The organism is Pirellulaceae bacterium (assembly GCA_029243025.1).
GTDB lineage: Bacteria > Planctomycetota > Planctomycetia > Pirellulales > Pirellulaceae.
The window spans coordinates 57,672-115,342 of sequence record JAQWSU010000016.1 but is presented as its reverse complement, the minus strand read 5'-3'; the positions used below and the strand labels follow the sequence as shown (position 1 = coordinate 115,342).

The window sequence follows — 57,671 nt, the reverse complement described above, 5'->3', positions numbered from 1 at the left end:
AGTTTTGAATCCACCCACCGGCTACGTGCAGAATTGCAACTCGACGCCGTTCACGACGACCGATTACGGAAATCCGTTTGTCGACGATTACCCAGCCTACATGGTCGAAGAGAAATATGATGACAAACGGCGAGCAAAGATATCTCGCAAGCTTTTACGTGAGGCGAAAGAAGTCGATTTTGATCAATGGCAAGAATTGGCATTCGACACCACCTTGTATTGGCCCCTGAATGAATTGCCCAAAATGAAGTTGGCGCACGAGCAACTTAAGACGCAAGATCCGAAGCTTGCCGAAGCGGTACAGCCCTTTTTGACCCATTTGTTAGATTGGGACTGCCGCTCTGATGTTGATTGTACACGAACGACGCTCTGTGTTGCCTGGTATGGAGCGATGTATGGTCAGACTCGACCCAGTGAGACGTTGCGTGCGGAATTTGTCAGTAATCCAAGCAACAAGTTTCGAGCACTGGTTGCTGCCGCTGGCTCGTTGCAAGAATTGTATGGTGATTGGAAAATCAAATGGGGGGATGTGAATCGGATGCAGCGGGTTCCCCAGGCTGGTGACTTGGGAGCGGCGGGCAGGAAATTTCGCGACGATTTGCCGAGTCTGCCTAGTCCTGGTGCCGAAGGTCCACTGGGCATTGCCTTCAATGTTTATTACACGCCCCCAGCTCCACCCCTCCGAAAAAATCGTTATGGAGTGGCTGGCAATTCCTTTGCCGCAGTCTACGAATTCTCGAATCGAGTGAAGAGTAAGAGCGTGTTGCAATATGGGGTCAGCGGGGATCCAGAGTCACCCCACTATTTCGATCAAGCACGCCTGTATTCTCAAGGGAAATTCAAAGATGCTTGGTTTTACGACGACGAGGTCAAAGCACACACGGTGAAAAGTTATCATCCGGGGCAGGAGTGACGCCTGTCTTCGGAAAACGTGCTACTTTTCATGGGAGTCCATTTGATTGATCCATTCGCGAATCAGGGCAACGGCTTCCACGGGGACGATGTTGCGAGCCACGTTGGGCATCATGATACTTGGGTCATCCGATTCCAAGCGAAAGATCAGGATTGATTTGTCGGCCTTCCCGGGAACGATATCATAATCATGTCCACCTGAACCATGCCCGGCAGCAACGGGCGTTTTCCATACTCCGAATTTCGTCGGGTGGGTTTGGTCGAGACGAAGGTCGAGCCCGGATGTTCGGGCACTTCCATCAGGATTGTGACAGTGTGCGCAATTCACATCCAGCCAAGTTCGGGCACGTTCGTTCACGGTTCCGCTCTCGGCCTGTTCGAAGCTTGCGACTTTGGCAACTTGCTGGAGCTCTGGAAGGCCTTTGAGCTGACCGATGCGATCCAGATAGCCGAGTTGGTTCTCATGGCCATGCGCGAAGGCAAAGTCGCGATTTAGGTTGCGAGCTGTCGGCCCTAACGGTTGAAATTGATCGGCCTGAGTGTGGCAGGAAATGCATTGATTGGCATTGGGGACTTGGTAACGATTCGCTCGTTTTTCACCGTTCGTATGGATCCAGCTGACGTTGATTTCATTCCCGCCGAGTGCCAACGTCGCATCTGTTTGTTCGTCGTTCCAAACGTAAGAATAACCAAACCAGCCCTCTTTACGTCGCTCTTCGATGCGGGTTTCCAGCAAACGCTCGCCCTTGGAGGGGTCGGTCATGTCGTGTGGGTAGGCAAAAGTCTTGGCAATCACCGTTCCCACCGGGAAATCGAGGGGGCCTTGGGCTTCGAAATCGATTTGACGGTCCGCTGGAATGCGAATGAACCGATGCTTGGACGTGTAATCAGAAAAGAGCGGCGTGATCAGCTCGTAGGGAACGACACCTGCGGCCGGTTGCTGCGTTGATCCGTTGCCAACAAACAGTCCAAAATCCGATAGCTTGTCGGGAGCTGAGCGATAGACACGGACCGCAAGATTTCCACTGGCCTCCGCGGGCTGATGCTTCGCTAATTCGATAGGCTTGAGTGCTGCGATCGTTTCCAGGGGTGGCGTTCGGTCCACCTGGTAGCTGCCATTTTGTAGATTGGTGGCGGTGAGCATGGGAAGATTGAAGTTTGCGTAAGTCGCCGTCCCATTGTCTTGAACTCGGAGCTTCGCCTTCCCCGATGCATTGGTCGGTGGGACGACGCCATCGAAAAGAATGTCCGGAAATCGATTGCCAAACACTGGAGCCAGCGCCGCGCGAATTGTACCTTGCGGGTTCTGTCCGCCATCACGAATGCGATTGTCGTGGATCGAAATCGATTCTGGAATCGGATCGAAGTCCGTCGCATCAAACTTCTTTTCCGTGATCAGAAAACTCACCACCGAAACACTTGTCGTTTGATTGCCGATGATTTCATTCTCGAAAACCTCCACATCATCCGTGACCATGATCATGATGCCGGTGCCCGAGGGGACCGTAGCCACCATGTTGCCCGCTGCTGCAAAGTTTTCGTGATTGTTTTTCACAACTTGGTTACGGAACACTCGCACCTTACCGCCTGCCTTTACCGGCAAGCCTGGTAGGTCAAAGACCAAAATGCCCCCCGCATTATTGGTCGCAAGATTGTCGTATACATCCGCGCCAACCGTATTCTCGATCTCGATACCAGCCACGTTTCGCTCTGCACGTGAATTCCTGACGACGACCTTTTTGCATTGGCCCACATAAAGACCTGCGTCCGAAGCACCGATCGCCGAACATTGCTCGATCAGCACATTCTCGCATTGAACCGGGTAGATCCCGTAAGCGCCATTCGATGGACTGGCTTTGCCTGTCCATTCTGTGCGGATGTCGCGAAAGGTGACGTTTGTGACTCCCAACACCTTGATGGCGTTGCCGGCGGTGTCTTCGACCGCAAAACCTTCTAGAAGCAGATTGTCGCCTTTGGCTTCAATTCCTTGCCCACCTACATATTGGTTCTTGAAAGAAAGAACTGTCTCGTCCGACCCGCGGCCTCGGATTGTGATGTTGTCAGACACAACATCCAGTTGCCGATTCAATTCATATCTTCCTGCTTCCAACTGGATTACGTCGCCGGGCACTGCCTGAATTAGGCGATCTTGTAAGCGATACTGAATATCCGGAGTTGGCGAGATGGAATAGGTCTGCGGCGAAAAATTTTCGTTCGCGCCGATCGCGGCTGCGGGAAGACAAACCAAAAAGCTAAGAATCCAGCGGATCGACCAATTCATGATTACGCCCATTTACGGCCAAGAAGAGAAATGTTGCACTGCTATCTTAACGTGATTTCATCGATTTACGAAAGGCATTCAATGCGATCGCCACCGATGTGTGCGTGTCTTAACGAGCGAACGAGAGTTTGAGCTTGTTCAGGAAAATCTGACGGGATTATTTCTGTTTCTGATATGCTGGAAAGGGGCCGTGACTTTTGCAATCGTGATTGGGAGTATTTTCGATGACCGTTTTGACGCGCTCTATTCTGTTGACGTGCTGTCTTGCCGTGTTACTTGTTGGGACAACTTTCGCACAGATTTCTGTGGTCGTTCCTGAGGATCTCATCGATCTAGAAGGTGATACAAGCGGTCCTGAAGAATTCGCAGGTGCTCCCTTTCGTGTGCAGTTCGTCTATGAAGCGGATCAATTTTCATTGCCGGAAAATGCAGGAGCCATCACGGGATTTCTGTTGAGACCGGATTCCTTGATTCCTGGTCCCCGTGAATTGGCCTACGATGACATTGAAGTTCGTCTGTCCACCACCGAAGTTAACTCCGACGACATTGACCTGATCTTTGAAGACAATGTGGGTGGCGACGAGTTGCTCGTCTACGAAGGAGAACTTGAGGTAAGCACTCAAGCCGTTGGTCCCGAGGACGGTCCGCTTGAATTCGACTATTTTTATCCCTTCACGACGCCCTTCGATTACGATCCATCGAAAGGGAACTTGTTGTTGGACGTGATCAGTTTTTCTGGACAAGACTTCGAGCAACTAGAAGATCAAGACAGTAGTGTCGTTGGTATTTATGCGGGAGATCCGTTGTCGGATATCGGAGAGTTTTTGCCCGCTGGGCTCGTTGTCGCGTTTCTGTTTGATTCGCCTGGCCTGCCGGGAGATTTTGATGGTAATGGAATCCTGGACGCGATTGATATTGATTTGTTGAGTGCTGAAGTACGGTTGGGCAACAACACGCCCAGCTTTGACTTGAACGCTGACCAGAAGGTGAATGATGCCGATCGTGGAGTATGGGTCGATGATTTGAGACAAACCTACTTCGGTGATGCAAATCTCGATGGGGAATTTAATTCGGGCGACTTTGTCTTCGTCTTCCAAGCGGGCGAATACGAAGATGCCCAAGTTGGAAATTCGACATGGGCGACGGGAGACTGGAACGGCGACGCCGAATTTAATAGCGGTGACTTTGTGATTGCTTTTCAGGCTGGCGGATTTGAGCAGGGGCCTCGGGCTGCTGTTGCTGCGGTTCCAGAACCGTCCAGTCTCTGCCTCATCCTGGTGGGAGCTGCCCTTTTGGTTTTCCGGCGACGGATCGCCTAAGTGGGCGTATGGCAACGCCGTAAGCCTTGAGGGCAGGGCTAGTTTGACGCATCTGCACAACGGAATATTCCGTCTCTTTCCAGTAGGAGTCGGTCTTCAACTAAGTGTTCCAAGTGGGAATTTGCTTCAGCGCAACCGAGAAAGATATGGAAGTCGTTGAGCTGTCCAAACAGTTCGCAGGCTACTTGATAAACGGTTAATTCTTTGCCGTTCAGAATTTCCATGATTTGATCGAGTCGTTCTTGGTGATGGTCCATCAGGGTTTGGCATCGTTGCGCAAGACCGTCAAATCGATCGCCATGACCGGGTAACACGTGGGGGGATCCCGGGATCTCTTGAACTCGTTTCAGCGATTGTAAAAAAAGTTTTAACAATCCTTGCTGACGCATATCACCTCCGCCAACATTGGGTGAGATATCTTCCAAGATATGGTCGCCCGAGAAGAGGTGGTCTTCGTAAAGGAGACAGATGGACCCTCGCGTGTGTCCAGGTGTGTGAATGACTTGCATTGTTTCGCCACCACCAAGATCGATCTCATCACCGTCTCGCAAAGCGGAGCCTTGGACGGGCTCAATCTCCCAGCTGGGCAGTTGACTACTGTCGGCTACCTCGCCGGATGGCACCTGCCATGCGGCAAGCCGTTGATTAGCAACTTTTGCGAACCGTACGCTTTGTGCATCGACATTTTCAATGGACCGCATTTCCGATTCATGGATCAAAATTTCAGCCTGGTTCAACTGTTGGATACGCCACGCATTGCCAATGTGGTCAATATGCTTGTGCGTGAGGATGACTCGTCGAATGTCTTCGACGCGCAGTCCCGTTTCTTTCAGTTGCGAGAGTAGCCGTTCGTAGGCAATTTCTGTAGCGACGCCCGTGTCGATCAGTGTCAGCGGGTCTGATTCGATCAGGTATACCGTGTTGGCTCCCTCAAAAAATGGATTGGAAATACGGAGTGAGTGGACAGGCAGCATTTTCTTCTTTCTGCTTAGGCGCTGATTGGAGAGCCGCTTTCAACGCTCGACAGCGAGGGATTTCATCGGATTCAAGCTCGCTCAACCAATTCTTGCCAAGCGACTTTCAGGTCGTGGGATTCGCCTGCCTGGATCTCATTCAATCGGTTGTCGATGAGGAGGCAGAAGGTGCGAATGCTCACGGGAACGTATTGTAGGCGGACGAGGTACGCATGGGCACCCGGTCGTTTTTCTACCGCTGCGGACACCGATTGCGAATCGACGTTGGTCAGCGAACACGAGTCACATCAAGGGACCAGCGTGCCAGGGGCCAGCTCTCAGCGTATCCCCCCAGGGTAGTTTTCTCGAGATTCGATCAGCCGCGCCTTGTGAATGGTGCCTTGGACTAAGTCGGCGTGATGATCTTTTGCTCGCGCCAAAATATCCCCCATCGGATCCACGAGGCGCGTGACGCCATTAAACCGAACGGAGCTCGTTGAGGGCCGTGTTGAGTCGGAGGTGGCATGAGTTTGGCCGCATTCGGTTGCCGAGGCGATATAGCAGGCACTGTCGATGGCACGTCCGCGCAGTAGCGATTCCCAAAATTGAATGTTGGTGGGGACGTCTGCGAAAAATACGGCCGGGCAAATAATTAAGTCGCATTCCAGGCGTCGGTAGGCGGCAAACAAGTCCGGAAATCGCAGGTCCCAGCAAATGGCGCAACCGACGCGAAAACCATTGATTGCATAGACGCTCGTGACCTGCCCGGGAGCGATGAAGTCAATTTCGGCACGGCCGGAACCTTGAGGGACGGCTGGACAATGAAACGGATGTTGTTTGCGATAAGTCGCGATTAGATTTCCATCGGGGCCGTAGACTGGCGTGGTGTTGTAGGTGTGGGGGCCGTCCTGCTCAAGAAAGCTGCCCCCGTGGATCGTGATCTTTTCTCGAGCGGCGGTCTCGCTCAACATCGTGCAGACCGATCCTCGGTCGATCTTCTGCGGCTGGTGTTCGCGATCTCGTGGGTCGGCGCCACGACCAAACATGTCGGCGAAGTACTCCGGCAAGACGACAAGCTCTGCACCGGACGCTGCGGCGTCGATACATTTCTGTTCGGCGACAGACAGATTGTCGTCGAGACTTTTTCCGACTTCCATCTGGACCATTGCCACATTCAATTGTTCCGCCATCTTTCAGAAGACTCCTTTCGGCTTATCGGTGGAAAAACAGAAGCTCGTTAAACAGGGTATTATACGAGCGGATGCCTCAATCGATCGACATCCGATCAGTGCCCATCCTTGGCGCCCTCGACTCGATGGCTCCAGCGATTATGGATGCTCATGGTCTATTTTGCCACGCTGCCGCTTCCCGACGTGGGGGCTCGCGTTGAGTGAAATGCCGGATGGATTTTTTCCGCCACGATCAGTCGCGTTGGCATCGTTGCTCCAATCGCTCGGCCACTGCCAGGCCTCTGTATCATCCACCCTCAGGAGGCCGGTGGCGAAAGAAACTTCGGCAGGGGGCAATTTCTCGGCTGCCAGGATCGACCGGAGTGGAGGGAAATGCATTGCTGGCTCGGCAAGCCGGGTCGGTAACGGAAGTTCGTGACGTGACCGAATTGGTTGCTCCCCGAATTCGCCTTGGCTGTTCAGCCGTTCTGCAATCTAGCGGCAAAAAAAGCTCTCGTCCGCTTCCCTTCTTCTTGTTAATGCCTGCGTCTAGGGCGGGTTCTGCGAAGCTGGCTTTCTGATGCGGTCGATAGAAATGTGCCGAAAAGTCTTGATTGTCGACCTAGCCCACTTCACATTGCTGCCCCACTTCCCCTGTGGTATTGGAGTCTGACCGACCTGATCACCACGCCCTTCACGGGAGCATCTGATGTGTAAACGAATTGCCGCGATAGCCCTGTTGCTCTTTTTATTCCACACGACGGGCACCGCCAGTGTGTATCTGCCAGCCGGCTTACTGCCCGGTGATAAATATCAATTGGTGTTTGTGACCGAAGCTCGAATAACAGCGGCATCGACATTGATATCAACCTACAACCAACACGTAAGTCTCGATGCGGAAAACAACCCCGATCTAGGAACTTCAGACGGCGTGACCTATACGGCCATCGCCAGTACGGCCATCGTTGACGCACGCGATAACGCCTTGGTGGGGGAGCACCCTGTGTATAATCTCGCCGGCGAGGTGGTCGCTGTTGGCCCCGATGGGCTGTGGTGCGCCGCGGTCGGCGGCCATTCTGGGCAACGGATCCTGGCTTCACCCCCCCACGTATGTCGGTTCCCACGCGCACCCCATCGCGTCCCCCGGGGCATCCGTCGATGGCCCGGGCTGGACGGGCTCCACCCCCGACGGCCGGTCTTCTCCATCGTCGCCCGGGGAGTTCTCCCGGCGCTCCTCCGACGCCATGCGTGCAAGGTACCACCCGTAGTCGGTCCATGAGAGGACACATGCCACCACCACGTTCCCCCCAATCACTGCCCCCATTATACGGGCTCAGTTCCGTCATCACGGCCCCGGGCGCAGAGCCCGTGCCAGAACCTGCCTCAGTAATCACCTGGGCTTTGCTAGGTACGGTAGGATGTATTGGTACGTGGTGGAATCGTCGCCGCAAAGCGAGTTAATCTGACGCTCGTTGAAACCACTGATCAGCCAACTCCACCAACGCCGAACGTATTGCCCGATGCGGTCTGTCGCATCTTGCTCATCAAGCCGGGCCATTCGTTCGATCAAGCGTTTTTTTGTCGGCGGGGCAACCTCGATTAGCCCCGCCGCATTGATTTGGTAGCCGAGGAAAGTGAATCCTCGCTCGATTTTTCCGACAAAGGTCTTATCCGGATGCTGTTTGACCTGAAGTTCCGCCAGCGTTTCGTTGATCGACCGGATCGCCCGCCGTAGCTTCCAACGTGTTGGTGCTAACACGACCCAGTCGTCCATAAAGCGAACGTAGCAGAGCCTCAGTTTTTCCATTCGTTTGTCTAACAGGTCGAGAAACAAGGCACCCATCAGGGGAGATAAGGGGCAGCCGAGCGAAATGCCTTGTTGGATCTGTTGGTAGACTCCCCCATCGCAGACTGTGCGGCGCATGAATTGCCAAAGCAAATCAAGGAGTGCTGGGTCGTCGATTCTTTCGGACAACTGGGCCTGCAAAATTTCGTGGCGCATGCTGGCATAGTAATGTTTGACATCGGTACGGAAGACAAACTTGTTTTGTGGAATCTGGCGCAGCAGCTGACGCACAGCTCCTTTGGCTCCGCCATGACCCGCCAAGTGAGTACAACGTTTGGACAGCTGAGGGGACAAATGTTGAGTCAGTACGATGGCGATCGCTTTGAGCACAAGGGCATCCGCGGCTGACCAAATTTCCCAGTTGTCTCCGTCGCGGTGAAAACGTCTCAAGGGAGAAAAGCGATAGCGGCCGGCTTTCAGATCGGCCTGTAATTTCCACTTCCAGGTCGGCCAGTGATACCTGACATGCCACACATCATCATGGTGGGAGTAGTGCTCTCTGCGTTTGCAAAGCCACGCAAAGGCCAGCTCAAGTATTTCCGAAGACGCGATCTGTTGCATTAAATTCTCTCGCATCCCAGCAGGATACCAGCAGGGAGGATCGTCTTGGGGGATGTTCTTTTGATTTTTCTGTTGCTCGATGGCTGGCAGGTTCATCGATTCGCGACCTGCGAATCCGAGCGTTGTCGCGTTGTGATTCGTTATTTTGGAAAGTATTCAATCATTTGTAGGGCTCGGCGGAAGGCGTGGTAACTCGGACCGCCGGCTAAGTCTCGCCTCGCTTCAATCAGCCCTTGCCATCAGGCTGTGGGGGTTGATCGACAGCGTCGAGGGGCTAGGTTACAATCCGCGCGGTCTGAATTCATCACTGAATTCATCACTAATATTCATCACTGTCATCAGGAATTAGCTTCGAGGAAGACAAATGCCCGTCAATCGCCAAATTGTGCTTGCTGCTCGTCCACAAGGTTTTCCCGTCGAATCCGACTTCGAATTGGTCGAGGCAGAGCTTCCGGAATTGAACGACGGAGAATTTGTGGTGCAGGCACGATACCTATCGGTCGATCCGTACATGCGTGGTCGGATTAGCGAAGCCAAGTCGTATGCGGCACCCGTTGAAATTGGTGAAGTGATGGTGGGAGAAAGTGTCGGCCAGGTGATCCAGTCCCGCAACGATCGATTTGCCGAGGGGAGCTATGTTTCGGGGATGTTTGGTTGGCAGGAATATGCGATCAGTAAGGGAGATGCGATTCGGCGGCTTGATCCTTCGTTGGCGCCGATCTCAACTGCGTTGCATGTGTTAGGGATGCCGGGCCTGACTGCCTACTTTGGACTCTTGGACGTTTGTCAGCCACAGGCGGGGAATACGGTTCTCGTGTCGGCAGCGGCCGGCGCTGTCGGATCAATCGTTGGGCAACTTGCGAAACTGCATGGTTGCCGAGTTGTTGGCACGGCCGGATCGGAGGAAAAAATCGATTTCATTTGCAATGAACTGGGTTTTGATGCGGGCCTCAACTACAAGACAACCACGGACTATTATCACAGTTTGAAAGACATCTGTTCTTCGGGAGTCGATTGTTACTTTGATAATGTGGGCGGGCCGCTTACCGACGCAGTCTTTCCGTTGCTGAATGAGCGGGGGCGGATCGCGATTTGTGGACAGATTTCACAGTACAACAACGAGAAGGTAGCACAAGGACCACGTCTGTTGTGGTACTTAATCGTCAAACGGGCAACCGTTCGCGGATTCTTAGTGATGGATTATGCCGCTCAATTTCGAGACGCATTGCAGAAACTCACCGGTTGGTATCAATCGGGCGAATTGAAGTGTCGCGAACGCATTACCGACGGTCTCGAAGCAGCTCCCCGCGCTTTCATCGAAATGATGCAAGGGGCTAATGTTGGTAAACAGCTGGTTCGCGTCAGTTCTGACTGACTACATACCACCGTCGACGGAGAGGATGGCTCCGGTGGTAAATGAGCTGGCGTCGGAGGCAAAGTAGACTGCGGCGCCCGTGATCTCGTCGGTTGTTCCCAGACGGCCCAATGCTTTCATGGCGACGGTTGCCTGTTCAATTTTTGGATTTGACCAGAGTGCTTCGCTAAGTTTCGTCTTGATCAATCCGGGGCAAATACAGTTGACTCGTACGGCTTGGCCGCCCAGTTCTTTGGCCATCGCCTTGGTCAGCATAATTAAACCGGCTTTGGAAACGGAATAAATTCCCTGCATCGGGAGCGCATTCAATCCGGCGATGGAGGAAATGTTGATGATCGATCCGCCGCCAGACTGCACCATTTGCTGCGCACATAGTCTCGACAAGACATAAGGTCCTTTAAGATTGACTTCCATCGTCTTGTCCCAAGCCGCGTCGGTCGAGTCGAGCATCGGCCCGAAATAGGGATTCGTACCCGCATTATTCACCAGCACATTGACGGCACCGAACTTTTGCTCGGCTTGTTCAACGAGTCGCTCCACATCGGTTGTCTGTCCGACATGTGCGGCGCACCCCTGCAGATTTTCGGGGTTTTGTAACTCCGACAGGGCCGCCTCGACATTTTCCTGTTTGCGGCTGCAGATCGTTACCTTCGCACCGGCAGCGAGAAAACTCCTGGCGATGGCCAGGCCGATGCCTCGTGTTGCCCCAGTCACAATGGCGTTCTTGCCCTCTAACGAAAATTGGTCGCTCATCGTAATCCCTTCATGGCTGCCGCGTGGAGGACCCTCGTGTCGGATGGGTGGGCCTAAATGGTTTCTCGATCGATCGCGGTTAGTCCGGCCTGCCCAATGGCGAGTACGAGTCGATCCAATTTGGCAAACCGTTTGTCTTGCGTGTGTCCACGCACAAATCGGGCAAAGATTTGTTGCACAATGACACCTAGTTTAAATAAGCCGTAGCAATAGTAGAACAGCGGATCTCGCGCTTCCCCTCCGCTGAATTCGAGATACCGATCGACGATTTCCTGACGCGACATACTGCCTTCGACCAGGGTAGGCCCGAAGGCATGTTGTCGCAGCATGGAAGCGTCGTCGGGCTGAACCCAGTAAGCCAAGGTCGTGCCCAGATCCATCCAGGGATCACCGACGGTGGTCATCTCCCAATCCAGTAAGGCAACAATCTGGGTGAGGTCATTTGGATTCAGCATCAAGTTGTCGTACTTGTAATCATTGTGGATGAGTGAAGTCGACTGGATCGTCGGGCGATGTTGGTCGAGCCAACTGGCGAGCCGTTCGAGTTCAGCGACGTGTTCGGTCTTTGCCTGATCGTATCTCTTGATCCAGCCTTCGATTTGTCGATCGACATATCCATCGGGTCGACCGAGATCACCGAGTCCTGCGGCAGTGTAATCCAACGCGTGCAGCCGGGCCAAGTTGTCGACGAATGCCTGACACAGTTGTCGGATTTTCTTTGGATTCGCCAAGCCGTCGGGAGCGGTTGGTCCGCGCAGGATTACTCCATGCTGGCGTTCCATCACGTAGAATTCAGCCCCGATCACGGCGGCATCGTCACAGAAAACCAACGGGCGTGGTGCGAGTTCATATATTTGATGGAGTTGTGACAGAACACGAAACTCACGGCTCATGTCATGCGCCGACTTCACTTGATTGCCAAACGGTGGCCTACGCAATACGAGTTCGAGTGTGCCAAATTGCAAGCAATAAGTCAGGTTGGAAAAGCCGCTGGGAAATTGCTGGATACTCAGCCGACCTTGGACGTTTGGGATCACATCTGCCAAATAAGATTCTAATCGAGCCACATCGAGTTGCTCGCCAGCTCGCACGGGCGCCGGTTTGTCGTTCAGAGAGCTCATCTTATTTGCTACTCGTAGGTTTGGCGGGAAATCCATATGGCTTCAAAGTTTGCCGAGCGACAACGGTTCGGTGGACTTCATCGGGGCCGTCATAAATCCGCGCCCCTCGTTCATTGCGAAAGAAGGTCGAAAGGACCGTATCGTCACTGATCCCCAACGCTCCATGGACTTGAATCGCTCGATCAATCACGGCATTCAGAACTTCGGCGACGAAGAACTTGATAGCTGAAATCTCACTTCGTGCTTGCCGGGTACCCACTTGATCGATTTTCCAGCCGGCGTGTAGCGTCATCAGCCTGGCCGCGTCAATTTGAACGCGACTGTCCGCAATCCAATTTTGGACTGTTTGTCGTGTTGCAAGGGGTTCGTCGGGCATCAGCTCGCGGCTGACAGCTCGCTGGCAGAGCATGTCCAAACAGCGTTCGGCAATGCCAATCCATCGCATGCAGTGATGGATACGGCCCGGGCCGAGCCTTGCTTGAGCGATCCGGAATCCGCTGCCCTCCTCCCCCAGTAAATGCGATGTGGGCACACGACAGTCTTGATAGCGAATCTCCGAATGACTGGCCCAGTCGTCGCCGACGTGTCCCATGCAAGGGATATTACGGACACGTTCAAAGCCCGCGTTGTCCGTGGGAACGATGATTTGAGAGGCCCGTTCGTGAGTGGCCGCCTTGGGATCGGTGACTGCCATCACAATGGCAAAGCGGGCACCATCCGCTGCGGTGGTGAACCATTTGTGTCCATTGATGACGTACTGTTCCCCATCTCGAACGGCCGTTGTGTCCATCCAGGCCGGGTTGGAGCCTGCACGGTCGGGTTCGGTCATGGAAAAACAGCTGCGGATTTCACCCGCCAGCAGCGGGCGAAGCCATTGGTCTTGTTGGTCCGCATTGCCAAATTCAATCAGGATTTCCATGTTGCCCGCATCCGGCGCTTGGCAATTGAAAACGAAGTGACCAAACGGACTTTGTCCGAGTTCTTCACTGACCATGGCGAAATCAAAGAAGCCCAAGCCGAGACCGCCCCACGCCTTGGGGATTTGTGGCATCCAGAGGCCCATTTCCTTGACCAACGCTCGCTTTGAGTTGAGCGTTGGTAGCAGCTCGGTAAAGGGTTTCGTGTTGGCAATGGATTCGAGAGGGAAAAGTTCGTCGCGGACAAATTCACGGACTTGTTGACAAAGATCTTGGGTCGTCTTGGGGATTGAAAAGTCCATCGTTTCACCAGACACAGAAAAAGGTTGTCGAGGACGGCTAAGCGATTTTCCTGCCGGAAATCGTTTAGCGGTACGTCCTGTCTTGTTTCGGTAAATGTGGCAGGGCGTTAAACCGGTCGAGTGTAAATCGCCCCGTTGAGTAAACGAAATTTGTCAAAGAGCAATTCCATAAACGCCAGCCCGTATTCAACGCGACATCGCTTTGACATTTTAAGGCTCGTTGGATCGCGATGGAGATGGGGCCAACACTGGTGAACACAGCGACCCGACGCCCGCCCTGATGCGAAGCGGTAATTTCGTCAATGGCACGATTGACCCGTGCTTGAAACTCATGCCAAGATTCAATGTCAAATGATTCTCCCTGCATCCAGCGACTCGCGACGGCTTCAAAGAGTCGCTGGAAATTGCGCTGCCGTTGTTGCCGCTCTGTTGCCAGGGCGAAAGCTTCTAACAGTTCGGTAAGTTCCGCAGATTGATTTGCAAGCGAATCCGCCTGCTGACTAACCAATTGGTCAACGTGGTGTTCGTCCAGTTCAGGTTGGATAGTGGCTGTCGGCCAATCGAGTCCGGCTTTGCGGTAACAATCTCCAACGATCGCTGCCGTATCCCGGTGACGGACTCTTGGACCAACAAATACTGCGTCAAAGGATTCCTGTTCGGCGATCCAGTGTTGACCTAGCTGGAATGACTGCTCGCGTCCGCATTCCGACAATTGATCGTAGTTGTCTTCGAAGAAAGACGCTTGACCGTGTCTTACCAAAATCAATTCACTCATTTGTCCGCACCAATCCATAGCGATGAAAATGGATAGCTCCAATGCCTCGCGTTATATCACAACACGATGGGGCGTACACTCCGTATCCGCTGGGCATACGGGTTGAGCTAAGGACCAATCCTGCCGGTGCGATTCGAGACGGGTGGTCTTTCCAGCGGATCCGATTTTAGCCCAATCGAGCGCTTTGCTTGATTCGAAGCCGCCGTTGGACTAACGTGCAGCGGAAGTTTGGCACCCATGATCTTTGATTCAATGGTGGGGGAGGATTCTGTGAAACTGAAAGAAAAAGTGATCGTTGTCACGGGGGCCGGGTCGGGTATTGGCGCGGCCCTTTGTCGGCGTTTCGCCGCGGAGAATCCTGCGGCGATCGTGGTTTCCGATCAGAATGAGGAACTGGCGACGAGCGTCGCTGAAGAGATCGGTGGATTTGCGGTCGAGTGCGATGTGGCAGATGAGTCGCAAATCCAGCGGCTGGTCGAATCCACGGAAAAGCGTTTTGAGCGAGTGGATTTGTTTTGTGGGAACGCGGGAATCGGACTGATGGGTGGGGCCGAAGTCAGTGATGAGGACTGGAAACGAGTCATGGATGTGAATTTCATGTCCCATGTTTACTCGACTCGAGCCGTCTTGCCTGGAATGTTGGCGCGAGGTGAGGGCTACTTGCTTCACACCGCTTCGGCTGCCGGCTTATTAACCCAGGTCGGTTCCGCTCCCTACGCGGTGTCCAAGCACGCTGCCGTGGCATTTGCCGAGTGGCTGGCGATCACGCACGGAGACCAAGGGATCAAAGTGTCTTGCCTCTGCCCCTTGGGGGTCAAAACGCGCATGCTCGAGAGCGACCACCCAGTCGTACAAAAACTGGCTGAAACGGCAATTTTGGCTGAACAGGTTGCTGAGGCGGTCGTGGAGGGGATCGATCGGGAGCGATTTTTGATCCTGCCGCATGCTGAAGTGGCCGGATTTGTGGAGTTCAAGGCCAAGGATCCTGAACGTTGGTTGGAGAAAATGCGGGACTGGTGAAGCTTTGGGACGCGGGTGCTTTCCCGACGGGAATGGTGGAGCTGGTCTGTTGGTCGGGGTCGATTCCTGCATTTTCGTTAAATTACCACGGCATTTTGGCCGTTTGTGATTCTGGTACAGAATTTGGTTTGAGCCCGATTCAACCCAGAGGCGACGAAACTTATACTACTCAATCGATTTCAAGCCATTACGGGGTAGATTTTGAACTCTTGTGATCGGCCCCCGAATTGCCCCCAGCCTCATTACTCCTCAAATACGTGAATTCAAACAGTTTTATGGTGCCTGACCTTATTATTCTCTTGCTCGCCCAAGCGATTCCTACTGACCCCCCGCTGACGTCTTTTCGATGGTTTAACGTAACCAGCCAAAATGGTATCCCCATTGCGATGCTCGGAATGGTGATTGTGTTTTCGGCCTTGGTTTTGATTAGCTTGGCGATTACGGCTTTGCCGCGTTTACTCAACGCGATTTCACCCTATCTGCCTCAAGTGGAAGAGCCGCATGACGGACCACCTCCTGCGGAAAGTACCGCTGGCGATGAAGAGGCGGTGATCGCTGCGATTGGTTTCGTATTGCACAGCGAAATGCAGAAGGCGATGAAGAAATAGAGCCGCAATTGGCAGTTCAAGTAACTCGAATTCCGTTCTTGGGTTTTGATAATCGATTATGGAAATACTCACGCAATTTCTGAATACGACCGGCTTTGCTCAGATGACTTGGGGCAATGCGATCATGATTTTGATCGGCATGGTTTTCATCAGTTTGGCAATCATCAAGCACTATGAGCCGTTGTTGTTGCTGCCGATTGGATTCGGCATGATCGTTGGAAATATTCCAATTGTCCCCGGCATGGCGCTGAGTGTCTATGACGAAGGTGGGATGACACTGGATCTCGGCAATCAGGCCGTGACCTATAACCCAGGCAGCGTGCTCAGCTACATTTATTATGGTGTGAGTCAGGGTATATTCCCGCCTCTGATCTTCTTGGGGATCGGGGCGATGACCGATTTTTCGACCATGATGTCGAATCCCAAGCTGGTGTTGTTGGGGGCGGCAGCCCAGGTCGGAATTTTTCTGACTTTGATCGGAGCCATGTTCCTCGGTTTCTTAGCCCCACAGGCCGCTGCGATTGGCATCATTGGTGGAGCGGATGGTCCCACGGCGATTTTTCTTGCGTCGCGTCTGGCTCCGGAACTGCTCGGTGCGATCGCGATTGCAGCCTATTCCTACATGGCCTTGGTTCCCGTCATTCAGCCGCCGATCATGAAATTATTGACGACCCGAGAAGAACGACTGATTCGGATGAAGCCTCCGCGACGTGTTTCCAAGCGGGAGAAAATTATTTTTCCGGTGGTCGCGTTCTTGATCTGTACGATGATTGCTCCCGGGTCGATTGTGCTGATTGGCATGCTCTTTTTTGGCAATCTAATGAAAGAGAGCATGGTCACCGAGCGATTGGCGGTAACGGCACGCACCGTGATGATCGATATCGTGACCATTCTGCTCGGTTTTGCTGTGGGAGCCAGCACGCAAGCACAAAGGTTCCTCCAATATGATTCATTGTTAATCTTTGGGCTTGGTGCCCTTTCGTTTGCAGTGGCAACAGCGGGTGGCGTGCTGTTTGCGAAGCTCATGAATTTGTTCCTGCAAGACAAGATTAATCCTCTTCTCGGGGCGGCAGGCGTCTCGGCGGTTCCGGATTCGGCACGTGTTGTGCAGATGGTCGGTCAAGAGGAAGATCCGCATAACTTTTTGTTGATGCACGCGATGGCACCCAACGTGGCTGGAGTGATCGGCTCAGCTGTTGCTGCGGGTGTGTTGTGGTCGGTGTTGCTGTAGCTGGCCCAGCTGGCGAAGGCGTGATGTTCTGGTTGTCAAGAAGCGTTGAAAGAGCGAGTTGAACGGTGGCCAAAAAAATAGATTTCATGTGTACGGCGTTTCGAGATGGATTTCAGTCTGTCTACGGGGCGCGTGTGTTGACTCCCGACTTTTTACCCGCACTTGAAGCGGCGAGAGATGCAGGGATCCAATATTTCGAAGCGGGCGGCGGCGCTCGTTTCCAGTCGTTGTATTTCTATTGCAACGAAGATGCTTTCGATATGATGGATTCCTTCCGCGAAACAGCGGGTCCTGATGCCAACTTGCAAACACTTGCTCGGGGTGTCAACGTTGTTGGTTTGGAGTCCCAATCGAGCGACATTATTAAATTGCATGCCGAGATGTTCAAGAAGCACGGCATGACCACGATTCGAAACTTTGATGCGCTCAACGATGTCGACAATCTGATCTACAGCGGAAAGTGTATCGTCGAAGCAGGGCTGAAACATCAAGTTGTGGTGACGATGATGGAGTTGCCGCCAGGATGTACCGGAGCTCACGACGCCGACTTCTATGAGATGACACTGCAGAAGATTCTTGACGCAGAGATTCCCTACGATGCGGTTTGCTTTAAGGATGCCTCGGGAACGGCCGTTCCATCGAAGGTCTATGAGACGATTCGGCGAGCTCGAAAGATGCTGCCGAAAGATACCTACATTCACTTTCACACGCATGAAACGGCTGGCGTGTCCGTGTTAGCCTACAAGGCAGCTCTCGACGCCGGTGCGGACGCGATCGATCTTTCGCTCGCTCCCTGCTCCGGAGGCACCTGCCAACCTGACGTCTTGGTGATGTGGCATGCCTTGCGGGGATCGGATTACACGTTAGACGTTGATATCGACAAAGTGCGTGAGTCGGAAGAAGTTTTCAAAGATTGCATGAAAGAGTACTTCCTGCCGCCAGAAGCCACCGCGGTGGAACCACTCATTCCTTGGAGCCCAATGCCCGGTGGAGCGTTGACTGCCAATACCCAGATGTTGCGCGACAATGGCATCATGGAGAAGTACCCCGATATGATCAAAGCGATGAGCGAGGTCGTTCGTCGCGGTGGGTACGGTACGTCGGTAACGCCTGTGTCTCAATTCTACTTCCAGCAGTCGTTCAATAACGTCATGTTTGGACCTTGGAAAAAGATCGCCGAGCCGTACGGAAAAATGGTACTTGGCTACTTTGGCAAGACGCCCGTACCACCCGATCCGGAAATTGTTAAATTGGCCTCCGAGCAGCTCAAGCTCGAGCCGACAACGGCGTCGCCGATCGAACTGAACGATGCCGACCCGAACAAAGGTGTGGCAGCGGCCACCAAGATGTTGCAGGAAAACGATTTGTCGGTGAACGACGAAAATATCTTTATTGTGGCTGCCTGCCGTGACAAAGGTTTAACCTTCTTGAAAGGTGACGCCGAACTGGGTGTTCGCAAAATCGATCCGGAAGCAGCCCAAGAAAAAACCTCGGACGCGACCGTGCGAGAGCCAGCGCAATATACCGTGACCGTCAATGGGAAAGATCATTTCATCGCTTTCCAAGGGAATTCCGTTACCGTAGATGGCAACGTCTATCAGGTTGCCATGGCGGCGGTAGACGCTGCCACGCCAGCTAATCAGGTGGCTGCGCCTGCCGCTGACGGTGTGAAAACAGCCGTTCAGGCGCAAATGCCAGGCGTCGTCTTGCGGGTCTTGGTGAACAATGGGGACCGTGTCAATAAGGGAGATCAACTGATCGTTTTAGAAGCGATGAAGATGGAAGTTCCCGTCGTGGCACCGGCTGCGGGGGTGGTTGCCGATCTTGCTGTCTCGCAAGGCGATCAGGTTGTAAACCACCAACAACTGCTCAATATTTCTGGCTAAGTGGGATGTGATTTCTGGCTAAGTGGGACGTGGCCCACTGGCCAGCCATCGATCTGTTCGTGGAGTAGACCCATCAATCAGAAGGGGTGAAAATCCGGGCCGTCCCAAGACGATCCATCTACTCTTCGCTGGCCGTTTTCAGGGAATCTGAGGTGGCGTAGCCTTTTCGGACCCATTCGTTCAGTCCACCCTTTGCGCTTTTCACCGATCGATATCCCTTTGATTTCAGAAAAAGGGTCGCGTGTTTAGAAAACTTGCCAATGTTGCAGACGGTGATGATCAACGTATCGCGATCTTCAGGTAATTGGTCTGCTCGCTTGGCGAGGTCGTCTTGTGGAATGTTGATGGAGCCCGGAATATGTGACTCGGAAAACATTTCGACATTACGAATGTCGACGATTACCGGCGCGTTTTCCGATTCCAATAATTCGCTTAGATTTTTGACGCGAATCGTATCGTGCGGATTTTTTAGATTTTCAATCAGCTCTGCTAAGAAAATGTCATTCTTGCTGGGACCCGTGTTTTCCGCTTCGTCGTCTTTTGGCGGAGACAGTTCGGGAAAGTGTCGCGCGACGGATGAGGCGTATTTGAAAATGTTGTCGCAGAAGATGACAACGGCGATCGTACCGGGTTCGTCAGGGAGCATCTTTAAGGCTCCCACCAGATTCATGCCAGAGCTGGGGCCTGCGATAATGCTTTCTTCGCGATTGATCCGCAAACACATCTCGTAGGCTTCGCGGTCGGAAACTTCAACTTGCCCATCGTATTCATCCGGGCGATAAAGCTTGGTTTGCTGCAATTGACGCTGGCTGCGGACGCCCGGAATATCATGCCCTTCTTCTGGGCAGACGCCGAGTACTTTGACGGTGGGATCCTTTTCTTTCAGGAAACGGCCCGTGCCGGTGATTGTGCCGCAAGTGCCCAATCCGGCGATGAAATGGGTGACTTTCCCTTGAGTCTGTCGCCAGATTTCCGGGCCCGTGGTGAGATAGTGTCCGCCGGGATTCGCTTCGTTTACGTATTGATCGAGGATTTCATACTCGTCATGGTCGTCTGCCGTGGCTCGAGCCTTGGCAATCGCCCCTTCCGGAGCTCCAGGTGCGGGGCAGAGGGAGTCATCCAGTTCGATGACGTCGGTTCCCAGGAACCGCAGCACAGTCCGTTTTTCAAGCGGAATTTGGTCAGAAAGTGGGGTTTGGAGCTCGTAGCCCTTGGCATTCCCCATCATAATCAGCCCGATCCCCGTGTTACCGGAAGTGGCTTCGACCAGCTTTTTCCCTGGTCCCAAGATGCCTCGTTCTTCGGCATCGCGGATCAAATTGGCTGCCACGCGGTCCTTCACGGCACCGAACGGGTTGTACCACTCCAACTTGGCAAAGATTTGAGTGTGTTTGAAAGGAACGACTCGATTTAGGCGAACAATAGGTGTTGGATTTTCCTCGTTAGAGAGGAGGCCGAGCATCGAATCGTAACTGCGGAGGGAGTGGTCATTTGTCTTCATGCGCGAACTATACAATCAGGTTGAAGGGCTGCAAAGGTCAGGATTCGAAGCTGTGCGATCAGATCCACCTTCAATTGTGGCGTGGCCTCGTTTTTGATAATCTTACCGTCAGTCAGGTGTTGTATCTTCCCCATTTGCATTATCTCGCCAGGTTTGGAGATGGGTGATCGGGGCTGCAGCGACCGTGGCAGAGCAAGCGTCGCGACGCAAGTATTCATGGTGTCGGCATTTAAGTGTTGGCGCCGACGGAATTTTGACGCCAGGGAATCTTGGTTGTCGTCGAGTCGATCGTGACTGCATTGGCTGCTGCCCTGTTGGATGAAAAGCTGGCGTCGATCTGCAATTTTCGGTTCGACGCTCTCAATTAAAACGGAGTGATTCCGATGAAGGCTAGTAATCAGATCTGGAAAGAGCGTCTAGAGAGCCAAGTGCCCGAGCCATTGGCCGTGGAAATTGACACTTTCGAGACTGAAATTGCACTTCGAAGCCAAGACAAGATCGACGAAAAAGTGTTCGCGGAAACGCGTCTTCGCCGTGGAGTTTATGGGCAAAGGTATGACAATGGGCAGCGACATGATGGCACCAAATCGCACGAATTAGCCTTTGAGGAAAAAATCACCAAGGGGCCGAACACGGTTTGGGATGCGCCGGGCATGCAGCGAATTAAGATTCCCTATGGTGGAATGACGCCCGAGCAGTTGGAGCTGATGGCGGATTTGGCGGAAGAATATTCCGATGGCATTGGCCACATCACGACGCGGCAAGACTTCCAATTGCACTTTATTCATATCGATGACACGCCAGCGTTGATGCGTCGCCTGGCTGCGGTGGGCATCACCACTCGAGAAGCTTGCGGAAATTCAGTGCGAAACGTGACCGGCTGCCCCTACATGGGGGTTTGTGCCGACGAGCCGTTTGATGTCACGCCATACGCTCGGGCCCTGACCGAGTTTATGCTTGGTCATCCCGATGCACAGAATTTTGGCCGTAAGTTTAAGCCGACCTTTAGCGGTTGCCATCAGCATGCGTGCGGTTTGGCTCAAATGCACGATTTGGGACTCACGGCAGTGGTACGCGAGGTTGATGGGGTTGAAAAACGCGGCTTCAAGGTTGTGGTAGGTGGTGGTCTCGGCGCCGTGCCCCGGCAGGCCAAGCTGTTTGACGAGTTCATGGCGCCCGAAGAAATATTACCCGTCGCACAAGCGATGGCACGCGTCTTTGGCCGGCACGGTGAAAAGAAGATGCGAAGTCGCGCTCGGCTCAAGTTTCTGATTGAAAAATGGGGGATTGAGAAATTCAAGGAAGAGGTGTTGGCCGAGCGGGCCAATTTGTCGCACGATCCGCGCTGGAACGACTACTTGAAGAACATTGATGTCGATGAGGAACAGCCGCTCAAGCCACCCGGTGAATTGCCTGCCGTGAACGGCAACCCGCGTATGAATCATTGGCTGAAGACAAACGTTCGTGATCAGCGGCAAGCCGGCTATGCGACGGCAACCGTTGCCTTGCCGTTGGGCGACATCACGCCACATCAATTGCGAAAGTTGGCGGACATCGTTCGTGAGTTCACCCAAGGAACGATCCGCACGACCGTCGAACAGAATTTTGTCATTCGTTGGGTGAGTAAGTCGGATTTGCCCGCCTTATTTGAAGCACTCGACGCCATTGGTCTGAGCGAAGCCGGCGCTTGCAACGTTACTGACATTGTTACCTGCCCCGGAACGGATACTTGCAAGTTGGGGATTTCGTCTTCCCGGGGCTTGGCCGGTGAACTTCGCACTCGTTTGGCCATCAAGGGGGTTGAGCTTGATCAGGCGATTCAAGATCTGCATATCAAGATCAGTGGCTGCTTTAATAGTTGTGGACAACATCATGTGGCAGACATCGGCTTTTACGGTGTCAGCCGTACTTTACAGGGATTTAAAGTACCTCACTTTCAGGTTGTGTTGGGTGGCCAATGGGAAGAAAACGCAGGCTCTTATGGACTGCCGATTGTGGCAATTCCTTCTAAACGTGTGCCGGCCGCTCTCGATCGCATCACGGAGTTTTATTTGACGACGCGTGACAAGGGCGAGCGTTTTTCGGACTTTGTGACGCGGATCGGAAAAGGGAAAATCCGGGAGTTGCTGGATGACTTGACCAAGAATCCCCCCGAACCCGAGATTGATCCGTCCTTTTTTGCGGATTGGTCCGATCCACGACAGTACAGCATCGGCGACATTGGTAAGGGCGAATGCGCTGGTGAAGTTGTGTCGCAGTACGAGTTCGAGATGAGCGCCTCGGAACGACTGGTCTTTGAGGCCCAAGTCAAGCTCGAAGAGGGGGACTCGCAGCAAGCAGGGAAGACTGCTTACCAGGCGATGATCAAAGCAGCTAAGGCATTGGTCCTGATTCAATACGACGATGTGACCGAGGAAGATCCCGACGAAGTTGTTGATGAATTCAAAGAACGTTATTACGACACGGAAGTTATTTTTGATCCCTTTGCTGGGTCGAAGTTTGCCGATTATTTGTTTGCTGCTCACGAGCAGGCAAATCGCACGTTTGATGCTGAATCGGCTCACCATCTAATCGAAGAGTCGCAGCTGTTCATCGAGGCCGTCCACAGTTGCTACAACCGGATTCGCACGGAAGGCCTTAGCGAAAGTGGGGCGGCAAAATGATTTTTCAACACGTGAATGTAAAGTTGTTCGTCGATGGTCCAATGAATGTTGATTGGGGACGTTTCATTGAAGTTTTTCACACTTGGGTTGCCGAGCAATCTTTGGATGAATTGCTGATTGATGTCGCTGACTATCGGCATGTGCCGATGGGGCCGGGCGTGATCCTCGTCGGCCACGAAGCCGATTACTTCATGGATAATTCCGCCAATCGGCCCGGCTTGAAGTACAACGACAAAATCGAACGGCCGGGCAGCAACGAAGATCGATTCCGTCATGCGTTACGAGCTGCTGCCATTGCCTGTTTGCGGCTCGAGGCGGAACTGGACGGATTGAAATTCGACCGGCACCAGATCCAATTTTGCCTCAACGACCGGGCGTTTGCTCCGAATAATGAAGAAACCTATCAGGCCTGCCAGGCTGAACTGCCTGGGTTGCTGAGTCAGGTTGTCGGTGACGGCGAATATGAAATTCTCTACGATCGTGATCCTCGCAATCTGTTCGGAGCCGATATTAAAACTCCCCAATCCATCGACTTGCAAGAACTCGCGGCATCACCGCTTTTTACCGGCTGACTTCCTCAAAACCGTATCGAGAGAGGGTCGGTCGGGAGTAAAGCAGTTGGTCGTGATTTACTGCTAAGCTGCCTTGCGACGATGTTCGTCGAGGTAAGTTGGTGTTCGCAAGGTCGGCCCTTTGACGGTGTCCGATGACCGAACCTCAGGCGATGGTTTCGATTTTCGCGATCGAAATAGCATAATGCCGACGAGGATCACCGCGGCGAACACTCCGCAAAGTTGAGCCACACGCTGGAAAATGTGATCGGCAAGGTCTGTGCTGTGCGCGGCAATTTGCTCAATCTTCGCATCGACAGAAGCATCGATTTGGACAACGGTCTGTTTGCCAAAATCAGTTAGATCTTGTGTGGCAGCAATACGCTCATTGTGCACCGCATGAAGCACCGCATCGCGTTCCTGTTGCAGGCCGCTCATCACCGCCAATCGCTCTGCACGAATCTCGCCCATGGTTTCGGCACGCATCTGGTCGATTGAGCTGAGGGTTGCCATCCGTTCTTCCTGAATCGCCCGGTGTAAATAGTCTCGTTCACGTTGCACCAGTTCAGGGATTACTTCCGTCGTATCAGCGATGCGAGCCACGCCATCGGTTGCAACTGATAGATTGGCGAGTGACTCCGTAATTGTCTTGGCTTGTAGCGTTTCTAAAACCATGATTTCACCTTGCCACCGTGCCTGTTTGGGCAAGAATTCGGCGTATAGCGATGAAATCTTGTGAAGCTGGTCGAGCTGATCGTCCAGGTCTCCCACAACGTCCATCAACTCGCGATTTGCCACCTTAATCTTGGCCATATAACGCGTGTAGTGGGCTGCGATGGATTCTCGATTGAAATAGAGGTTTTCGATCGGGTAGTCATGCGAAAACTGTTCCGGGAACTCTTCGCGAATCGGAAAGTCCGTGCCAATCATGTCTAAAATCTGGCGCATCGATTGATCAAGTTGCTGGGAGGTTTCGATTGCCACCCATTGAGATGCGCCAAACAGACGCTCGTCACTGGGACGTTCAAAGAGATCGATAGACTGTTTGTTCAGAGTCCAAATGTCCAGAAAAGCTCCGAGAGGGTCTCGTCGTGATCCCGCCTGAAAACAGGCTGCTATCCCATTGGTTTTCCAAAGCAATGCGTTCTTGCGTATTCTTGGATCAGGATTGGCTGCGATGATTCGGTCTGCAGATTGCTCGACACGACCACAGTACTGAACGACCAGATCGTCCAGAATGACTCGAAGTTCGCGCGATGTCATACCCGCTTTGCCCTTTTGTTGTTCGAGCAAACCTTTGGGGTATTGGATCGTCTGACAGCCTAGCAGTAACGCTATCGTGCCCAGCAGTAGCAGGCGTGGAAAGAATTGAGGTCGCATGGTCATGACGGGCTCTTACCAAGGATCTCTTTCAGAGGCAAGGTAGGTGTTTTGCTAGCATGGCCCGTCACGGGTGCGATTTACGCTGTCGGTTGTTGGGCAAATCGATGATACAGGTTGGGGCTCAGCTTAGACGCCGATGTCCTCGCCCCAGAGTTCCGGATGTCTTGCGACGAACTCGTTCATCAGTTGCATGCACTCTGCATCATGAAGGACTTCGATCTCAACACCTCGACTACGAACGTAATCTTCGGGACCTTGGAAAGTTTTGTTCTCTCCGATGACCACTTTGGGGATTTTGTAGAGCAAAGTCATGCCGCTGCACATGTCGCATGGTGAGAGTGTTGAATAGAGGATTGACCGTTGGTAGTCGACCGCCTTCAAACGTCCCGCATTTTCAATGCAATTCATTTCAGCATGGTGGATGGCGCTTCCTCGTTGCACCCGTTGGTTGTGACCTCGGCCGACAATTTCCCCATCGATAACAAGTGCTGATCCGATCGGTATTCCACCGTTCTCTAAACCAATTTTGGCTTCTTCGATCGCAACTTGCATGGCATCGTTCATCGATAATTCTCCGCATGAGGTGATCGGCTGAATAGTGATCGGCTGAATAGATAGTCCGATCATATCGCCGAGACTGATTTTCGTCACGATTGTTTACCCGTTGTTTTACAGGTGGTGTTTTATCGTGAACTTCAGCAGGATTCCTTGAACGCGGCTGCTTGCAGCTGTAAGAAAGACTAGAAAGTGATAGGATGGGGAGATGGTTCCTGGCCTCACTCCCAATTTCCCTTCCTCCCTCTGTCCGCCTGCCGATGAATTGGTTTCGAGCTTATTCGGTGTTGACGTTATCAATCGGGATCGTCTCTGGGACGCTTTCTGCGGCGGAGCCAGAGCCGTTAAGTCCGACTGCGGCAATTCAGATGGTCAGTCACTATTGTGCAGATTGTCATTCTGAAGACGCTGCTGAAGCCGATCTCAATTTGACTCGGTTTGCGACTTATGAAGCGATTGTTTCGGAACCCGAGCTCTGGGGGAAGGTGCTACGACGGGTACGCAGCGGTGAGATGCCGCCCCCGGATAGCGAGGTACTTTCGGGCTCCGATCGCGATCGCTTGGTGGATTGGATTCAGACATCGTTGCATACTGCGGCCTGCGGTGACGGTGTCTCGCCGTCTGCTGCAAGGTTGCGTCGGTTGAACCGCAATGAGTATGCAGCGACGGTTCGTGATCTGTTAGGCATTCACGTTAATGTGGCTTTGGAATTTCCGGCAGATGGCGCTGGAGGTGAAGGGTTTGACAATGCGGGTGAAACGTTATTTCTTTCGCCTTTGCATGCGGAGAAGTTTTTGGATGCCGCTCGAACGGCACTCGAACACGCTTTTCGAGATCAACGGGCGCGTGAGCAACTCATAACGGCAGAGCCAAATCAGGATCTGTCTCCTGATGCTGCTGCGAAAAAGGTGCTTGCTGGATTCTTGCCACGGGCATTTCGTCGGCCTGTGAGCCAAGCTGAATTGCAAAAGTATCTTGGTCTTTTTCAGGCGGTGTACCAGGAAGAACGTTCCTTTACCGATGCAATACAATTTGTGTTTGAAGCGGTGATGCTATCGCCAAACTTTCTGTTTTTGTTCGAAGAGCCTAACGAAACTGGTAAGCCGGTGCTGTTGACCGATCATGAACTCGCGTCGCGATTATCGTATTTCCTTTGGGGATCCATGCCGGATGACCGCCTGTTTCAATTGGCGACCAAAGGCGAATTGAATTCAAATCATGTGTTGGACGAGGAAGTCGCCCGCATGTTGAAGGAATCAGGCAAGGTTCGTAGCTTTGCCGAGAGTTTTGTAGAGCAGTGGTTGGGGACGCGAGCCTTGGGGCGAGAATTTAAGCCTGATCCGACCGTCGCGAAGCGATATGATTCAGAACTTGAAGGGGGTATGAAGTATGAGCCTGTCTTCTTTTTTGAAGAACTATTGATCAAGAATCTTTCGTTGTTGAAGTTGATCGATGCGGACTTTACCTACGCAAATCGTCGGCTTGCTCGACACTATCGAATTCAAGGTGAATTTCGTGAACAACCCCGTCGGGTCGAATTGCCGCCAGCTAGTCATCGGGGGGGGGTGCTGGGAATGGCAGCTGTCTTGGCGGTTTCCTCTTATCCACATCGGACAAGTCCTGTGTTGCGCGGCAAATGGATTTTGGAAACGTTACTTGGGGATCCTCCTCCTCCTCCGCCGCCGGATGTGCCTGAATTGCCAGAGGCCGAATTAGGGGGTGCCGTTTTGTCGTTGCGCGATCGACTGGAGCAGCATCGACAGGATGCAACCTGTGCTTCGTGTCACGACCGGATGGATCCCCTAGGATTTGGGTTGGAGAATTATGATGTGCTGGGACGCTGGCGTGAAAAATCGAACGGCCACCCAATTGATGCCCAAGGTGAATTGCCCGACGGAACCAAATTTAATGGGCCGGCTGAGCTGAAACTTGCGTTGCTTGATCGAAAGGATCAATTTGCCCGACACCTCACAGCGAAAATGTTAGGTTATGCGCTTGGGCGAGGATTGAGTAATGAGGACGGTTGTGTCGTGGATGAGATTGTTGATCAGCTAAAGAAGCATGATTATTCGACCCATCCACTCGTTTTCGGAATCGTAAAAAGTGTGCCATTCCGCTATAAGCAAGGGACGGATCCCGCTGCTGCTGCGGTGCAGGCAGACGCGAAACTTGTTGTTCCTGAGCAGGAATCGGAATGATGTCGAAATGCAGAGTCGAGATTACGCGACGTACTTTGTTGCGCGGTGCAGGTGTCACGCTTGCTTTGCCTTGGTTGGAGGCCATGGTGCCTTCTGTGGTGCGAGGTGCGGCCGCACAAGCAAGTCCAATCAGAATGGCAGCGTTGTTTATGCCCAACGGTGTGCGCGCGGATCAGTGGACTCCTGAAGGGCAGGGGACTGAATTTCAGCTCTCGCCAACCTTGGAGCCTTTGGCCGATTTGAAAAAAGAATTACTCGTGTTGACCAACTTGTGGAATCAAGCGAGTGACTTCGGCGATGGGCATTATGTGAAGACATCGGGGTTTTTAACCTGTACGACGATTAATAAATCCTTAGGAATCGATCTGAATTGCAATGGCGTTTCTATGGATCAACTTGCCGCCCGAACGGTGGCTGATGCGACTCCGTTGCCCTCCTTAGAGTTAGCGACCGAACCGATCAGTATTGGAGTTGATCGGAATGTGGGTTACACGCGCGTTTATGGTTCTCATGTTGCATGGAAGGGACCGACGAACCCACTGGCCAGAGAAATCAATCCGCAGCTCGTGTATGAACGCTTGTTTCGAGCCGGTTTGCCACAAACGGTCAATGCACAACGCGATCGCCAGCTATTGGATCTGGTGTTAGGGGATGCAAGCGATTTGCGGCAACGGCTGGGCGTCGCTGATCGCCAGCGAATCGACGAATATCTGCAGTCCGTCCGTTCACTCGAACAACGACTGGAAAGGGCCTCAGGAGATTCAGCCAGCGAGTGGAGTCCATTAGTTCCTTTTGCGAAGACACCACAACCGACAACGGGGATACCGAGTCAGTATCAGGAGCACGTGCGATTGATGCTGGACATGATCGCTTTGGCATTTCAAACTGATACGACGCGCGTTTGTACTTTCATGTTCGGCAATGCAGTGAGCGGACGCAACTTTTCATTCTTGGAAGGAGTGCAAGGTGGCCATCATCAACTGTCGCATCACCAAAACAAAGAAGAAATGCTCCGTCAGTATCAGGTGATCAGTCGTTGGCATGTCCAGCAATATGCCTACCTTCTGAACAAGCTTCGCCAGATGCCGGAACACGATGGAAGTGTGTTGGATAATTCGATGATCTTGTTCGGCTCCGGATTGCGGGATGGAAACGGCCACAATCCGCACAATCTTCCCATTTTGTTAGCGGGTCGTGCTCAAGGGCGTTTGGCAGTCGGTAAACACTTGGTCTTCGGGAACGATACTCCTTTGGCGAATCTGTACGTCTCGATGTTGAACGCCTTCGGTGCCGAAGTGGAACGCTTTGCCGACAGTACGGGACCGTTGGCAGGCGTCTGGAATTCGTCGGCTTAGATTGTGCTAGGCCCGGAAATGATTCCTGCCTCGGTTGGAAATGAGCGAATAGGTTGTCAAGGAAGCCGCCGTTTCAAATGACGTTCGAGGCCTTGTGGACGGTGATCTGATTTCTGATTCTGGGCATCGTTGTAGGATTGGCGTTACAATTAGGCGGGTAGGAAAAAACGGTTAGAGAGAAAATAAATGAACAATCGAGTGCGAGCTGGCATGATTCGTTCCTTTCGTTTTGGATGGGTGAGGCTTCTGCTGTGGAGCTGGATTTTGTTTTCCGTTTCATTGTCAGCGCAGTGGTTGAGGGCTGATGCAAAGCAGGCAAATCATCCAAATATTGTTGTCATCATGGTTGATGATATGGGCTATGGGGATGCAGCTTGTTACAACTCGGAATCTAAGATTGCGACTCCCAATATTGATCAATTGGCTGATGACGGAATGCGATTCACCGACGCGCATGCCCCGGGGCCCCTCTGTCACTTGTCGCGATACGGCTTGCTGACAGGACGTTATCCCTTTCGTACTAACGTTGCTCGTTGGCGACGACAGCCTTCCATTGACGAGGGGCGATTGACGATTGCCTCGCTCCTGAAATCACAAGGTTATCGAACTGCGATGGTGGGGAAGTGGCATCTGGGATTTCTTGAACAAGGCTATGATCAGCCCTTGCCGGGAGGACCGGTCGATCGTGGCTTTGACAGCTTTTTCGGCATTCGAGCCTCGACGGATATACCACCCTATTTCTATATTCGTGATCGGCAGGCGGTGGCCGCACCCACCAAGCACATTGAGGCAAGAAACACCAAGGGATGGTCGCCAATTCAGGGTGAGTTTTGGCGAGCGGGGGGCATCGCACCTGATTTGGCATTGAAAGATGTTTTGCCAAAGTTTACCGATGAAGCGATTCGTGTGATTGAAGAACACTCGAAACAGCCATCCGATTCACCCCTGTTTTTGTACTTGGCTTATCCGGCGCCCCACACGCCGTGGCTTCCCTCTCCAGAGTTTCAAGGAACAAGTCAGGCCGGTATGTACGGCGATTTTGTCACCATGACGGATGCCATGATTGGTCGAGTGTTGAAGGCACTTGAGGATGCAAAGATGACCGACGATACATTGTTGATTTTTACGTCAGACAATGGGCCGGTCTGGTTTGAAAAAGACGTGGAACGGTTCGGTCATGATTCTTCGGGAGGTTTACGCGGTATGAAGGCCGACGCCTGGGAAAATGGTCATCGCATGCCATTTGTCGTTCGTTGGCCAGGCAAGGTTGATCCTCAAACGGTAACCGATCAGCTGGTTTGTTTTACTGACTTACTGGCAACCTTTGCTGCGATTGTCGGTGCCGAGTTGCCGGATGAAGTCCAACACGATAGTGTCAACTTTTTGCCGGTGCTTACCGATCGCCAGGCAGAAAGTAATCCCGTTCGCGAAAACCTCGTCGTGGCGTCGGGCAATGGCACAATGACAATCCGAGATGGCGCCTGGAAACTGATTACCGGTTTGGGGTCCGGTGGATTCTCAAAGCCAAGTCGAATTCAGCCGGATAAAGATGGACCAACTGGCCAGCTTTATAACCTGGACGATGATCGTGCCGAGAAACACAATCTTTTTCTACAACATCCGGACATCGTTCGGCGTCTCGAATCACAGCTCGAAGCGATTCGGCAAAAAGAACGGACTCCCTGAAAGTGAAGTTCTGCGGTTAAGAACTCCTCTTCGATTCGATCCGTCTCACCCGTGAACCCACTTTTGAATCGACCCCCCTTTCGATCGGTCGAGCAAGCCAGCGCAGCATGGCCGTTTTGTGATGAACGTCTTCATGGCGAGTCGTCTGTTAGCCGACTTAATAACACAACGACAACGATGATGTTGGGGTGGGCGGTTGCGTCGTCTTTTTTTCGGAGTGACAGCGTTGATTGCTGCCAGCACGACGGTAGCTGATGTTGCCCAGTCTGAAGGGCTGTGCTAGAAGCCTGCGTTCCGCGCGGATCGCGCGATTCACCTGCTGGGAAATTACGGGGCCAAGGATGGCAAGGTCGAAAAAGAAAAGGTCGATATCGCAAAACATCGTCTACTACGCGACACCTGGGATGCCCAGAAGCGTTAAGAATCTGCTCTCCAGTCGATTGGGTGCGCCCATGGTATTGATCTCGCTGATCACGCTGGCCAGTTCTGGGGTTATTTCGGTGCAGTGGGTAAATCATCGCCCGCGAGTCTCGCTCGACAAAGATCGTATTGCCTACATTAGCCAGACTCTTCAGGGATTGGGGGAACGCTTTTTAGAAACCGGCAACGTTTCTTCAACGCTGCCTGTTGCGACCCGTCAATCAGCTGCAGACGCCAAGCAGATTCAAGTCGCCGCGCAGCAAGGTGACACCATCCGCATTGCTAGTTTCAACATTCAAGTTTTTGGTACCTCTAAGTCTGCCAAGCCAGATGTTATGAATATCTTGGCCAAAATTGTGCGACGATTTGACATCGTGGCAATTCAGGAATTAAGGACAACCGACCCTTCGGTGATGGCAAACTTCATTCGCCTGATTAATTCTGAAGGCGGAGCCTACCAGTTTGTGATCGGACCACGACAAGGACGTACTGACAGTAAAGAACAGTATGTGATTGTCTATGATACGCAACGAATCGAGGTCGACCCTAGCTCAGTCAAAACGGTAGATGATCCCAAAGATTTACTCCATCGAGAGCCCATGATTGCGCGTTTTCGGACGCGCGCTTCCCCGACGATTGATGCGTTCACCTTTATTTTGGCGAATATTCATACGGACCCTGATGAGACCAAACAAGAATTGAATGCGTTGGGTGATGTCTTTTTAACGGTGCAACAGAATCCTTGGGGGGAAGATGATGTAATTCTGTTGGGGGATCTCAACGTTAGCTACAAGAAACTCGGCAAACTCGGTGAGATTCCAGGGATTGCTTACACGGTTCACGGTGAGCCAACGAACACACGCGGTAATAAATCATACGACAACATTGTTTTCAGTAGTGTCAATACGACCGAATACGTTGGGCGTTCCGGCATCATCAATTTGCAAACAGAGTTTGGGCTGACCAGGGAACAAGCGTTGAAAGTCTCGGATCACTATCCCATTTGGGCGGAGTTTTCTGCGTATGAGAGTGGGACGAAAACTTTGTTAGCAAAACAACGCGCTGCTGGACAGGCTGCTGCGAGTGGTGCTGCGACAGGCTCGTCGGGACCAACCGGAAACGTGGTTACCAATAAAGGCCCGGCCGCGAATCCAGCGGGTAGCCCGAACCGAACTAACGCGACTCAGCCAGCTCCCGCAAAGGTCTACAACCCATTGGCACGACAGGTTCCATCGAGTCCTCAGCAATCGCAATCGGCATACGGGACATCGCCCCAGTACGCTCAGCCCCAGTACGCTCAGCCCCAGTACGCTCAGCCCCAGTACGCTCAGCCCCAGCACGCTCAGCCCCAGCACGCTCAGCCCCAGCACGCTCAGCCCCAGCACGCTCAGCCCCAGTACGGAGCCACCGGTGCAGCGATTCCATCGACTGCACAGCAACCTCACTATGCGGCTCAGGGGCAGGCGAGTTCGACGCCTGGGCAGCCGCAGGCAGGATATAGCCAGGGTTCGACCGGCGCCCCGCAATCCTCTGGTGCCCCTTCGACTCAACAGAAAACACGTCCCTTTGATCGGCGTCGGATACGATTCTTGAGTCGCTAAGTGGTGCGATTACGCGAAAGCTCCGCTGGCAAGTCGTGCGAGCCGTTCGTGATTGCTTTGGCTCGCTGTTTTCAATGCGTCGAGCAGGGTGGGCGATTGATGACCAATTTTCGCGACAGCCCAGACGGCTCGTTCTCGCAAGCTTAGATCCCGATCAGAACAGATCAATTTTGCTAAGCTGTCGCAGGCTTGCTCCGCTGATTCTTCGGACCGTCCGAGTAAAGTGATTGCCCAGTAAGCGACGTTCGGCGAGTCGTTGTCAACGAGTCTGATCAGATCAGGGATTGTATCGACGAGTGGAGCTCCAATTTCTTCTAGAGCGGCCGTCGCCCATTCGCGAGTCATTTCGTCGGTGCCGCAGGCTCGTACTAAGGGAACGCAAGCTGCGTGACAACCGGCGCCGAGCTGAGCTAAGGCTTCAGCGGCTGCTGCCCGCTGTTCTGCTTCGCCATTCAACTGGTCTACGAGCGTTTCAATCTGTTGTGAATCTGCCATTTTTGCGTCCTTGTTGACTGCGGTGAAACGGCGATTTTCGTCGCCGAGTCTAGGCGTCTTCTCATTGCAGTTGAAGCCGAATTATGACGGTGATGGGGTGTTATTGAATGGGGGCTAATAAACGCGCTCCGCGTACCGCGAGTCGGAAACAAAACGACCGATTTGTGTACTCACTGGCGGAAACCAATCGGCTTTGAGCGAAGTCGTCAATCAACATTTGTTCGACTTGTGAAGCGAAATCGACATCGTGAATCGCCATGGTAACCTCGAAATTGAGTCGCATAGATCGATTGTCAAAGTTAGCGGTTCCAACGGTTGCCATGTCGTCGTCGATCAGCATTACTTTTTGGTGTAAGAATCCAGGTTGGTAGCGAAAGATTTTCACATTTGCGTTTTCAGCTTCTTGGAGATAGGAAAAAGAAGACAAGTAGACGAGTTTATGATCAGGTTTTTCAGGCACGAGAATCCGAACGTCCACTTCGCGAAGAGCTGCCAGTTGCAAGGCTGAAATCATTTCGTCATCGGGGACAAAGTAAGGACTCACGATCCAGATTCGCTCACGTGCTGAATTGATCATGTCCAGGAACATCAGCGTTCCGGTTTCCAATTGATCGGCGGGCCCCGTGGGAATGCACATTGCAACTTTGTCTGCCTGCGCCGTCTTCCGCGGTTGCCAATTCAGATCGAGATGCTGTCCTGTGGCCCAGAGCCAATCTTCGACGAATGGAACCTGTAGGCAAAGAACGACAGGACCTGAGACCTCGATATGAGTATCGCGCCAAGGGGTTAACACGGGATCTTGCCCCAGGTATTCAACGCCCACGTTGTGGCCGCCAACGTACCCATCGTGTCCATCTACAACGACGATTTTTCGGTGATTTCGGAAGTTGACGCGAAAGCGGTGGCCACGTCCCTTGCGTGTATTGAAAGGGAAAATCTCAGCACCAGCAGCTCGTAATTCTTGGAGGTAGCTGTCTGGGAGCTCTTTACTTCCTAGCTCATCGAAGAGCACGCTTACACGAACTCCTGCTTGAGCCCGTTCCAAGAGAGTCGCTTTGAGCTTTTGGCCCAGGGCGTCATCTCGCAAAATGTAGAACTGAACCAACACATAGTCCTGAGCTTGCGAGATTCGACTCAAGATGGCATCAAACGTGTTGTTGCCATTGATTAGTAGTTTGGCGTCATTGCCTGTTGTAATCGGGAGTCTGCTCAGTTTTCGCAATAGCGTTGCTTGGGCGTGTTCTCGCGCTGTTGATGGTTTGAATAACAAGTGCTGGTCGGCCATTACTCCGCGGATTTTTTGCTGAATCGACTCGGTACCATTTGCCTTTGATCGCAGTGAGTGATAGCCGTCGAATTTCGACTGTCCAAGGACCCAGTAGGCAGGAACGGCAAGATAAGGGAAAGTATTCAAGCAAATAAACCAGGCAATCGACCCCTGTGACGTTCTGGTTTGCATAATTGCTTTGACGGATGATGCCGCCCCCAGAAGGTGCATCAGGATTACAAAGCTGCAGATGATTTGATTCTTGTAGTGGATGTGCCAGGGTTCAACCATCTCTGCCGCGTCAATCGCTGCCTGCGATCCATCCAACACAGGGGCAGATACCTTGTCGGCTTGCTTGCCGAGGGTGGATGAGTCATTGACGGGTTGCCTTAAGGCGTACTCACCATCGTTGTGGAAGGGGAGGGGTTCGCTCACAAGCCAGCTTAGCAGCAGGCACCCTATAAATTGAGTAATCCAAGACATCGAACAATTCTTTGATGTTTATTCAGGGGGTATTGGGTTGGGACAGCAAGCTTTCGACAAACGGTTTCACCTTGGAACGGAAATCAAGGTCACCGTCGAATTTTTTTGCGAGCTTACCATCTGCATGGTAGACGATCGCGGATGGCAGCGTGGCAATCTGTAACGCGTCTAAAGCCTGATGAGTTTGGGTACTGCAGATGAGGTTTTCGGTATTGATGCCTAGGCTGTCCAGTTTTTCGACGATCTCTTGTTGGAGATCGTTCGAAGGGCCCTGGCCCGTTTGATCATAGTCGAGGTTCAGTGTGATGGTTTGAAGCTGGTCGGGATATTTCTCTTGCAACTGCATGAGCTGCGGTAGTTCCGCAATACATGAGTTTCACCAAAGTGCCCACAAATCGAGTATGACAATGCGGCCTTGGTGATTGGCAATTTCAGCGGGAAGTTGCTGGATGGAAAGAACTCGAGCTGAGACCAGCCCAGATCCTGCTGGATTTGCCGGCTCCGCGCTGAAGCAGCCAGAAATGGCTAAAAATAATAATGCTGCGAATCGGCGCATGTTGGCTCCGGTATGAACAGGCAATTTTAAGAGCGGATCGATTGTAGTGGATTCTGCGGTAGCGGTCTTGAGTGATCTGATGATCATTCCTGGGCTACTGCTGAGATTGCTGCGAGCGATGGCCACGGATCTGTTACACTTGAGGCGGAAACAGGGGGAAAGGCGGAGATTCGTCAATGAGAAAAAATCAGAGCTTAGAAGGAACGAATGGAATGATTCGACAATACGTTGGGATCTTTGTCGGACTGTTGGCAGGTGTGCTTGTGATCTGGGCCGGTGTTGCCGTTTCGTTTCAAATGTTTCCACCACCCGCAGATCTCGAGTTGACCAACCGCGAGGCCATGTTGGAGTATATCAATAGTTTGCCGTTTACGGCGCTACTCATCACGTTATTTGCTCATGCCTTCGGTGCTTTGGTGGCAGCTTTTGTTTGCGAAACCATCACTCGAAGTAACTGGGTTGCCGGGTGGCTGCTCATCGGGGTTTTGTGTCTGGGGGGGGGGATCGCGAATTTGCTGATGGTGCCGAAACCGGCGTGGTTCGCCGTGGTTGACCTGATGCTTTATGTACCGGCCGCATGCGTTGGTGGCAAAACAGCGGCCCATTTGTTTTCTTCCAAGTCGGCTGCTGGAGTATCTGGTTGATCGGTTTCGAAGTCGATTAAGCGATGATGGACTGGATCACACGGCCTTTGACATCGGTGAGACGAAAGTCTCGGCCGGCGTAACGGTAAGTGAGCCGTTCATGGTCGAAGCCAAGTTGGTGCAGCAATGTTGCATGTAAATCGTGGACATGCACGCGATCTTCCACTGCTCGAAATCCGAATTCGTCAGTAGCTCCGTGTACATGTCCGCCTTTGATTCCACCGCCGGCAAGGCAGAGCGAGAAACCGTGATGATTATGATCACGGCCTTGGGCCGATGACTTGCCGCCTCGCTCTAATTCCACTGTCGGCGTGCGTCCGAATTCACCTCCGATGATCACCAGCGTCGAATCAAGCATGCCTCGTTGGCGCAGATCGGCGATCAGTGCTCCAATCGCTTGCGAGCACTCTCCTGCTAACTTGCGGTGCTCTTTTTCAATATTGTTGTGGTTGTCCCAGGGTTGCCAGGCGCCGTGCCACAATTGGACAAATCGGACGCCTCGTTCTGCTAGGCGACGGGCGATAAGAATTTGTCGAGCCTGAGGTGTGTTGCCGTACATCTGGTGGATGTAGGTCGGTTCTTTCGTTAAATCGAATGCTTCTGTTGCCGCCGCTTGCATGCGGAATGCTTGTTCGTAGGAATGGATTCGTGCTTCTAACTGTGTGTCGTTACCACGTTGATCCAGGTGGTGTTCATTTAGCTGTTGTACGAAATCAAGCTGTTGTCGTTGGCTTGATTTGTCGAGTGTTGAATTTCGAATATTCTCGATCAGTTTGTCGACTTGATCCGTCTCTTGTGTGTCGATGTAGGTGCCCTGATAAACGCTCGGTAAAAATGCCGACTGCCAGTTTTGTGGCCCTTTCACCGGGTGACCGCCGGGGGACATGGCAACAAAGCCCGGCAGGTTTTCGTTTTCCGATCCCAGGCCGTAGGTGAGCCACGATCCGAAGCTGGGGCGAACTACGTTCGCCACGCCGGTATTCATTAGCATCAAAGAGGGCTCATGATTCGGCAGATCGGCGTACATTGATCGAATGACACAAACGTCGTCGATTTGCTGTCCCAAATGGGAAAATAATTCGCTGACTTCGATCCCACTTTCACCATATGGCTGAAAACGAAAGGGCGATGCCATACCAACGCCCGTCAGTCGTTCCGTGATGAGGTTAGGCGCAGGGAGTGGCTGGCCATCGCGTTTGGTGAGCTCCGGTTTGGGGTCGAAGGTATCAACATGAGAAGCGCCACCGTTGAAGAAAATATGGATTACACGTTTTGCTGGAGCTGGGAAATGAGCGCTTTTTGTCGCGAGCGGATTCGTGGCTGCACTTGTCTTGGCAGTCGTCGGCAGTCCACCCAGTGTGCCTAAGCTGATCGCGCCAAGTCCCATGCCCGATCGGTTCAAGAATTCACGACGTGTAAGGCCGGCGTAATTTTGATGGGAATTCTGGTTCATTGAAATCTATTCCACGAACACGAAAAGATTGGATTGTAACATTGCCTGAGCGATCCAGGTCCATTTGTCTTGTATGGAAGTTCCTTGGTTGGCCCGGTTGGCCTGCTGCAACCATCGTTTGATTTGTTGATCATCCTCAGGTGGGGACATCGCAAATACACGTCGGTAGAGTTCGCGAAATCGCGCTGTCTCATTAGGCGGTAGCCCAGTGATTTGCTGACCGAGCTGTTCAGCCTGTTGGGTCACAAATGGACTGTTCAGAAAAAAAAGTTGTTGTTGGGGGACGGTTGTTTCGGGACGTTGTGGGCTGGTGAAGTCAGGTGAAGGAAAATCAAAGTTCCTGGCAAATGAAGGAATGTGCTGCCGATCGACTTGTAAATAAATCGTTCGACAGGTGGTCGTCGGATCATCGGGATCTGCGATGATGCCGCGTCCGCCTGTGCGATCATCGAGTTGACCTGAAACGAAAAGCAAAGAATCTCGGATGGCTTCCCATTCCAATCGCCGTGCGTTATACCGCCACAAATACCGATTCTCTGGGTCAATTTCATTTGGCTTGCGGCGGAGAAGGCTCGCCTGCTGATAAGTACGAGAACTCAGAATGAGTCGATGCAGTTTTTTTAAGGATCCCCCATTTTCCATGAACCAGGCTGCGAGGTAATCGAGCAGTTTCGGATGGGTGGGGGGGACACTGCGAACACCAAAATCGCTCATGGTACGCACAAGCGGTTGTCCAAAATGCCAATGCCAGACTCGGTTGACGAAAACGCGAGCTGTCAAAGGGTTGAGACGGTCAGCAATCCTGTCGGCAAGTGCCAGTCGATCATCTCCAAGTGTGCGACGATCGAGTTGATTACCGTCGCTACCCCAGAAAATCGCTGGGATTTGTCGAGGTACCTCTGGCCCAATTCGGTTGGCTTGTCCTCGCAGGAATACAGTTGGCTGATGCGGTTGGGCGCGTTGGCGAAGCAACATAGCGCGTGGTTGGGCCTGTGAGTTATTGATTGAGAGTTCCTCAACCTTACCAGCCAGATTCCGCATGGCCGTGTGTTCGTCGAGATGATAACAATCGATTGACTCGAGACGCGTGATGGTAATCGGCCTGTCGCCTCCAAAAATCGCTGCCCACATTTCAGCTTGTTCTGAATTGGTGGGAGGAGCAGAGTTCGCTTCTGCCGCTTGTCGGTTTCGTTGGTAGAAGGCTTCCAGCGCACTGCCGTACGATTTGGCAAGCTCCACCATCGAACCTGGGTGATCTTCAATCAGTTGTTTTGCGATGATTTGATTGATATCTTTTCGGTGAAGTTGGCGACTTAATTCGGTGGAAAAGTTATCTTGATCGATGACATCCATGGCATGCCAGATACCGAAAATCGAATCTGCGGTGTCTGTCTTGTCGAGGTAGCGTCTCCACCTTTGAATCGAGCCGAACCCGTAGGCCGTTGGCCCACGTAAAACCGTTCTTGCGGTTTTCAGTGGGTTTTGATCTCCCATTCGATGTCGGGGTGACTCTTGAACAAGATAAACCAAGTAATCCGTTGCGAAGCCGCGCATTTCATGTTGGATTTCACGGTGAAGGTCGCGGTATTTTGTGTCGTATGCAGTCGCTCGCTTACGCAACTCGGTGAGGTGTTCCGCGGATTCTTGACTTTTGCCATCTGCTGTAAGCGTCGGTAAGTCCGGATGCTGAGGTTCGTAGGAACTGGCTAAAATACCGTAGAGTGAATAGTAGTCTGCCGTAGGGATGGGGTCATATTTATGGTCGTGGCAGCGCGCGCATGAGACCGTTACCCCTTGAAGGCCGCGAGAAATCACGTCAATCTGATCGTCCAAGGTGTCATGGTAGTTGTGATTAAAGCGACGGCCTACGGTCAGAAAACCCATTGCCGCAAGCCGCCAGCGATCCGTGTCCGCATAGGTTTGCTGATCGGCGGCAAGTTGATCCAAGATGAAATCGCGAAAAGGTAAGTCGTCATTGAAGGCTTGAATCACATAATCGCGATAGGTGTAGGCAAACGCGAATTGGACTTGGCCTCCGTCAACATAGCCTCGTGTGTCACCGTATCTGGCCACGTCGAGCCAATGGCGTCCCCAGCGTTCACCATAGCGAGGGTTAGCGAGTAAGCGATCTGTCAGCTCTGCAATCGATTCTTTCTCTGTGGCGATTCGGCTCGCTGGTAAACCAATCAAGTCGAGATGAATCCGACGCGATAGTGTGTCGTGGTTGGCAGCAGGTGAAGGTGTTATCCCTTGCTCTTCCAATCGAGACAGCACGAACAAATCGATTTCATTTTGGACCCACTGCAGATCTTTTACTCGTGGAAGTTTTGGTTTTTCGATTGGTTGAAAAGCCCAGTGTCGCGTTTCGCGATTGGGTCGAGGAACTCCATCGGTTTGGACCTCTTCGGAGGGCCATGCCGCGCCTGCTTCGATCCAATGGCGAAGATCTTCAATTTCTTTTGCGGAGAGTTTACCGTCCGGTGGCATTGCCAAATCATTTGCACCGAAGGAAATGGCTTGAATTAGCAAACTCTTATCGGCGTGGCCTGGGATGAGGGCCGGACCTCGATCGCCTCCGGTCAGTAAGGATGTTCGTGAATCGATTCGCAGGCCACTTTCTTGCAGCGATGGGCCATGGCATTCATAACACTGTTTCGCCAGCAAGGGTCTTACGCGACGCTCAAAGAAATCAATTTGATCCGTCGTGAAATCTTTGCCGTGACAAAGATTGCCATCGCAAAACCAGATTGCCAATGTCAGTGAAAAGAAACACCAAGCGACTCGCATTGTAGTGTCCGTTAAATGTTTCTTGTTGGAAGGGGGCCCCATGAGGGTCTGCTCGCTGGACCTTTTGATTATCGTAGCCGAGAGGGCAAGGCTCAAGGTGAAAGCCTGGAAGATTCACGGTTGCGAGAGCCGCTTTTCACCGAAAATAGGTTCAGAATGCGGTCTGGTTGGGCGAACCTCGATCGTTCTGCAATCAGAGGCTTATTGAGCTTTCGAATTTTCCTTATCGCAACGGCGATGCGTTGAGAGGGGAGTCTGCCGTGGGTTGGCAAGGCGCGGAAGGCGAATTGACCGGAATTGGCGAGGTAGATGGCCAAGTCGGTGGCTGGGGTGGGTAGTAGGTGAGATGATAGTTGGGAAAGTGATAGTAGGCCAATTGATCAAGCCGGTATTCTTCTAGAAGCTGCTTGAGTTGATCGGCCAACTCAGGATATTGATCGATCAGGTTCTCGGATTGCAACGGATCATCGATCACATCGTGGAGGGTTGTTGCCTGGGTTGACTGGTCATCTGTCAGTTTCCAGCGACCACCAAGTAGGATGGTGTCGGCTCTTGCGAAGCAAGAGTTGACATGGCAAAACGTCAAGCGATGGTCTGGCAAAGGACGGTCGGTCGAGAAAACATTGATTCCTTGGAAGTTGGGATGACTCGGACGCCCCATCAGGCCCAAGACACTCGGGACCAGGTCCACATGCTCAAATGGATAGTCTTCAATCGTCGGCTTTAGGAAATTGGGTGCATGCATGATACAAGCGATGTGGATTGCGGGTTCGACGGGTTCGCGTGCATGGGTGACGGTTCCGCACTCATGGAAAGACTCGCCATTCTCACCTGTGATCACTAGGATCGTGTTGTCGAGACGGCCCAGTCGTTTCAGCGCCGCTGCCAAGTGTCCGATTTGGCGGTCACATTCATGAATCGAGTTGAAGTAGGCGTTGCGCACATTTTCCGTCTGTTCTTTCGGGTATTCGACGAAACTGACACTGGGGGCGAGTGAAGCAGGTTGGAAAGGGCGAGCACAATCTTCTGAAATGAGGTAGGGGAAATGTGAACTTTGGAAGTTCATGCTCAGAAAGAAGGGGCGATCTGCCTGGACTTGCGCTTCGATCCATTCAATGGCCTTGCTGGTCGTATGCTCATCCGTTAATTTTCCGGCGACTAAACCTCCGGTTCGGACTTCGTGGGCGAACCCCGTATCAAGCTCAGAAAAGGTTGTTTCTGCTCTGCTTGTTTCAGGGTGGTAGAAGGTGTGGAGGCTGGGTTTCTCGAGGAAATGGTCCATGCCGCCCCAGGCTTCATTTTGTGAGGAAATGATAGCCGTCGCGTAACCCGTCGGCGCTAAGATGTCATAAATTAGAGTACGAGGATAAGGGTCATGGGGCCCGTAGTAATAGTGGCCCTGCGTTCTGAGTGGGTAGAGCGAGGAAACGAGGCACACATCAGCGTAGTCGGAGTGCGTGCTTTGTGAATAGGCACGGGAGAACTCGATGCCGTTTTTCGCGAGTTTGTTGATGTTCGGAAGCACCTCTTGGCCTTGATGCCATTGGTGGATCGTATCGTGTCGCAGAGATTCGATCGCCACGAAAATGACTGACGGCGCATTCGGTTTTGGCAGACTCGATTTTATGGGGACCCGTTTTGTGGAAACGGTTTGTCTTGGTAAGCGAACCAATGAATTGTTTGCCAAGCTGTCCGTGATCACTTGGCCATTTCGAGATTCAAGGTGCGACGTGTAAAGTGTCATCGTTGGATGTAGCCGATGTTTGACTGCACGTGTGTCATGCACACGTCGATGCACACTGTCTTCGTGCGAAAGATTGATCCAGCTCCAAGATAGCGTTAGCCACAGAACCATCCACGCGATGAATTGTCGGCCGACTAAACGATTGCTGTCCGGCCAGGTCTTGCTGGTACTCCGAACCAACACGAAGGGGATCGCCGTGAAGGCGAGCAGCAGTAATATCGACGCAGTGAATAGGTGAATGGGTTCAGCTGCAACCACATAGGTCCAAAGATGGTGGAAGTTGAATGTGATGAATCGCCAAGTTTCAAAATTGGCAAAACGGCCTGACTGAAAAAATAAGAACCAACTCAGGCTGTAGAGAAGAACCGCAAAGCACAACAGGGTTGTGACGACCAGGCAAAAGGTAAGCCGATGAAATCTCGATACGCCTTCTGTGATTCTCTTGTAGAAGCATCCTAGAAAGTAAAGAGACCACCCGACGGTCACCCAAAAAAAGGTTACGAAGGAGATGCCGAGGAGGGTGGTGCGTGGCGAGGTATAAATGTTTTCATCGCAAAACCCGACAAACACCAACTCGGCAAAGATTGCAGTGATGATTGTGATTGCGAGAAAGCTGTTAGGGGCGATCAGCCTCGCCGTTCGTTGGATCGTCGATTTTGCTTGGAAAGCCGGATTTTTCATGGCGAGGATCACATTGATTCAACAGGATGTGGTGAACGCGTTTTCTTTTTTTGATTTGATTCCGTTACGGAAGGTTGGGATGTAACGGGAATCGTCGTGTGTTGGGATCGATTGGTAACTCGTTGATGCACCGTATCGCGGATTTTTTCGCATTCATAAATAAACAGATCGCCAATTTGGATGGAGTGAAGATTGTCGAAGTTCTGTCGGATTACCAAGATGTCCACATCTTCCTGGCACAATTCGTCAAGGGCGTGCCAAGATGGTTCCACATCGAAATCCGATCCATACAGCGCGAATAGCGACCTGGTTGTCCAATCGTTTCGGTTAATCGTCTTTCCATTCCGTTTTAACTCGGCAAGTTCAAAGGGGCTGACGAGGGTTGCACGCCGTTGCCCCTCCACTGCCGTGCCGCGATTAAACATGTTTCCAGCTGTCTGCTGTTTCGAGAAAAAGCATTTGGATCCAAGTGTGACCCAGATGTCGTCGAGGCCTATTTGCGGCCAGTAAAGGGTTGGCAATCGATCGCTGTCCTTGAAACGTTGATCAAGGAAGCCGTTTAATTCGGTCAAATGGTGTTCATGTCGTGCCACCCAATGCGTGGATTGTGCCCATTGAGGGCCTGTGAAAAATAACGCTTGTAGCGAAAGGCATCCAACGGTCGCCGTCGTGCAAAATAGACGTCCGCCACCCGTTTGCCAAAACATCCAAGTGATCATCAAGACACTGGCAAGCAAGGTATAAAGCGGCCCGAGTGTGGGCGGAACGAATCGCAGCAAATCAATCGGAGATGGTACGTTCTTTATTTGATCCCAATGAGCAATTAACGGTGCCAGCAGAGGGATGGTTAGTAGAACTGCTGCGACAAAAAACAGAATTCGTTGGTTCGTCGGCAGATTACCATTCGTCTTTTCGGCGAGTTGTTTCCGACTTCGTAAGACCCACAGCATGCTGAATGAGGATAGGGTTTGGACGAGTGTCATGGCGCCAGCGGCGAAACAACTGCCCAGGAGAATCACGCGGCTAGTTGCGCGCGGCTTGCTGTCAGTCCATGCTGCTCGTAGCAAGGCGGCTCCCAGCGGGATCTGAATGAACTGTAGCAACCACAATGCTCGGTAGGGTTGGCCTTGAAGCGGCAAGGCGTAAGGGAGCCAAGGAGCAATTAGTCCGCCGATGATCCCCAGAGTTGCCACTGTGACGATTCCATCGAGTAGTCGCTTCGTCGACTCATTCAGACGCAGCGTATTGCGGGATGTTAATGTGATCGCAAACGCTGTGCCGATTTTAATCCAATCCGTGAGTGTCCACTCCTGCAGAAATGCGTAATGGTTTGAGACCTGAACATTCTGTTTCCAGGTGGCGTCCATTTCACCCAAGACTGCGTCGCCCCAGGGTGGGTGCAATATGATGGCGAGAAGTGGTGTGAGCCCGGCAGCGAAAAGCAGGCCAATTTGCCGACCCGACAGGAATGTCGTCAGTGTGAAATAAAGCCAAACTAAGAAACCGCTGAATGCCATCACCGGATGGAGCAGAAATGCAGGGAATAGGCACAGCAGGGAATAACCGATTTGCTGGTGAGCAAGATGGGTCATTGCAAAAAGTACGAATCCAATTGCAGCTAAACGGGGTGTCAAAAAGTTTTCGTTCAGATGGAAAACGTCCAACCCTCCAAACGGAACCGGGTTGACCGCGATATAGATCAATGACAAAGCAGCCACCGACTTCCACCGCACGATCCTGCTGACAAATCTTTGGGCAGAGAAGAGTAAGAACGAGCTACTCACCAAATAGAAAAAAAAGAAAGTGCTACGGATTCCAAATGGTTGTACGAAGGGGCTGACGAATTTTGAAAAGAGCGAAAATCGATCCTGGCTTCCAAACTTCAAGTAAAGGTCATCACCGTAGAGGCCAAAGTTGGCCCGATTTAATACCTGCACTGCGTAGAGCCGCGCGTCGTGAATGAGATCCGAATAGGGACGCATTATTGCGTTAAGCAATAACAAGCCCAAAAAAAGGCACCATGGATTTAAGCTGAATTTCAAGAACGACTTGCTCAAGTCCTTGAATCGATTGCTGGTGGGCAAATGTCCGGCAGCGTTGTCCATGTCTGATCCGGTCGTGCGCGTTGAATGAATCGTAATATCGCGGACATCGGAGCTTCGGCTGGCAAAACCGAGTCAAGATATGATCTTCTGACTCTCAACGTCCCCAATCTATATAGCTCAGGTAGCAGAGATTCGTTCTGTTCGGGGCCCAATTCTGTGCTGATTTTGCAACCGTTAAATATTGACTTCTTGCCTAAATTCGCTTTTATGACCTATCTTCACTGGAGAAGGATCCGTTTTTAGATCCATCTCGAGGTCGATCCGTTTTCGAGGTTGTGTGCACGTTTTAGGCGGAAAGAGGATGTGATGAAGGTTGGCGTGATCGGTGCCGGACCTGCTGGACTCACAGCGGCCTACGAGTTGGCCAAAGCTGGGACGAAGGTTGAAGTTTTTGAGGCGGGAAGTGCTGTTGGAGGGATGTGTCGTTCGTTCCAACTTTGGGGACAAACAGTCGATTTGGGACCTCATCGTTTCTTCAGCTCCGATGCGCGTGTAAATCGCCTCTGGTTGGAAATAGCCGAACGCGATTACCGCATGGTGGATCGTCTGACCAGGATCTATTACGGTGGAAATTTTTTTAATTACCCGTTGCAACCGGGGAATGCACTGAGGAATCTTGGACTCGCAGAGTCCGCTCGCTGTCTGGCGAGTTATGCGCGACAACGACTGTCTCCTGGAGTCGAAGGAGCGTCATTCGAATCTTGGGTAGTCAACCGATTTGGTCGTCGTCTTTTCGAAATCTTTTTCAAGACATACAGCGAAAAGCTTTGGGGGATTTCCTGTCAGGATCTTGATGCGGATTTTGCAGCTCAACGAATCAAAAAATTGTCATTGGCTGAGGTAGCAAAGAATGCGCTTGGATTGGGAGGACGACACCACCAAACGTTAGTGGATCAATTCGCGTTCCCGCTTGAAGGGACGGGAATGATCTATGAACGGATGGCTGATTATATCGATGTCTTGGGAGATGTCAGTTTGAATTGCCCCGTGCAACGGGTGATTCATCAGGGCAAACAAGTTACCGGTGTGGAATTGAAGGACGGTCGTACGCGGGAATTTGACCACGTTATTTCCACCATGCCGATGACCTTGCTCGTGAACGGTCTCGAGGGAACTCCATCGCACGTGTTGGAATCGGCAGATTCACTGAAATTTCGAAACACGATCGTTGTTTACTTGCGAATTGCTGCCACTGATCTGTTTGATGACCAATGGGTCTATGTGCATGCTCCTGATCTTCAAGTTGGACGTGTCACGAACTTTCGGAATTGGATTCCCGAGCTATATGGCAGTTCGGACGAAACGATTCTTTCGCTCGAATACTGGGCAAACGACGATGATTCCATGTGGCGAGAAGCCGACGAGGAATTGATTGCCCGCGCGAAATCTGAAATGCGGTCAACCGGTCTGATTGGTGCATCTGAAATCCTGGATGGACATGTTGTGCGGGTGCCACGTTGCTATCCAGTGTACGCGCGGAACTACAAGACACATCTTTCCACGATCCAAGGCTATCTGTCTGACTTTAACGGCTTGATTCCCATCGGTCGCTACGGTGCCTTCAAGTACAACAATCAGGATCACAGCATCTTGATGGGGCTCCTGGGAGCCGAAAATCTGTTGAAGCAAAGTCGGAATAATCTTTGGTCGATCAATACGGACTATGAGGCTTATCAGGAAGCTGCCACGATTACTGCAGCTGGCTTAGAGGCTGCGGATTTCGTCACTTAATGTTTTCGATGAGTTTTTCTGGATGATCTGATCAAAGCTTCTGCAAGAGAAAAACAACAGTACCTTTGTGCAGGCCTTTCGATTTGGTGTTGTGGGTCTAATCGCCTTGGTCGCCGATTTTTCTTGCTTGTTGGGAGCGGTTGAATTTCTTGGGCTGAACTATCTTGTCGCGGCCGCAATCGGTTACTCGATCGGGATTTGCGTTAATTATTTGCTTTGTGTTCGCTGGGTGTTTCCTTGTCGACAATTCCAAGACCGAAGAACAGAGTTCTTTCTGTTTTTTCTCATTGGTTTGATCGGGCTTGTACTCACAGAGTTTTTGTTGTGGATTGGTACGGAAGTTTTCGGAATCGATTTTAGGATTTCAAAAATCGCGGCCTTGTTCATTTGTACCGTCTGGAATTTTCTCCTGCGAAAAGTGGTGATTTTTTCGAGCGTTTCCTTGGCGCGAAATCCTACGTGCTGAATTCTTGTTGGGGAATTTGCTCCGAGGGAAGGTCGAAACACGCAGCTATTCAGGCGAATGGCAACCTCGCTTTTCTTTGGTGGCGATCGTGACTGAAGTTGATGCCGACTTCCCCATAATGAGATTATTGAAAAGCCTGTCGAATTCCTCTCGGCAGAGAGCTGTCGAAAGGATGTGCTGACCGTGAATCCCCGTCGTTAGAAACCAATCGGAACGTTATGCGACGGTCGTTTCAGTTGGCCAGTGTTCAAGCTATGAGAGGCCGCGAATCGGGGCACCATGGTAAACCGGGAATGGACGGTCTAGCAGATCGTGCCAAGTTGCAGCTTTGGGTAAACCGAGGGCCTGGTAGATCGTTGCGGCCATGTTTTCTGGGGTTTGCGGGTCGTCGTGAGGATAAGCCCCCAGCTTGTCGGAGGAACCGACAACGTTTCCGCCTTTTACCCCACCGCCTGCGAAAAATACGGATTGAACGGCGCCCCAATGATCACGTCCTGGGAGTGCGTAATGTTCTGGTAACCGAAAGACTTTTGGGGTACGCCCAAATTCGCCTGCCATCACGATGAGTGTTGATTCAAGCAAGCCTCGGTCGTCAAGGTCATCAAGCAACGCCGACACGGCTTGATCCATTGGTGGCAATAAATAGTTTTTTAGACTGGGGAATGCATTGCCGTGAGTGTCCCAGGTTTCGTTGTTGCCTAAATTGACTTGTACTAAATTCACACCTGCCTCGACTAAGCGGCGAGCGAGTAAGAGCGACCAGCCAAAAGTGTGACGCCCATACCGGTCGAGCGTTTTGGGGTCGGCTCCTGCGACATTGAAGAGCCCCTTCATTTTACCGTCACTTAGCATTGCCACCGCTCGTTCTTGGAAGCGGTCGAATGTTTCAACTTCGGCCAGTTGCCTGAGGTAGTGTTGCTGCCTTTCTACCAAGTTCAAAAGATCGACACGTTGACCAAGTCGCTGTTGGGTCAGACCCTCGGGTAAAACAAGACTGGGTGTTGAGAATTGATAACCGGCTGGGTTCTCACCCCCGCGTTGATGGTGGAATCCATATTTTGGCCATGCGCCATAAGACTTACCGTTGAACTTACAGCAATCCAGCAGATAGGGCGCACGTTGCGGTCCCATCACTCCAGCGAATTGGCCTGGAATTTCGCGACCGCTGCGATGCACAAGTTTCTCAGGCAAAATGATCGCGGGTGGCAGATTGTTGGGGACAGTGGTTGTGGCTCCCACCACACTTGCGATCGAGGGGTGGTCACCCGGTTTGGGCGACGCTGGGCTGAAACCAACCGGCATGGGGGTTCGACCCGTCAACATCGCCATATGGCCTTGAGAGTGTTCGTTGTACGGGTGAGTCAGGCTCCGAACGAGGGCCCATTTGTCGCTGCGATTTGCTAGTTTCGGCAGATGTTCACAAATGTGCAGGCCAGTCGTTTTCGTGGCGATCGGTTTGAATTCGCCACGAATCTCTTCTGATGCGTTGGGTTTGGGATCGAAGCTGTCATGTTGACCAAGCCCACCGGACAAAAAAATGTAGATGACATTCTTGGCCGAGCTGGCAGGATTTCCGGTTTCGGCGCGGAGACGTTCTAGATGGGTCGTAGAGAGACCCAGTAAACCAATCCCACCAGCCTGAATTGCTTGTCTCCGATTAAGGCGTGGATGGATAAACTGTCCGGACATGTGACGTGCCCATCAATCGTTCTAAGGGGACCGAGCAATATTCGTTCGTGTGATTGTAACCCATCGAAGCCATTCATGCATAATGGCAAATCGGGTTTCCCAACTGCCCATTGGGGGAATTCCGGCTCGTCTTCACAGGCTTCGTGATTATGCGGATGTGGCTAAGACAATCTAGCATTGATTTTGCAAGTGAGAAAATCGCAATAACCCTCACTTCTGCTGACTCGTTGCTCTCGAGTCTGAGGTTCCCAGATCGAGTCAACTGACGATGGTTTGAGAAGAGTCTGATCGCTGCCTGCGATCAGTCCCTTGGGATTCGAGCGATCCTGTACAAAATATGCGATATCGTAATACTCGATGAGGCAGTCGCAAATTGTGATTTCTCGAAGCGCGGTTGCATCGTCGTTTCTTCTGCCGCATGGAGATGCTCTTCCCTGCCGAGAATAAGCCCTGTTCGGAATTCGTAGGTTTGTGAGTAAGCTGCATGGAATTTGCTCGGTCAAACAGATATGCTAAAGCTTCCTATTCGGGGGGTGAAAGGAGAAGCAGATGCGATCACATCAGGCCAATCTGGATTTGTCCAAGTTGTTACCGCGGATTTCACGCCGCAAGATGTTGGCGACTTCGATTGGCAGCTGCGGTCTTTCCTTGCCCTCGTTGTTACGGTTGCGGAGTGCGGAAGCCAAGACATTGACCGCGAATTCGCAGCCCAGCGCAAAGTCTTGCATCATCCTTTATTGTTGGGGCGGAATGAGTCACCACGAGACGTGGGATCCGAAGCCTCATGCTCCGGCGGAAATTCGCGGTGAGTTTTCCACGATTTCCACCGCGACGCCCGGGATTCAGATTGGCGAACACCTGCCGCTCCTGGCTCAAGAGACGAACAAGCTCGCGATCATACGCTCGATACATCACGATGATTCGGCTCACGGTCGCGGCATGTACTGGAATTTGACGGGCCACAAACCCCCGCGTGCGGGAAACATTCCGCCAATGCGTAACGATTGGCCGTCCTTGCCTGCCATGGTGTCCAAATTCCGCCAGCCTCCAGACGGCATTCCGGGCGCGATTCGAGTGCCTTATCCGATGGTCGATAATGGCACGTTGCAAGCGGGTGAATATGGTGGTTGGCTGGGAGCTCGTTACGATCCGATTGTGATGCGAACTCAAGCTGGTGACCCTTATGGTGGCGTGTCGCGCACCCTCGGTTCCCAGGTCTTGGAGCTTAATGAAGTGGACTTTCGTCGGATTGGTTCCCGAAAGGCTTTGTTACAATCGCTTGAGCAGCCGGTTAGTCGTAAGGGTGATTTTGAGAGTTTCGACTACTTTCGGCATATTGCGATGGAAATGTTGGTCGGGTCTGCGGTGAAAAATGCCTATGACTTGGAAAAAGAAGATCGACGTGTGCGGGAATCCTACGGTCATCATTTGGGCGGCCAAAGCATGTTGTTGGCGCGTCGACTGACTGAGGCTGGCGTGCCGATTGTGCAAGTTTGTTGTGCGGCTGGTGATTTGAATGGCGGTCAAGGGGATATGTGGGACACCCATGGCGACAATTTTAATCGTTTGAAAAATCGTCTCCTACCCGTGTTTGATCACGGCGCATCGGCCTTGTTGAGGGATCTTTCTGAGCGAGGGCAGTTAGAAGATACGTTGGTTGCGATACTGACTGATTTCGGTCGAACACCTCGCATTAATGGTGGTGCAGGACGTGACCACTATCCGAATGTCTACTCTGTCGTCTTGGCTGGCGGTGGGATTCAAGGTGGCCAAGTATATGGCAGTAGCGATGGGCTGGGGGCGTTTCCCCAATCGGATGCCTGTGGACCAGCTGATTTGCACGCAACCATTTTTCACTCCCTGGGGATTTCGCCGAGAGCAACGATTCACGATCCGCTCGCACGTCCGTTTCCGATCAGTGATGGGCGAGTCTTGCCGCTGTTTGGATAGCACCCTTTTCTTGTTGTGGTTGATTCAAACTGGGAATAGCGACTGTTGGCGTAGTATAAGTTTTTCGGGAGATTTACGCGGTTCCAGTTGTGAGTCGGTCACGCAGTCGCGATGTCTTCGGGTTCGAGTGTTGAAAGCAACTCTCGGGTCAATGGTGAAACACTGATGATGCGGCTAGCCATGTGTCGAATCGATTCTTCGAAAATGTTTCGCGCTAATCGTCCATTGCCGAAATGTTCGTCCTTGCGGTCGATGTGGGTCTGAAAGGTCGCATGCAATTTACGCTGAGTTTCTTTTGGTACTCGGTAGTGGTTCCGTTTGCACATGTTGTAGAAGATTTGGAGAAGTTCATTGGCCGAATAATCGGGGAACTTAAAGGTGCGTTGAAACCTGGAGGAAAGTCCCGGATTGGACCGCAGCATTCGTTCCATTGGTTGAGGATAGCCAGCAAGAATCACAACTAAACGGTCACGATCGTCTTCCATGCGTTTCAAGAGAGTTTGAATAGCTTCGACTCCATATGCGTCTTCACCTTGCTCTGTCACCAAAGTGTAAGCTTCGTCGATGAAAAGCACGCCATCGAGTGCCTCGTCGACCCGCTCGTTGGTCTTGGGGCCAGTCTGCCCCGCGTATTGCGCGACTAATCCGGAGCGATCTGTTTCGACCGTCTGCCCCGTATTAATGATGCCAAGACCGCAGAAAATATCTGCCATAATGCGAGCAACCGTTGTTTTTCCGGTTCCCGGATTTCCTTCAAATACGGTGTGCAAACTCACTTGTGGCGTGGCGAGTCCATGTGTCTGGCGGGCTGATTGAATCTTTAAGAAATCGACAAGTTCACAAATGTCTTTCTTGACGGGTGATAAGCCAATTAGTTGATTAAGCTCCTGCATGGCCCGATCAAATCTCGTTTTGCGCTCTTGTTCTGTCAATTCTGCGACAGCTACGAGAGCGCTTTGTTGAGATTCGGAATCCGCTGTTGCGATCGCTTGCTTACCGATGGACGAGTTCGTCTTGGCGGAATTTGACTGCCGTTGTTGACGTTGGTGTTGTTCATTCATTGCCTTGTCGACTTCGGCCTGAATCCGTCGCAGTACGGCGTGCTCACAAGATTCTACCGTGCCGTCTGCTTTTGCCACCAAATTTGCAACTCGCATGATGATGGTGCTGAGATCAGTTAGCTTGTCGTGAATCGGTGGCATCTCAATGTAAGGCTTAAGCAACGATCGCCACTTAAGTTTTTCAGCTCGATCGGAAACTCGACGAAGCGCGAGGGCTAGATCTGCTTGGTCGATTCTGACACTCCACACGTGGTGGAGAATGAGCATTGCCACTTCGCATTCTGCCGGATTCCAATTCCGATCGCTCTCTGCAATTTCGACTAAAATCTTTACAAGTAGACCTCGATGCAGGTCAACCATTAAGTCGAGAAACTTATTGGGGTCGCCCTTAATCAGGTGAGGGCATTCCTGCTTGACAATGAATGCGCTTGTGCGAAACAGTTTCTCGCAATTTTCGAGTGATTCTCGGAGCAATAGCGTAATCTGAGGGCTGACTGTTTCGGGACTTTTCGATTCGGCCTGTTCAAGTAGGTTTTTGATCCAATCAATCATTCAGACGCATCCGTCGTGATTCGATAAAACGCACGTGTGGCGTTTCGAGGTGATTGTGGGTGTGAGGCCCCACCAACGCCAATATCAACGACTTTTGGCTGATCCGCAAGCGTCCGTTACCATCAATTCGTCGCTCGAATCGACCATTTGATTGGTGTTTGTGGATTACAGCCTGCAGCGCATGGAAGGGCGGGTGGGCTTGGGACCTGTTCATATTCGCATCACTGGCGAGCAATTTGGGCTTCATGGACTGCTGTTCGGCGATCTTGTTGCCAATATTGGACTTTCTGATGACCTTTCCAGAGAATCGTGACGGGGTGATCTGGTTATTCATGACAAATTCCGAAATGATGAAGACTCATCCTGGCAACGATCGGTCGAATTAACCGAGCAAAAGTCGGGTTGTGAATGGTTCAGTCCGTCAGTGAAGGTTGGGATGTCGTTGGGAGATGTGATTAGTGAGTCATTTCAAGCCATCGGTTTGTGTTGATGCAATCTTTGAAAACGTTGCTTGCCAGGATGCGATGCGGCAGGTGGCCGCTGCTGGAATCCGAGCGATCGAGTTTTGGGGTTGGTGGGACAGAAACCTGGTGGAATTGCAGCAGAGTTGCGAACAAAATTCTCTGACAGTCGCTGCCTGTTGCACTCATTTCATTAGCTTGGTTGACCCAGCGCAAAGACGAGCGTACCTCGAGGGGCTGGAAGGGTCGATTGCAACGGCAAAGCAGTTGAATTGTCCGACCATTATCTCGCAAGTAGGTGACTGTCGCGAGGGCGTGTCTCGAAACGACCAACGCCAGTCGTTGATCGATGGTTTGAAAATGGTTGTCCCGATGCTTGAGGCAGCAGATGTAACGCTCGTGATCGAACCCTTAAATGAACATGTTGACCATCCGGGCTAGTACTTGATTCGAAGCAGCGAAGCGTTTGAGATTGTTGCAGCCGTCGGTAGCCCCAAGGTGAAAGTCTTGTTCGATATTTACCATCAACAGATCAGTGAAGGTCACTTGATTCACAATATTACCTGCCAGATCGAACACATTGGTCATTTTCATGCGGCGGGGAACCCAGGGCGTCATGAGCTGACCGTGGGTGAGATCAATTATTGCAAAGTGTTTGAAGCGATTCAGAGGACCGATTGTCGGGGATTCGTTGGGCTGGAATACTGGCCGTTGTATGATGCGGTCACGGGGCTTCGCGAGGTGGCAGAATGGTTCAACGCTTGAAAGCCGAATCTAATTCGATTCCAATCATGCGGATTCAATCCATGATGTGATTTGTCAGCTTGCCTGTTTAAAACGCATGAATCCCCACTCGCCTACAAAGGGATAATAAGACCGTGGAATTTCCCAAGTTATTTCGTCTGCAACAGTCGTTCGAAGGCCCCCAATTGTCCGATGTTGCTGGCGAAGTTCATCGGCAATTGAACGCAATTTCGCTTCCCGAAAAAATCTCTGCGGGCGAGAGTGTCGCAATCACGGTGGGCAGTCGTGGTATCGCAAACATTGAAATCATTGTGCGCGCGATTTCGAATTTCCTCAAAAATATTGAGGCAAAGCCATTTATCGTTCCCGCGATGGGCAGCCACGGCGGTGCCACGGTGGAAGGTCAAGTACGGGTGCTTGAATCTCTCGGTATTACAGAAGAATCCTGTGGCTGCCCGATCCGAGCCAGTATGGAAACCGTGGTGGTCTGCCAGTCCGAAGAAGGATTCGATGTGCATTTCGACCGCCAAGCCTATCAGGCGGATCATGTGCTCGTCTGTGGACGCGTCAAGCTGCACACAGACTTCTTGGGTGAGATACAAAGTGGATTAATGAAAATGATGCTGATTGGATTGGGAAAACAAAATGGTGCCTCAACCTATCATCGCGCCTTTCAAGAATTTAGCTTTGATCAAATCATACGAAGTGTTTCCGACATCGTAATCAAGAACTGTCAGATCGTGGCAGGTTTAGCCATTGTGGAGAATGGTTTTGAACAGACTGCGTTGATCGAAGCCGTATCACCGGAGGCGATTGTGAAACGCGAACCGGAACTCTTGCGGCTTTCCTCGCAATGGATGGCCCGCTTACCGTTCGAACATGTCGATGTGCTGATCATTGACGAAATTGGTAAGAACATCAGCGGAACAGGAATGGACACAAATGTTGTCGGGCGGAAAATTAACGAAAACGTAGCTGCACCTGATGAATTTCCAAAAATCAAACGGATTATTGTTCGTGGATTGACTGAGGCCACGCACGGGAACGCTTGCGGAATTGGTGTGGCAGACTTCACAACACAAAATGTCGTGGACGAAATGGACTATGCCGCCACCCGTGTCAATTGCGTGACTTCAGGAAGAATGGGAGGTGGCTACATCCCCATGTGTTTTGCGTCTGATCGACAGGCGATGGAAGCCGCTTTTCAAACGATCGGTTTAGTTTCACCCGCTCAAGTTCGATTAGTGCGCATCCGAAATACGTTGCAGTTGGAATCGCTGCAATGCTCTCAAGCCTATCTGGATGAGGCACAACGGCGTAGCGATCTTACGGTTGACGGTGATCTCTATGAAATGCCTTTTGATAAATCAGATCGCCTGATTTAGCCGTGGTATTTGTTTTCAAGACCTCTTGAATCCAAGCTGTTTGTTCTACTCTTTGTTTGTTCTACTCTTTGGCAGTGAGTATTCGTCATGAAGCTACTGATCGTCTCTTGCCTTTTGCTGGTTGTTGTCAGGTCAGGTAGGTCAGAAGAAATCGATCCAAACCAAACAATGAAATATGCGATCGCCATACACGGCGGCGCTGGGTCCGCTCCTCAACGCAAAGAATGGAAACGCAATCGTGAACAGGTGCTAGATCAAGCGCTGCGCTCAGGTACCGATATCCTTAAGCAAAACGGGTCGAGTTTAGATGCGGTCGAGGTCGTGATCCAAATTCTGGAAGACTCACCATTTTTTAACGCTGGAAAAGGTGCCGTCTTCAATGCCGAGGAACGTCACGAATTGGACGCATCCATCATGGACGGCAAGAGCCGACAATGTGGCGCCGTGGGAGGCGTTCGCACGATTCGGCATCCAATCTCTTTAGCACGACGGGTAATGTCGGATACCAAGCACATTCTGTTAGTGACTGACGGAGCTGAGAAATTTGCAGCTGAATTGAGCAAAGATCCGAAAATTGAAAGGGTACCCAATGAATTCTTTTCCACCCCGCATCAACGGCAGCGATTGCTGCGATTGCGCGGGGCGCGACGAATGTCCGATGCGGATGCGATGGGTACCGTCGGTTGTGCGGCTCTCGATTGCCATGGAAACTTGGCTGCGGGAACGTCGACGGGGGGCCTTGTAAATAAAAAGTTTGGTAGAGTTGGTGACTCCCCCTTGATTGGTGCGGGCACGTTCGCCGACAACGAATCATGTGCTGTTTCTGCCACGGGAATTGGCGAGGATTTTATACGCAACGCAGTCTGTTACGATGTTTCCGCACGCATGAAGTACCGGGGCGATCGGATGCAGGATGCGATTCGAGCCATCTTGGAAAACCCCGAGAGACCCGTCCGTGGGGGACTGATCGGTGTTTCTGCAACGGGGCAGATCTCACTTGAATTCAACACCGAAGCGATGGCACGCGCTGCGGCCGATTCAACCGGGCGCTGGTTGGTTAACGTGGGGCCGCCAGATTGATCGAGCATGCTGTTTTGCTAGCAGATTTCTTTGACAGCGACTGCCGGCGTCTCCAGACGTTCCGTAAATGCAGTTGTCGATTGTTGGGGGCGGCGGTAACCTACACAAATCGCGTCCTTTTCAGATCACCGGTGGGAATCGTGGATGAACTCTTCATCGAATCACGAATCACGAATACAAGATTTACTCACGCGCACGAGTCGCACCTTTGCGCTGGCAATCCCGCTATTGCCACCTCCCGTTCAACTCGAGGTGTCGGTTGCCTACTTGTTGTTTCGAGTTGCCGATACAATCGAAGACGGGCAGTTTTTGACCCAAGCGGAGAAACTCGAAGCTTTGGATCGCTTGCATGGTTTCGTGACAGGGGACGAGTTTTCGGTTGTCGACCGCGCTGAATGGCTTCCCAAGGCGCCCTGTGATGACCAGAATTGTTTGGATTTGCTTGATGACTTGCCTTTGGTGCTGGCAGTCACGGAATCACTCCAGCCAGAGGCACGTACCATTATTCTGAAGCATCTCGGTGTATCCATTGTGGGAATGCAGCGGGTGTTGGAAGCGAGCGATGAAACGAGCGCAGTACGTTTGCAGTCACTCGAGGACTTACGAGATTATTGTTACCACGTGGCAGGTTTAGTCGGTGAAATGTTGACCGAGTTGTTTTTGTTGGCTTCACCCGAATTACAGATCATTCGAACAGAGATCGAAGCTAACGCTCGTTGGTTCGGTGAAGGTTTGCAGTTGGTCAATATCCTCAAGGATTCGGAGGTGGATCGGTCGGAGGGCCGCCACTTTATCCCCGAGAATATGCAACGTGGCCGTTTGTTTGAACTTGCGCGTGAAGATTTGGAAAAAGCAACGGTCTACGTCTCATCGCTTCGAAAAGCGAAGGCACCCGCCGGATTCGTGGCGTTCACCGATCTACCTCTGCAACTGGCCTGGCTTGCACTGGAGTGTGTGGAGCAGTTGGGACCCGGCAGTAAGGTGCCACGGTCGGAGGTGATTCGTGTTGTGAATGAGATAATCTGTCCATTGGATCATGTTGCGAGCGACGGTACGCAGAGCCCACTCCAAGGGGTTCGGCTCAGGGAGGCTGCGGCGAGATAGTTCGAGGGAAGTGACTGCAGGGCGTCACACAAGGAATCGGTGAAGTGGTGGAGCGAGGGTGAGCAGGTTGCTCGCAGTCTCAGTTCCGAGTCAGTTGGCATCCATGGATGGAGCAACGTGTCTCAAGTGAAAGACAATTACGGCCCAAGTATTCGAATGAGTAAGCCGATGGTCACGATCATCGGCGCTGGTCCAGGCGGCCTTGCCGCGGCGATGCAGCTTGCCCACGCGGGCGCACGCGTCAAGATTCTCGAACGTATGCCTCGAGTCGGAGGGCGATGTTCGGCCATT

43 protein-coding genes and 1 pseudogene (2 of these 44 cut by a window edge) are annotated in these 57,671 nt (G+C 52.1%); 22 read left to right on the top strand and 22 right to left on the bottom strand.

The annotated features are described in order from the left end of the window. Positions 1-913 carry the 3' portion of a penicillin acylase family protein gene (locus P8N76_06910; protein ID MDG2381387.1) on the top strand. The gene continues 1,292 nt to the left of window position 1, outside the view, so 913 of the gene's 2,205 nt are visible here — the last part of the coding sequence; its start codon lies off the left edge, out of view; its stop codon occupies positions 911-913. Positions 914-934: 21 nt separating this feature from the next. On the opposite strand, the gene P8N76_06905 is transcribed toward P8N76_06910, so the two are convergent. Further along, on the bottom strand, positions 935-3,193 hold the full coding sequence (locus P8N76_06905) for an SO2930 family diheme c-type cytochrome (protein MDG2381386.1): 2,259 nt from the start codon (positions 3,191-3,193) through the stop codon (positions 935-937). A gap of 224 nt (positions 3,194-3,417) precedes the next feature. Here P8N76_06905 and P8N76_06900 point away from each other — a divergent pair, with 224 nt between their 5' ends. Continuing rightward, complete coding sequence (locus P8N76_06900; GenBank protein ID MDG2381385.1) at positions 3,418-4,512, top strand: PEP-CTERM sorting domain-containing protein; 1,095 nt, start codon at positions 3,418-3,420, stop codon at positions 4,510-4,512. A 38-nt stretch (positions 4,513-4,550) separates the two neighbouring features. Here P8N76_06900 and P8N76_06895 read toward each other — a convergent pair whose 3' ends face one another. From P8N76_06895 to P8N76_06885, 3 genes are all read right to left on the bottom strand, one after another. After that, positions 4,551-5,486, bottom strand: coding sequence for an MBL fold metallo-hydrolase (locus tag P8N76_06895; GenBank protein MDG2381384.1), 936 nt, complete (start codon positions 5,484-5,486; stop codon positions 4,551-4,553). A gap of 71 nt (positions 5,487-5,557) precedes the next feature. Beyond that, positions 5,558-5,734: a hypothetical protein gene (locus P8N76_06890; protein ID MDG2381383.1), complete on the bottom strand. Its 177-nt coding sequence runs from the start codon at positions 5,732-5,734 to the stop codon at positions 5,558-5,560. Positions 5,735-5,803: 69 nt separating this feature from the next. After that, on the bottom strand, positions 5,804-6,655 hold the full coding sequence (locus P8N76_06885) for a nitrilase-related carbon-nitrogen hydrolase (GenBank protein MDG2381382.1): 852 nt from the start codon (positions 6,653-6,655) through the stop codon (positions 5,804-5,806). Positions 6,656-7,343: 688 nt separating this feature from the next. Between P8N76_06885 and P8N76_06880 the strand changes: the two genes are divergently transcribed. Further along, positions 7,344-7,913 (top strand): hypothetical protein, encoded by a 570-nt coding sequence (locus P8N76_06880; GenBank protein ID MDG2381381.1) that lies wholly within the window; start codon positions 7,344-7,346, stop codon positions 7,911-7,913. Between the two features lie 111 nt (positions 7,914-8,024). On the opposite strand, the gene P8N76_06875 is transcribed toward P8N76_06880, so the two are convergent. Further along, positions 8,025-9,137 carry a reverse transcriptase/maturase family protein gene (locus P8N76_06875; protein ID MDG2381380.1) on the bottom strand — a complete coding sequence of 371 codons (1,113 nt, stop codon included), beginning with the start codon at positions 9,135-9,137 and terminating at the stop codon, positions 8,025-8,027. A 268-nt stretch (positions 9,138-9,405) separates the two neighbouring features. Between P8N76_06875 and P8N76_06870 the strand changes: the two genes are divergently transcribed. Then, positions 9,406-10,416, top strand: a complete 1,011-nt coding sequence (locus tag P8N76_06870) for an NADP-dependent oxidoreductase (GenBank protein MDG2381379.1) — start codon at positions 9,406-9,408, stop codon at positions 10,414-10,416. Here P8N76_06870 and P8N76_06865 read toward each other — a convergent pair whose 3' ends face one another. From P8N76_06865 to P8N76_06850, 4 genes are all read right to left on the bottom strand, one after another. Continuing rightward, positions 10,417-11,169, bottom strand: a complete 753-nt coding sequence (locus tag P8N76_06865; GenBank protein ID MDG2381378.1) for an SDR family oxidoreductase — start codon at positions 11,167-11,169, stop codon at positions 10,417-10,419. It abuts the gene before it with no gap. Between the two features lie 53 nt (positions 11,170-11,222). After that, on the bottom strand, positions 11,223-12,290 hold the full coding sequence (locus P8N76_06860) for a phosphotransferase family protein (GenBank protein ID MDG2381377.1): 1,068 nt from the start codon (positions 12,288-12,290) through the stop codon (positions 11,223-11,225). Position 12,291: 1 nt separating this feature from the next. Further along, positions 12,292-13,509 (bottom strand): acyl-CoA dehydrogenase family protein, encoded by a 1,218-nt coding sequence (locus P8N76_06855; protein ID MDG2381376.1) that lies wholly within the window; start codon positions 13,507-13,509, stop codon positions 12,292-12,294. A gap of 64 nt (positions 13,510-13,573) precedes the next feature. Continuing rightward, positions 13,574-14,284: a histidine phosphatase family protein gene (locus tag P8N76_06850; protein ID MDG2381375.1), complete on the bottom strand. Its 711-nt coding sequence runs from the start codon at positions 14,282-14,284 to the stop codon at positions 13,574-13,576. Positions 14,285-14,521: 237 nt separating this feature from the next. Here P8N76_06850 and P8N76_06845 point away from each other — a divergent pair, with 237 nt between their 5' ends. From P8N76_06845 to P8N76_06830, 4 genes are all read left to right on the top strand, one after another. Next, entirely contained in the window at positions 14,522-15,304 is a 783-nt protein-coding gene (locus P8N76_06845; GenBank protein MDG2381374.1) for an SDR family NAD(P)-dependent oxidoreductase, read from the top strand. 227 nt (positions 15,305-15,531) lie between these two features. Beyond that, on the top strand, positions 15,532-15,912 hold the full coding sequence (locus P8N76_06840; protein ID MDG2381373.1) for an OadG family protein: 381 nt from the start codon (positions 15,532-15,534) through the stop codon (positions 15,910-15,912). A gap of 58 nt (positions 15,913-15,970) precedes the next feature. Continuing rightward, positions 15,971-17,143 (top strand): sodium ion-translocating decarboxylase subunit beta, encoded by a 1,173-nt coding sequence (locus tag P8N76_06835; protein ID MDG2381372.1) that lies wholly within the window; start codon positions 15,971-15,973, stop codon positions 17,141-17,143. Positions 17,144-17,208: 65 nt separating this feature from the next. Further along, positions 17,209-19,029 carry a biotin/lipoyl-binding protein gene (locus P8N76_06830; GenBank protein MDG2381371.1) on the top strand — a complete coding sequence of 607 codons (1,821 nt, stop codon included), beginning with the start codon at positions 17,209-17,211 and terminating at the stop codon, positions 19,027-19,029. Between the two features lie 118 nt (positions 19,030-19,147). On the opposite strand, the gene P8N76_06825 is transcribed toward P8N76_06830, so the two are convergent. Next, on the bottom strand, positions 19,148-20,530 hold the full coding sequence (locus tag P8N76_06825) for a pyridoxal-phosphate dependent enzyme (GenBank protein ID MDG2381370.1): 1,383 nt from the start codon (positions 20,528-20,530) through the stop codon (positions 19,148-19,150). Between the two features lie 383 nt (positions 20,531-20,913). On the opposite strand from P8N76_06825, the gene P8N76_06820 reads away from it, so the two are divergent. Together P8N76_06820 and P8N76_06815 are read left to right on the top strand one after the other, a co-directional pair. After that, positions 20,914-23,193: a nitrite/sulfite reductase gene (locus tag P8N76_06820; protein MDG2381369.1), complete on the top strand. Its 2,280-nt coding sequence runs from the start codon at positions 20,914-20,916 to the stop codon at positions 23,191-23,193. Beyond that, a complete protein-coding gene (locus tag P8N76_06815; protein MDG2381368.1) occupies positions 23,190-23,765 on the top strand; it encodes a hypothetical protein in 576 nt (191 codons plus the stop codon). Before P8N76_06820 ends, P8N76_06815 begins: the two co-directional genes overlap by 4 nt. Before the next feature lie 63 nt (positions 23,766-23,828). On the opposite strand, the gene P8N76_06810 is transcribed toward P8N76_06815, so the two are convergent. Both P8N76_06810 and P8N76_06805 read right to left on the bottom strand, forming a co-directional pair. Continuing rightward, positions 23,829-25,130, bottom strand: a complete 1,302-nt coding sequence (locus P8N76_06810) for a hypothetical protein (GenBank protein MDG2381367.1) — start codon at positions 25,128-25,130, stop codon at positions 23,829-23,831. A gap of 123 nt (positions 25,131-25,253) precedes the next feature. Continuing rightward, positions 25,254-25,691, bottom strand: a complete 438-nt coding sequence (locus P8N76_06805; GenBank protein ID MDG2381366.1) for a nucleoside deaminase — start codon at positions 25,689-25,691, stop codon at positions 25,254-25,256. 275 nt (positions 25,692-25,966) lie between these two features. Here P8N76_06805 and P8N76_06800 point away from each other — a divergent pair, with 275 nt between their 5' ends. The 4 genes from P8N76_06800 (at position 25,967) to P8N76_06785 (ending at position 32,942) form a co-directional block, all read left to right on the top strand. Next, positions 25,967-27,880, top strand: a complete 1,914-nt coding sequence (locus tag P8N76_06800) for a DUF1592 domain-containing protein (protein MDG2381365.1) — start codon at positions 25,967-25,969, stop codon at positions 27,878-27,880. Then, the gene (locus P8N76_06795; protein ID MDG2381364.1) at positions 27,877-29,235 is read left to right on the top strand and encodes a DUF1552 domain-containing protein; all 1,359 of its coding nucleotides are present in this window, start codon (positions 27,877-27,879) and stop codon (positions 29,233-29,235) included. The genes P8N76_06800 and P8N76_06795 overlap by 4 nt, the downstream gene beginning before the upstream one ends. A 186-nt stretch (positions 29,236-29,421) precedes the next feature. Next, a complete protein-coding gene (locus P8N76_06790; protein ID MDG2381363.1) occupies positions 29,422-30,921 on the top strand; it encodes an arylsulfatase in 1,500 nt (499 codons plus the stop codon). 341 nt (positions 30,922-31,262) lie between these two features. Continuing rightward, positions 31,263-32,942 (top strand): endonuclease/exonuclease/phosphatase family protein, encoded by a 1,680-nt coding sequence (locus P8N76_06785; GenBank protein MDG2381362.1) that lies wholly within the window; start codon positions 31,263-31,265, stop codon positions 32,940-32,942. A gap of 9 nt (positions 32,943-32,951) precedes the next feature. On the opposite strand, the gene P8N76_06780 is transcribed toward P8N76_06785, so the two are convergent. The 3 genes from P8N76_06780 to P8N76_06770 form a co-directional block, all read right to left on the bottom strand. Beyond that, positions 32,952-33,437: a HEAT repeat domain-containing protein gene (locus tag P8N76_06780; protein MDG2381361.1), complete on the bottom strand. Its 486-nt coding sequence runs from the start codon at positions 33,435-33,437 to the stop codon at positions 32,952-32,954. A gap of 100 nt (positions 33,438-33,537) precedes the next feature. Beyond that, a complete protein-coding gene (gene cls, locus P8N76_06775; protein ID MDG2381360.1) occupies positions 33,538-35,187 on the bottom strand; it encodes a cardiolipin synthase in 1,650 nt (549 codons plus the stop codon). A 22-nt stretch (positions 35,188-35,209) separates the two neighbouring features. Then, the gene (locus tag P8N76_06770) at positions 35,210-35,533 is read right to left on the bottom strand and encodes a hypothetical protein (protein ID MDG2381359.1); all 324 of its coding nucleotides are present in this window, start codon (positions 35,531-35,533) and stop codon (positions 35,210-35,212) included. A 386-nt stretch (positions 35,534-35,919) separates the two neighbouring features. Between P8N76_06770 and P8N76_06765 the strand changes: the two genes are divergently transcribed. Further along, the gene (locus tag P8N76_06765) at positions 35,920-36,387 is read left to right on the top strand and encodes a hypothetical protein (protein ID MDG2381358.1); all 468 of its coding nucleotides are present in this window, start codon (positions 35,920-35,922) and stop codon (positions 36,385-36,387) included. Positions 36,388-36,403: 16 nt separating this feature from the next. Here P8N76_06765 and P8N76_06760 read toward each other — a convergent pair whose 3' ends face one another. The 4 genes from P8N76_06760 to P8N76_06745 form a co-directional block, all read right to left on the bottom strand. Then, positions 36,404-37,840 carry a DUF1501 domain-containing protein gene (locus P8N76_06760; protein MDG2381357.1) on the bottom strand — a complete coding sequence of 479 codons (1,437 nt, stop codon included), beginning with the start codon at positions 37,838-37,840 and terminating at the stop codon, positions 36,404-36,406. A 6-nt stretch (positions 37,841-37,846) separates the two neighbouring features. Then, entirely contained in the window at positions 37,847-40,669 is a 2,823-nt protein-coding gene (locus tag P8N76_06755; protein MDG2381356.1) for a PSD1 and planctomycete cytochrome C domain-containing protein, read from the bottom strand. A 181-nt stretch (positions 40,670-40,850) separates the two neighbouring features. Then, the gene (locus P8N76_06750) at positions 40,851-43,052 is read right to left on the bottom strand and encodes a sulfatase-like hydrolase/transferase (protein MDG2381355.1); all 2,202 of its coding nucleotides are present in this window, start codon (positions 43,050-43,052) and stop codon (positions 40,851-40,853) included. 8 nt (positions 43,053-43,060) lie between these two features. After that, complete coding sequence (locus P8N76_06745; protein MDG2381354.1) at positions 43,061-45,157, bottom strand: hypothetical protein; 2,097 nt, start codon at positions 45,155-45,157, stop codon at positions 43,061-43,063. A gap of 306 nt (positions 45,158-45,463) precedes the next feature. On the opposite strand from P8N76_06745, the gene P8N76_06740 reads away from it, so the two are divergent. Then, a complete protein-coding gene (locus tag P8N76_06740) occupies positions 45,464-46,888 on the top strand; it encodes an FAD-dependent oxidoreductase (GenBank protein MDG2381353.1) in 1,425 nt (474 codons plus the stop codon). A 718-nt stretch (positions 46,889-47,606) separates the two neighbouring features. Here P8N76_06740 and P8N76_06735 read toward each other — a convergent pair. Then, positions 47,607-49,043 (bottom strand): DUF1501 domain-containing protein, encoded by a 1,437-nt coding sequence (locus P8N76_06735; GenBank protein MDG2381352.1) that lies wholly within the window; start codon positions 49,041-49,043, stop codon positions 47,607-47,609. A 549-nt stretch (positions 49,044-49,592) separates the two neighbouring features. Here P8N76_06735 and P8N76_06730 point away from each other — a divergent pair. Continuing rightward, on the top strand, positions 49,593-50,993 hold the full coding sequence (locus P8N76_06730; GenBank protein MDG2381351.1) for a DUF1501 domain-containing protein: 1,401 nt from the start codon (positions 49,593-49,595) through the stop codon (positions 50,991-50,993). Between the two features lie 98 nt (positions 50,994-51,091). Here P8N76_06730 and P8N76_06725 read toward each other — a convergent pair whose 3' ends face one another. Next, positions 51,092-52,606, bottom strand: coding sequence for an AAA family ATPase (locus tag P8N76_06725; protein MDG2381350.1), 1,515 nt, complete (start codon positions 52,604-52,606; stop codon positions 51,092-51,094). Further along, on the bottom strand, positions 52,599-52,940 hold the full coding sequence (locus tag P8N76_06720) for a hypothetical protein (protein MDG2381349.1): 342 nt from the start codon (positions 52,938-52,940) through the stop codon (positions 52,599-52,601). The genes P8N76_06725 and P8N76_06720 overlap by 8 nt, the downstream gene beginning before the upstream one ends. A gap of 190 nt (positions 52,941-53,130) precedes the next feature. Between P8N76_06720 and P8N76_06715 the strand changes: the two are divergent. The 5 genes and pseudogenes from P8N76_06715 to crtI form a co-directional block, all read left to right on the top strand. Then, positions 53,131-53,832 (top strand): annotated as a pseudogene (locus P8N76_06715) (TIM barrel protein). Between the two features lie 113 nt (positions 53,833-53,945). Then, a complete protein-coding gene (locus tag P8N76_06710; GenBank protein ID MDG2381348.1) occupies positions 53,946-55,196 on the top strand; it encodes a lactate racemase domain-containing protein in 1,251 nt (416 codons plus the stop codon). Between the two features lie 87 nt (positions 55,197-55,283). After that, positions 55,284-56,276 carry an isoaspartyl peptidase/L-asparaginase gene (locus tag P8N76_06705; GenBank protein MDG2381347.1) on the top strand — a complete coding sequence of 331 codons (993 nt, stop codon included), beginning with the start codon at positions 55,284-55,286 and terminating at the stop codon, positions 56,274-56,276. A gap of 144 nt (positions 56,277-56,420) precedes the next feature. Continuing rightward, positions 56,421-57,380 (top strand): squalene/phytoene synthase family protein, encoded by a 960-nt coding sequence (locus tag P8N76_06700; protein ID MDG2381346.1) that lies wholly within the window; start codon positions 56,421-56,423, stop codon positions 57,378-57,380. Between the two features lie 39 nt (positions 57,381-57,419). Next, on the top strand, positions 57,420-57,671 hold the 5' portion of the coding sequence (gene crtI, locus P8N76_06695; protein ID MDG2381345.1) for a phytoene desaturase family protein. 1,389 nt of this gene lie beyond the right edge of the window; 252 of the gene's 1,641 nt are visible here — the first part of the coding sequence; it begins with the start codon at positions 57,420-57,422; the stop codon falls past the right edge of the window.

Coding starts and splice junctions, on each gene's coding strand:
- P8N76_06785 (MDG2381362.1), top strand. CDS start 31,263: ATGGCAAGGTCGAAAAAGAAAAGGTCGATATCGCAAAACATCGTCTAC.
- P8N76_06750 (MDG2381355.1), bottom strand. CDS start 43,052: ATGAAAAATCCGGCTTTCCAAGCAAAATCGACGATCCAACGAACGGCG.
- P8N76_06700 (MDG2381346.1), top strand. CDS start 56,421: ATGAACTCTTCATCGAATCACGAATCACGAATACAAGATTTACTCACG.
- P8N76_06895 (MDG2381384.1), bottom strand. CDS start 5,486: ATGCTGCCTGTCCACTCACTCCGTATTTCCAATCCATTTTTTGAGGGA.
- P8N76_06740 (MDG2381353.1), top strand. CDS start 45,464: ATGAAGGTTGGCGTGATCGGTGCCGGACCTGCTGGACTCACAGCGGCC.
- P8N76_06790 (MDG2381363.1), top strand. CDS start 29,422: ATGAACAATCGAGTGCGAGCTGGCATGATTCGTTCCTTTCGTTTTGGA.
- P8N76_06860 (MDG2381377.1), bottom strand. CDS start 12,290: ATGAGCTCTCTGAACGACAAACCGGCGCCCGTGCGAGCTGGCGAGCAA.
- P8N76_06760 (MDG2381357.1), bottom strand. CDS start 37,840: ATGAACCAGAATTCCCATCAAAATTACGCCGGCCTTACACGTCGTGAA.
- P8N76_06825 (MDG2381370.1), bottom strand. CDS start 20,530: ATGAAGACAAATGACCACTCCCTCCGCAGTTACGATTCGATGCTCGGC.
- P8N76_06880 (MDG2381381.1), top strand. CDS start 7,344: ATGTGTAAACGAATTGCCGCGATAGCCCTGTTGCTCTTTTTATTCCAC.
- P8N76_06755 (MDG2381356.1), bottom strand. CDS start 40,669: ATGGGGCCCCCTTCCAACAAGAAACATTTAACGGACACTACAATGCGA.
- P8N76_06865 (MDG2381378.1), bottom strand. CDS start 11,169: ATGAGCGACCAATTTTCGTTAGAGGGCAAGAACGCCATTGTGACTGGG.
- P8N76_06900 (MDG2381385.1), top strand. CDS start 3,418: ATGACCGTTTTGACGCGCTCTATTCTGTTGACGTGCTGTCTTGCCGTG.
- P8N76_06745 (MDG2381354.1), bottom strand. CDS start 45,157: ATGGACAACGCTGCCGGACATTTGCCCACCAGCAATCGATTCAAGGAC.
- P8N76_06875 (MDG2381380.1), bottom strand. CDS start 9,137: ATGAACCTGCCAGCCATCGAGCAACAGAAAAATCAAAAGAACATCCCC.
- P8N76_06855 (MDG2381376.1), bottom strand. CDS start 13,509: ATGGACTTTTCAATCCCCAAGACGACCCAAGATCTTTGTCAACAAGTC.
- P8N76_06870 (MDG2381379.1), top strand. CDS start 9,406: ATGCCCGTCAATCGCCAAATTGTGCTTGCTGCTCGTCCACAAGGTTTT.
- P8N76_06780 (MDG2381361.1), bottom strand. CDS start 33,437: ATGGCAGATTCACAACAGATTGAAACGCTCGTAGACCAGTTGAATGGC.
- P8N76_06805 (MDG2381366.1), bottom strand. CDS start 25,691: ATGAACGATGCCATGCAAGTTGCGATCGAAGAAGCCAAAATTGGTTTA.
- cls (MDG2381360.1), bottom strand. CDS start 35,187: ATGTCTTGGATTACTCAATTTATAGGGTGCCTGCTGCTAAGCTGGCTT.
- P8N76_06810 (MDG2381367.1), bottom strand. CDS start 25,130: ATGACCATGCGACCTCAATTCTTTCCACGCCTGCTACTGCTGGGCACG.
- P8N76_06795 (MDG2381364.1), top strand. CDS start 27,877: ATGATGTCGAAATGCAGAGTCGAGATTACGCGACGTACTTTGTTGCGC.
- P8N76_06905 (MDG2381386.1), bottom strand. CDS start 3,193: ATGAATTGGTCGATCCGCTGGATTCTTAGCTTTTTGGTTTGTCTTCCC.
- P8N76_06770 (MDG2381359.1), bottom strand. CDS start 35,533: ATGCAGTTGCAAGAGAAATATCCCGACCAGCTTCAAACCATCACACTG.
- P8N76_06720 (MDG2381349.1), bottom strand. CDS start 52,940: ATGAATAACCAGATCACCCCGTCACGATTCTCTGGAAAGGTCATCAGA.
- P8N76_06730 (MDG2381351.1), top strand. CDS start 49,593: ATGCGATCACATCAGGCCAATCTGGATTTGTCCAAGTTGTTACCGCGG.
- P8N76_06735 (MDG2381352.1), bottom strand. CDS start 49,043: ATGTCCGGACAGTTTATCCATCCACGCCTTAATCGGAGACAAGCAATT.
- P8N76_06845 (MDG2381374.1), top strand. CDS start 14,522: ATGATCTTTGATTCAATGGTGGGGGAGGATTCTGTGAAACTGAAAGAA.
- P8N76_06705 (MDG2381347.1), top strand. CDS start 55,284: ATGAAGCTACTGATCGTCTCTTGCCTTTTGCTGGTTGTTGTCAGGTCA.
- P8N76_06820 (MDG2381369.1), top strand. CDS start 20,914: ATGAAGGCTAGTAATCAGATCTGGAAAGAGCGTCTAGAGAGCCAAGTG.
- P8N76_06850 (MDG2381375.1), bottom strand. CDS start 14,284: ATGAGTGAATTGATTTTGGTAAGACACGGTCAAGCGTCTTTCTTCGAA.
- P8N76_06725 (MDG2381350.1), bottom strand. CDS start 52,606: ATGATTGATTGGATCAAAAACCTACTTGAACAGGCCGAATCGAAAAGT.
- P8N76_06765 (MDG2381358.1), top strand. CDS start 35,920: ATGAGAAAAAATCAGAGCTTAGAAGGAACGAATGGAATGATTCGACAA.
- P8N76_06885 (MDG2381382.1), bottom strand. CDS start 6,655: ATGGCGGAACAATTGAATGTGGCAATGGTCCAGATGGAAGTCGGAAAA.
- P8N76_06835 (MDG2381372.1), top strand. CDS start 15,971: ATGGAAATACTCACGCAATTTCTGAATACGACCGGCTTTGCTCAGATG.
- P8N76_06815 (MDG2381368.1), top strand. CDS start 23,190: ATGATTTTTCAACACGTGAATGTAAAGTTGTTCGTCGATGGTCCAATG.